Below are 44,223 nucleotides of genomic sequence, written 5' to 3'. Positions count from 1 at the left end.
TGGCGGCGATGAGGCCGCACAGGAAGCGTTCAAAACAAAGTCCTGACCGAGACGCTCCGCCAGGCGGAGCGTCTCGTACCGCGTGTCTCGCTGTGGTGCATGGACGAACATCGAATCGGGCTCAAACCGATCCGGCGTTCCATGTGGGCGCCGACGGGGCAGCCGTTGACCTGCCCAGTTGAGCCTGGATACGAGTGGTTGTATGTGTACGCGTTTGTCAATCCGGAGAGTGGCGAGAGCTTGTTCTGGTTGATCCCGGTGGTGAACAAGCAGGCGTATGCGGCCGTCATGGCGGCGTTTGCGCAGAAGGTCGGCGCGGGCGCCGACCATCGGGTGTTGGTCGTTCAGGATGGGGCTGGTTTTCATGTGCCACCGGATGTCGGGCATCCTGAGGGGATTCAGACGGTGACATTGCCGCCGTACTCGCCGGAATTGCAGCCGGCGGAACGGCTCTGGGAGTTGACGGATGTGCCGATTGCGAATAGAGCGTTCAAGAGCATCAAGGAGGTGGAGGCAGCCCTCTCGGATCGCTGCGTCTGGTTGGAAGGTCAACCTGATCTGGTCACTCGGCACACGCTCTTCCACTGGTGGCCTTTATTGGCTAATTAATCGGAGTCCGTATCACTCGTCACACGCTCTTTCACTGGTGGCCTCTGTTGGCTAATTAATCGGAGTCCGTATCAGTCAGCTTCGCTGACAGCTCCCCTTAAGGGGAGCCTTTTTCTTTCTGCCTCCCCTTGAGGGGAGGTGCCCCCGGAGGGGGCGGAGGGGTTAGCCTTGCGCCATGCGGGACACGTACACCAGAACACTTGTGCCCCGTGCGCGTGAGCTGAGGCGCGCCATGACGCCTGCGGAGCGGCGATTGTGGTTCGATCTGCTGCGGTCGCATCCTGTGCGGTTTCGTCGGCAGGTGCCGTTGCTGGGCTTCATTCTGGATTTCTACGCGCCGTCCGCGCGGTTGTGCGTGGAGGTGGATGGCCGCAGTCATGACCGCCCGGAGGCCCAGGCGTACGATGTCGAGCGCTCGCGGGTGCTGGGTGGGGCGGGGATTCGTGTGCTGCGCGTGCAGAACGCGGAGGCCATGCGGAACCTGCCGGGCGTGGCTGCCCTGATCGAATCGGCACTCCAGCGATAAAAAAGGCTCCCCTTGAGGGGAGCTGTCAGCGAAGCTGACTGAGGGGTTTTTCCCTGCTCAGGCGTACTGGGCGCGCATCATCATGATCTTGAGTTCGTGGGGGCTGGTGGCGCTGGCCATGGCGTCTTCTTCGGTCATGAGGCCGCTGGCGACGAGGCTGGCGAGGTGCTGGTCGAAGGTGTGCATGCCGCGCGCGCCGCCTTCGAGGAGCGCCTGTTTGATTTCTTCGGTGCGTTCGGGGTCCTTGATGCATTCGCGGACGGTGGGGGTGCCGAGCAGGATTTCGAGGCCGAGGACGCGGCCGCCGGTGGCTTTGGGGAGCAGGCGCTGGCTGACGATGCCGACGATGCTTTCCGAGAGGCCCTGGCGGATCTGGTCGCGTTCGTGGGGGGCGAAGAAGTCGATGATGCGGTTGACGGTGCGGACGGCGTCCTGGGTGTGCAGGGTGGAAAAGACGAGGTGGCCGGTCTGGGCGGCGCTCAGGGCGGCTTCGACGGTTTCCTTGTCGCGCATCTCGCCGATGAGGATGACGTCGGGGTCCTGGCGCATGCTGGCGCGCAGGCCGTTGGCGAAGCTCATGGTGTCCATGCCGAGTTCGCGTTGGCTGATCATGGCCATCTGGTCTTTGTGCAGGACTTCGATGGGGTCTTCGAGGGTGACGATGTTGACGGGTTGGGTGGCGTTGATGTGGTTCAGGAGGCTGGCAAGGGTGGTGGTCTTGCCGCTGCCGGTGGGGCCGGTGACGAGGACGAGGCCGCGTTCGTGCTGGGCGAGCGCTTCGAAGGTGTCGATGGGCAGGCCGAGTTGCGCGAAGGTGGGGATGGCCTTGTCTTCGATGACGCGCATGATCAGGCCGATGGTGCCGCGCTGGTAGTAGGCGTTGACGCGGAAGCGGGCGAGGTTGGGGATGCCGTAGGCGAAGTCGGCTTCGCGTTTCTCGGTGAAGGCGTCCCACATGGCGGGGCTCATCATTTCGCGGGTGAAGGCTTCGACGTGTTCGGGGGCGAGGCGGGTGTCGCCGTAGCGTCTGATCACGCCGTTGACGCGCCCGGCGGGGGCGCTGCCGGTGCGCAGGTGGATGTCGCTGGCTCCTTCCTTGACGATGGCGGTCAGTACGCTGTTCAGGACACTCATGGTGTCCTCAGGGTAGGAGGGCGGGTCTTACAGTTTTAATGCAGGGCGCTGGTGTGGGTGGGGGGTGCGGTGGGGGGGATGGGCGGGCGGCGCCCTGTACCGGCCCTGGCCTGCCGGGCGGTCTACTCGCCGCGCAGTTTGCGGCTTTCGAGGTCGGCGTGCTGGGTCAGGTAGCGCAGCCACGCCTTGGGGGTCATGGGGCCGAGGCTGTTGTGGTTGATGGTCAGGGTGTCGTCCGGGGGGGTGTGGCCCAGGCGGCGGGTCAGGTCGACGGTGGCGGCGCGGGTGGTGGTGATCAGCGCCTGCAGGTCTTTCAGGGTGGTGTCCTGCGGGGGGCGGTAGGGGTGGTACGTGTCGGTCTGGTCGGGGGCCGCGCCGAGGGCGGCACTGAGGCGCTGCTGGCCCCAGCGTTCGATGCCGATGATGTGCGCGAGCAGCTCGCGGTTGGCGTGCGTGTCGGCGGCGCGGGCGGCGCGGCCGGTCAGGAGCGTCCCGGCCCGTTCGAGGCTCTGCCCGAGGTCGCGGTAGCTGCTGCGTCCGGCGGGGCGTTCCAGCACGCGGTTCACGACGAGTTCCGTGACTTCTTTCTTGCGGGTGCGGGCCACGTAGGCGGCCCCGGCGGCCACGCCGACCGTGGCGACCGTGACGAGGGCGGGCACGTAGGTGGGGGTGGTCTTCTTGCTCATGCCGCATGGTACGCGGTTCAGGGGGCGTCGGTTCCGCCAGGCGGGCGGGGCGTGAGGACCCGGTCGGGCGTGCCGATCAGGGCGACGTGCGAGTCGGCGGGGCAGGGGAGGGTGGGCCGCAGCATCAGCGGGTGCGCCAGCGTGAACTCGGGCAGACCCAGGTGCAGGCCGCGCGCACCCCACCCGAAGCCCTTCCCGAGCCGCGCGCCGTGATGGTCGGCGGCGACGCAGGCGATCACGGCGGCCTGCGCGCCCGCCGGGGTGGGGGTCGCCTCGCCGTGCGCGCTCAGGGCGCTGAGTTTCGCGCCGGCCGGGTCGGTCACGCGCCAGTACCAGCCTTCCTTCTTCTGGTGCGGCACGAACAGCGTCTTTCCGGCCTTCAGCGCCTGCTGTCGCAGGGGCAGCAGCGCCCGTTCCGGCCCGACGATCAGGGTGTGCAGCGCCGCCACGTCCGGGTGCGCCAGAAGCTGCGCGGCCGCCTTCCTCGCGTGCGTGAAGTTCGGGCAGTGCCCGTGCGGCGGCAGCGGGTACGCGCAGGCGCGGCGGGCCAGCAGGTCGTCCCACACCTGTTCGCGCAGCGCCCCGGCGGTGGTCATGCCTGCACGCTAGCAGAGGGGGAGGGCGGAGAGCAGATGGCAGATGGCGGATGGCGTGTGGCACCCGCGCAGATAGGTCATCTGGCGGCGGTGCGCGTGCAGCGGGGCGGGTACACTCGGGCGCATGACAGGGCATGAGGGCAGCGTGGAACGGGTGCGGGTGGCGGCGGCGGCGTACCCGGTGGACTTCCTGGCGGACTGGGCGGCCTTCGAGGCCAAGCTGACGCGCTGGGTGGCAGACGCGGCGGGCCAGGGCGCGGAGTTGCTGGTGTTCCCGGAGTACGCGCCGCTGGAACTCGTCAGTCTGCTCCCCACGGACCTGCACCATGACGTGATCGGGATGCGCCCGGCATTGCAGGCCTTCGTGCCGGAGTTCGTGGCGCTGCACGCCCGGCTGGCCCGCGAGTACGGCGTGGGCATCGTGGCCGGCAGTTACCCGGTCGCGCACGCGGGGGCGTTCGTGAACCGGGCGTTCGTGTTCGGCCCGGACGGCACGCAGGGCCATCAGGACAAGCTGCTGATGACCCGCTTCGAGGCCGAGGAGTGGCACGTCGCGCCGGGCGAGGGCGCGGCGGTGTTCGACCTGCCACTGCCCGGCGGCACGCTGCGTTTTGGCGTGGCGATCTGCTACGACAGCGAGTTTCCGGGACTGGCGCGCTCGCAGGCCGAGGCAGGCGCGGAACTGCTGGTCGTGCCGTCCTTCACGGGCAGCCGCGCCGGGTTCACGCGCGTGCGGGTGGGCAGTATGGCCCGCGCGCTCGAAAACCAGTGCTACGCCCTGCACGCCCCGCTGATCGCGGACGCCCCCTGGACGTACGCCGTCGAGGACGCGCACGGCGCCGCCAGCATCTACGCCCCGTCCGACAACGGACTGCCCGAGGACGGGATCGTGGCGCAGCTCGGCTGGAACGAGCCGGGCTGGCTGGTCACGGATCTGGACCTGACCCTGACCCGCCACGTCCGCGCGGACGGGCACGTCCTGAACTGGCGGGACCGGCACATCGGCGTGAGCCGCGCCGTGCCCGCCGGGATCGTCACGCTGGGCGGCGCGCCGGAACCCGCGTGACCGTCATGGTCCGCCGCCTGACGCCCGCCGACGCGCCCGCGTACCGGGCCGCGCGACTGGCGGCGCTGCACGCCGACCCGGCCGCCTTCCTGGCCAGCGCCGCCGAGTTCACCGCGCTGGACGACGCTGCCCTGGCCGCCCGCCTCGCGCCGGACGCGCCGGGCGTCACGCTGGGCGCCTTCCTGGACACTGACCTCGTGGGCCTGCTGACCCTGGTGCGTGAGGCGGCCCCACCCCTGGCGCACCGCGTGAACGTGTACGGCGTGTCCGTCGCCCTGACCGCGCGTGGGCAGGGTGTCGGCGCGGCGCTCGTGCAGGCCGGGGTGGAGCTGGCCCGCTCGTGGGCGGGCGTGACCTCGCTGCACCTCGCGGTGATGGACTCGCAGGCCGCCGCGCTCCGCCTGTACGAACGCGCCGGGTTCCGCGTGTGGGGCACCCAGCCGGACGCCGTGCGCCGCGACGGACGCGTGTACGCCGAGCACTGGCTGAGCCTCGACCTGACGGTCCCCTGAGCTTTTCAACAGCGGCCGGTACGCCAGTCGGCGCAGGCGGCCCGCACGCCCCGGCGGTAGGCTGCCCGGCATGACCGTTCCCGATCCGGCGTCCCTGGTGCTTCCCTCCGTGCAGCGCGGGTTCGTGCGTCCGCCGCGCCTGGGGCCGGGGTCGCGGGTGGCGGCGCTGAGCCTCTCGAGCGGGTTCGTCACCGAGGTCATGAACCGCTACCGCGCCGGGGTGCGGCAGGTCGCGCAGGAGTTCGGGTGGGAGGTCGTGCCCGCCCCGAACGCGCTGCGCGGCCCGGACTTCCTGGCGGCGAACCCGCAGGCCCGCGCGGACGACCTGCACTGGGCACTCCAGTCGCCGGACATAGACGGCATGGTCAGCATCATCGGCGGGGACGACAGCGTGCGCCTGCTGCCGCACCTGCGCCCGGACCTGATCCGCGCGCACCCGAAGGTCTTCCTGGGCTTCAGCGACTCCACCGTGACCCTCACGCAGTTCCTGCGGGCGGGCGTCATGGCGTACCACGGCCCGGCCCTCCTGACCGACCTCGCCGAGAACGGCGGGATGCATCCCTTCACGGTGCGGGGGCTGCGGCGCGCGCTGGTGGACCCGCCCACGCCCTTCGATCTGGAGGCCGCCCCGGAATGGACGCAGGGTGGCCCCGACTGGGCCGACGAGGCCGCGCAGGAAGTTCCGCGCACCTTCCGCCCCGGCGACGGCTGGGTGTGGCTCCAGGGTGACGCGCCCGCGCAGGGGCACCTGCTGGGCGGCTGCCTGGACGTGCTGGACATGCTGAACGGCACGCCCGGCTGGCCGGAACCGGCCCTGTGGCGCGGGGCGGTCCTGGCGCTGGAAACCAGTAACGACGTGCCGCCCCCGCATCAGGTGGGGTACTGGCTGCGCAACTACGCCGCGCAGGGCGTCCTGGCGGGCGCGGCCGGACTGATCCTGGCCCGCCCCCGCACCTACACGCCCGCAATGGTCGAGGACCTGCACGGCTGGGTGCGCCGCGTCCTGAACGAGGCGGGCCGCGCGGACCTGCCGGTCGTGGCAAACGTGGACTTCGGGCACACCAGCCCGCAACTCACGCTGCCGCTGGGCGCGCCCGCCCGCCTGGACCCCCGCGCGGGCCGCGTGACCGTCTGGCCCTGACGGGGGCGCCCGCCGGGTGCTGCCTTCCGGGTTTCACACGTTCGGATGAGGGGGCGCGCGCTATCATCGGCGGTGTGCGGCTCCTGCTGCTGTCTGACATTCACGCGAACCACACCGCCCTCCAGGCGGTCCTGAACGACGCCGAGAAACGCCGGTACGATCAGGTCATCCACCTTGGCGACGCGCTCGGCTACGGCCCGCACCCCCGCGAGGTCCTCGACGCGCTGCGCGACCTGGACGCCGTGTGCGTCCTGGGCAACCACGACGACATGCTGCTCCAGTACGCCGACGGCCGCCGCGAGACGAAAGACTCGATCGTCTCGATGGCGCTCATGTGGCAGCTGTCGCGCCTGTCCGACCGGGACGTGGCCTGGGTCCGCCTGTGGCGCGACGGGATCGACGATCCGCACGTCGGGGCGCGCTACCGGCACGGCACGCCCGTCAGCCTGGACGACTACACGGATTCCGTGCCTGCCGCCCGCGAGGCCTTCGGGCACTGGCAGGGCCGCCTGGGCTTCGTGGGGCACACGCACGTCCCGGCGGTGTACGCCACGCTGAACTCTCCGGTGGGCGACTGGATCAAGGCGCAGCACTTCACGGACGGCGGCAGTTACATGGTGCCGCCCAGCACCCGCGTGATCCTGAATCCGGGCAGCGTGGGGCAGCCGCGCGACGGGAACCCGCAGGCCAGTTACGCGGTGTTCGACACGGCCCGCGCGCACTTCGAGGTCTTCCGCGTGACCTACGACATCGAACGCGCGCAGGAGGCGGCGCTGGAGGCGGGGCTGCCGCAGGTGCTCGCCGCGCGCCTCGCCATCGGCAAGTGACGGCCTCCCCGCTGCCGGCCGACCTGCACGGGCCGCTGCTGGAGCAGACCGGCGCCTTCCAGGGCAACGCGCTGCTGCTGACCGGCCCGGCCCGCGTGGGCAAACTGGATGTCGCCCGCGCGGTCGCGGCGCAGCACAACTGCTCGGGCGCCCGCAGACCCTACGGCGAGGCCTGCGGCACCTGCCCGTCCTGCCGGGCGCTGGCGGCCGGGGGGCACCCGGACGTGCTGCTGGTCGAGCCGCGCGCCACGACCACGACCGGCAAGGCCGCGCGGCGCCGGCTGATTCCCATCGGGGCGGTCCTGTCGGCGCGTGACAAGGCCCGCGAGTACGAGACGCACGTCTTCGAATTCCTGGAGGTGCGGCCCACCTTCGCGCGGCGCGTGGTGATCGTCAGCGGCGCCGAGTACCTGGGACCGGAGGCCGCGAACGCCCTGCTGAAACTGGTCGAGGAACCCCCGCACCGGGCGCTGTTCGTGTTCCTGGCCGAGGACCGCCGCTCGGTCCTGCCGACCATCGTGAGCCGCAGCGCCCGCCTGAGCGTCACGCCCGCCCCGGACCGCGCGCTCCAGCGGGCGCTGGAACGCGCCGGTCACCCCCCGGACCCGGACCTGATCGCGTTCGCCGCCGGGCGCGCCGGGGTGCTGGGCGACCCCGCGAAGGTCAGCGCCGCGCTGGGCGACGCCCGCGACCTGACGGACGCGCTGGGCGACGGCCTGCTCGCCGCGTTGCAGGCGGCCGAGGCGCTCGAGAAACGCTTCGATCCCGGCTGGCACCCGGAGGCGCTGCGTTTCGTGTGGCGCACCCTGCCCCCCCACCAGCGCGCCCGCGCCGACAGCGCCCTGAACGCCCTGCAGGAGGCGCTTGAGGCCTACGCCAGCCCCAGCCTGAGCTTTCAGGTGTTCGCGCTGGCGCTGCGCGACGCCCTCGGGCACGCCTGACGGCCGCCCCGGCCGGGCGGTAGACTCCGGGGCATGACTGCTCCCTTCACGCACGGCCCGCTGCGCGTCTGGTCGCTGCCCACCGGTCCCATTCAGGAGAACGCCGTGCTGATCGCGGGCGAGCAGGGGCAGGGCTTCCTGATCGATCCGGGCGACGACGCCGGGCGCATCGCCGCGCTCGTCGCCGGGAGCGGCGTGACCGTCACGGGCATCCTGCTCACGCACGCGCACTTCGATCACATCGGGGCGGTGCAGCCGCTGCGCGAGCAGCTGGGCGTGCCCGTGTGGCTGCACCCCGCCGACCGGGACCTGTACGCGCTGGGCGCGCAGAGTGCCGCCCGCTGGAACCTGCCGTTCACGCAGCCCGCCCCGCCCGACCACGACATCACGGATGGGCAGACCTTCACGGCGGGCGACCTGACCCTGACGGCGCGGCACCTGCCGGGGCACGCGCCGGGGCACGTGGTGTTCGTGGCGCCCGGCGTGGTGATCGCCGGGGACACCCTGTTCCAGGGCGGGATCGGCCGCACTGATCTGCCCGGCGGGAACCACCCGCAGCTGCTGGCGGGCATCCGCGCGCAGCTGCTGACCCTCCCGGACGACACGGCCGTGTACCCCGGTCACGGCCCCCGCACCAGCGTCGGGCACGAGCGGCGCAGCAACCCCTTCCTGTGAGGGCCGCCCGCCCCGCCCCGGAGGGCCGCTGATGCCCGGCGTGGGCGGCGGTCCCGGCGCGGCCGTCACGCCGGGCCTGACCGACGTGAGTTACAGCACGAACACCGCGAACGCCCTGATTCACCTGTACCGCGCCGAGGTCGGCAAGATGACCGCCTACCGCCAGCGGCTGGACATGACCACCAACTGGTCGGTCGTCACGACCGCCGGTCTGGCGTCCTTCGCGCTGGGGGACGCCACGAACAGCCACGCGACGTTCCTGTTCGCCATGTTCATGAACTACTTCTTCCTGCGCCTGGAGGCGCGGCGGTTCCGGACCTTCGAGATCGCCCACCACCGCGTGCGGATCATGGAGCGTTTCTTCTACCCGGCCATGCTGGGCGACCGCGTGGACCCCGGCTGGCACCAGCTGCTGCTGGCCGAACTGGGCAAACCGCGCAGCCCCATGACCCGCGCCGACGCGCTCGGCTGGCGCCTGAACCGCAACTACCTGTGGATCTACACGGCCGTGCTGGTGGCGTGGCTGGCGAAACTGGACCTCGCGCAGCCCAAGGGCTGGGTGCTGGAATTCCCGGAGGCCTTCGCCCTGGCCGACATCGGGAACTTTCCCGGCTGGCTGGTCTTCCTGATGGTGGGCGGCTTCTACGCCTACCTGATCTGGCTGGCCGCCCGCGCCGCCCGCACCTACCCGCTGGAGGAAGGCTGAGCGGCGCCCCCGCCTGACCCGGTGCCGCCCGGCCCGGCCGCCCGTGACCGGCGCACGCGGTCCTCACGCCACAGCTGCACGCCCGCCAGCAGCAGCGCCTGCACCGGCAGGCTGCGGGTATACAGGCGCGGCCGGCCGGCCAGCACGCACGCGCCCAGCAGCAGCAGCTGCGTGGACAGCCCCAGGTTGGCAGTCACGACGTTCGCGGCGCGCGGCGTGTACGCCACCCGGTCGTCGGCCGTGGGCGCCCCGCCCGTCAGGCGCGCGAGGCGCCGCTCGAACAGCGCCCCCAGCGTCCGCTCCTGCGGCGTGAAGTAGGCGGCGTACACCGCCTTCAGGGCCGCCAGCACGCGGGGATTGTCCCCGGCCTGCGCGGGCGGGTCGCGGAACACCTCGCCGCGCGCCTCACGGAACTCGCGTTCCCACAGGAACTCCACGGTCATGATCAGGCTCTGGAGCAGCGTGGCCGGCACGCCCGCCGCGCCGCTGACCGCCACGTTCAGCGCCAGATCCACGACCAGGTCCATCTCGGTATCCAGGTAGCGGCCGGTCTCGGTGGTGCGGCCGGTCGCGCGGGCCAGTTGCCCGTCCAGGTTGTCCAGCACCGTCTTGACCTGCAGCAGCGCGGCGGGACGCAGGCGCTCGCCCCGGTGGATCAGCAGCGCGGCGTACAGACCCAGCGCCGTGTGCAGCAGCACCACATGTGCCGGGTTCACGTTGAGACGCGCCAGCGGGTCCACCAGTCGCTGCGCGGCCGGCCGGAAGAAGACGCTGCTGCTCCACTCCTGGGCCGGGCGTCGTTTCCCCGTCAGCGCGGGGTCGGTGCCTACCGGCGGCCCCCGTACTTGGGCGCGCCCTTGCGGACCCCGGCGTAGCGGTTACGTTCCTTGCGGCGCTGCGCGCTGCTCGCCGACCGCTGACCGGTCGCACTGCGCCCACGGGCGGCGTCCGCGCGGGCCTGCAGGCGGCGCGGCACGAAGGTATCCACCGACATGAAACGCGCCAGCGGAATGTACAGCGCCAGCACGAACAGCAGGCTGCCCCACCAGGTGTTCAGGTACGGTCCCAGCGGCGTGAGTTGCAGCAGCGTGCTCAGCAGCGTCGCCACGAGCGCGAACAGCATCACGCGGACCATCAGTTTCAGCAGTTTGGGCACCGTGAACCCCGGATCGGGGTCCGGGGTGGTCAGCCAGCCCCACCACTTCATGCGTCGCGCTCCCCGGCGGCCAGTTCGGCGGCGCTGACCGGCAGGTCCGGCGTGGCCGGCCGGGCCGTGGCCGTGGCGTCCAGGCGGCCCGCCAGCAGCGCGAGTTCCGGGAAGTCCGTCTGCACGCCGTCCACGGTCAGGACCGTGAAGGGCTTGTGCAGCCGCGCCGAGAGTCGCGTCGCGGCGGCCCCGGCGCTGCCGTCACCGGCCGGCACGACGAACACGAAGCCCCGCACGGCGGCCTTGCCGCTCAGCAGCGACAGCGCGCCGAACAGTTCCAGGTCGCCCGGCGCCGCCCGGTCCGGCTGCTCGATCCGCTCGGCGCGTTTCAGGACGTCCGGGACCGGCAGTTCATGGCTGAACACCGGGTACAGCCCCAGGTCGTCCAGCGCGGCGCGCAGCGGGCCGACCAGCGCCTCCTCGCCCAGCAGGGCGCGCGGGCCGATCACGGCGACCGTGCGGCGGGAAGCGCGGCTCAGGGGCGGCATCTCGGCGCGCGGGTCGGTACCCAGCGGACGGACCTTCTCGATGGCCAGCCGGACCCGGCCGGCACTCTGCGACACGCGCATGCCCACCTCGGCCGCCGCGCCTTCCATCAGGTCCGGGCGGTCCGGCACGCCCAGCAGCGCCGGCAGGCCACTGATGCGCCGCGCGAGCAGTTCCGGCAGCGCCTCGCTCCAGGCGTCGCCGCTCACGGCGGCCCACTGCGGCAGCAGCACCAGATCCACGCGGCCCAGCGACAGGATGCGGCCCAGCGCCAGTTGCACCGGGGCCGGTTCGCCCGGCAGGCTCTCGCGGCCCAGGGCCAGGGACTCGGCGTCACTCAGGGAGGGCACGACGACCTCGGCCCCCAGTTCTTTCAGGTACGCCGACCAGTACGTGGGGAGCCTCGCGGCGCGGGATTCAAGCAGACCAACCCTCATTCTGCACAGTGTACCCGCGCCGGGGCGGGGGGGTGGCCGCGCCGCTCACGTTCCGCCCCCCCCACCCTGGCGCGCCGGGTCAGCCGCTGCCCTCGGCGGCGTCCACCTTGCCGGACTGCTTGGCCAGGGTGGCCTGCTCGGCGAGCGCCACGTCGTGGTCGTCGATGTGCCGCTGCTCGGTGTCGTTCTCGAACAGTTCCTGCCGGGCGCGCAGTTTCGCCTGCGGCTGCCCCAGGTCCCCGCCGCTGCCCCGGTGGACCCGCTGGAAGAACACCAGCGCCCCGCCCGCCAGCGCCAGCGCGCCCGCGAAGTACAGGGTGTCCAGGGGCTTTTCCCAGCGCACGAAATGCTCCAGGAACGTGACGCCCAGAATCACGATGATCACCGACACGACCTTCTGCTCCAGGTCCGCGAGGCTCTCCACGCCCAGCGCCGAGGTCAGGTTCAGGGGCGTGATGAACAGCGAGTACAGCCCCACCCCGATCAGGTAGAACACCACCGCCTTGAGCATGGTGCTCACGATCTCCAGGAATTCCACCGCCAGCTCTCCTTTCTGGCTGGCGACGCCCTGCGTCAGCGTGTCCCGCCACGAATCCCAGATGGTGTGCAGCGCCAGCAGCGTGCCCTGCAGGAACAGACTGAACGACACCAGCAGCACCGCGATCACCGCGATCAGCACCACGAAGCGCGTGCGGCCGATCAGTTCACTGAACCACTCACGCCTGGACGGCTCGGCGGTGGAGGTCCGGGCGGCAGATGGGGGCCGGGCAGGGGGGGAAGGAGTCACGCCCTCATGATGGCCGCCGCCGGGGCGCGGGCGGACGCGGTCGGACTTCACACTTGCCTGAACGTCCGCGCCGCTGCCACACTGCGGGACGTGAGTGCGCCCGACCGCCCGACCCTGCCCGACGCCCTGAAACGCGCGCTGCCCGCCGCCCGCTGGGAACGCGTGAGCGGCGGCCAGAGCGGCGCGCAGGTCTGGCGATCCACCCGCCACGTCCTGAAGGTGCAGGCCCGCACCCCGCACGCTGCCGGCACCCTGCAACAGGAACGCGAGCGGCTGCGCTGGCTGGCCGGGCGCATCCCCGCCCCGCAGCTCGTGGCCTTCGAGGTCGAAGGGGACCGGGAATTCCTGGCCATGACCCGCCTGAGCGGCATTCCCATGAGCCACCCCGACGCGCGGCTGCACCCCGAGCGGGTCGTGAACCTGCTCGCCCGCGCCCTGCGGGAACTGCACGCCCTGCCCATCCGGGACTGCCCGTTCCGGCAGACGCTGGACGTGACCCTGCCCCTGGCCCGCGAACGCGTGCAGGCCGGACTGATCGACGCCCACGACTTCGACGACGACCACGCCGGACGCAGCGCCACCAGCGTCTTCAACGAACTGGCCCGCACCCGCCCGCCCCAGGACGATCTGGTCGTGGCGCACGGGGACGCCACGCTGGACAACATCATCCTGAACGGCGAGTACGTGGAAGGCCTGATCGATGTGGGCCGCCTCGGCATCGCCGACCGGCACGCCGACCTCGCCCTCGCCCATCGCAGCGTCCGCAGCGAACTGGGCGAACGCTATGCCGGGATGTTCCTCGACCTGTACGGCCGCGCCCTGGTGGACGACACGAAACTCGCGTACTACCGCCTGCACGACGAACTGTTCTGAAACGGACAGCAGGAAGCGGGAAGTGGTGAGTGGACGGTGGAACCCCCACCCCGCTCACCACTTCCCGCTGCCTGCCGTTACGCCTTCGACCAGGTGCGGAGGTAGTCGGCGACGAGTTCGCTGACGTTCACGCCGTCGCGGGTGGCCTTCTCGATCTGGGCGGCCTTCTCCTCGCGGGTGATGGGGAGCCAGAGGGCCACGTATTCCTGGCCGCCTTCCTGCTTGAATTCCCCGCCCAGTTCATCGCGCTGCACGAATCCAGTCTTCTCCATGTCTTCCTCCGTTCCGGCCTGCATCAGCCAGTGGGTCACGCGGGCTTTCAGGAAACGCCACTCCCGGCCGACCTTGCGGCCCGGGATCTCACCACTCCGCACCAGGGTGTAGGCGGTGGTTTCGCTGACCTTCAGGTAGGCGGCCAGTTCCTCCAGGGTCAGGACCTCGTCCGTGGGGATGTTCGTCTCGTTCATTCCGGCACCTCCTCTCAGGTGATGTTATCTTGCGGCATCTGATACCTATTGTCAATAGATGGTGCAAGATGGTGCAGGCTGGTACCTGATGCGCTTGGTCGCCCCGCCCCCGGTCTGAGGAAGCCGCGCATGGTCTACTCGGACCCATGCGGACCCTCGGCCGACTCGTCTCCCACCACCCCTGGGCCGTCCTGATCGCGTGGCTGATCGCCGCCGCGCTCAGCGTGCCCTTCGCCGCCCGCGCCCCCGCCGCCCTGAACGCCGACCCGGCCAGCGGCCTGACCACCTCCGAATCCACCCTCGTCACCGACGCCCTGCGCGACCGCTTCGGCGAGACCGACACCAACACCGTCATCCTGGTCACCCGCAGCACCCCACCCCTGGGCACCCCCGCCGGGGACGCCGCCTACCAGCGTTTCCTGGACGGCCTGGACGACGTGCCCGGCGTCACCCGCGTCACCGCCGCGCAGGGCAGCGGCCCCTACCGCACCCGCTCCGGGGACGGCACCCTGGCCCTGACCCTCGCGCAGATCCCGCTGCTCGACGGCGCCAGCGACGCCCTGCGCCGCGTCCGCGAGTACGCCGCCACGCAGGACAGCCCCGCCCTGGACATCCGCGTGACCGGCGGACAGGCCATCGCCGACGACTTCACCTACTACGCCGAGTACGACACCAAACGCAGCGAACTTGTCGCCCTGCCCCTGATCGGCGCGCTGCTGCTCGTGGTGTTCGGCGCGCTCGTCGCCACCGGCCTGCCGCTCGCCGTGGGCGTCCTCAGCATCAGCGTCGCCATGGCCGCCCTGTACGGCCTGACCCACCTGATGCCCGTCAGCACCTTCGCGCAGAGCGTCATCACCATGCTCGGCCTGGGTGCCGGCATCGACTACGCCCTGCTGATGGTCAACCGCTTCCGCGAGGAATTGAATAAAGATGGCGGTGAGTCGCAGACGAACCCGACCGGAGGGAGCAGCCACAACGACCGGACTTCAGGAGATGGACGGGCCACTGGTGCCGTTCCAGTGGGCCGGAAATCGGAGGAATCCGGTCGCCCCCGAACCCCCGACCCGCGCCGCGCCGCCGACCGCACCGTCCAGACCGCCGGGCGCAGCGTCGCCTTCAGCGGCCTGACCGTCGCCATCGCTATGGCCGGCCTGATCCTCCCACCCATCGCCTTCGTCCGGTCCATCGGCATCGGCGGCGTCCTGGCCGTCCTGCTCACCGTGCTCGCCAGCCTCACCGCGCTGCCCGCCATGCTGGCCCTGCTCGGCGACCGCGTGAACAGCCCCCGCCTGCTGAACTTCACCTGGGCGCAGAGCGGCGCCGCCTCGGCTGGCTGGACCGCCTTCGCGCGGCGCGTCACCGCCCGCCCCTGGACCGCCGTGCTCGGCAGCGCCGCCCTGCTGCTGCTGCTCGCCTCACCCGCCCTGAACATCCGCACCGGGTACGCCGGCGCCTGGGGCCTGACCCCCGGCGTGGAAAGCCGCGACGCCCTGAAAGACGTCGAGACGCTCGGCGCCGGCGGCCTGCTCAGCCAGTTCGAGGTCATCCTCGACCTGAAAGGAGAGCGCTACGGCCCCGACGACCGCGCCCGGTTCCAGGCCCTCGTGACCGACCTGCGCGCCCTGCCCGGCGTTCAGGGCGTCCTGAGCCCCTTCCTGACCCCGCAGGACCTCCAGGCGGCCGGCGGCAACAACGCCGACCAGCTGGCCGCCGTCAGCGCCCTGACCACCCGCTCGTTCAGCCGCGACCGCACCCTGCTGCGCGTCACCGTCGTCCCCGACCGCAACCTCCCCGCCCGCGACATCCCCACCTTCGAGCGGCAGATCCGCGACACCGTCCAGGCCAGCGGTTACACCTACCTGCTCGGCGGCGCCCCCGTCGGCGGCGAGGAATTCAGCCGAGCCATCACCGGCTCCCTGCCCACCGTCATCCTGGCCGTGTTCACCGGCACCTTCCTGCTGCTGATGGTCGCCTTCCGCAGTCTCCTGATCCCCCTGAAAAGCATCCTGATGAACGCCCTGACCGTCGGCGCGGCCGTCGGCGTCGTCACCCTGATCGTCCAGGACGGCTTCCTCGCCGGCCCGCTCGGCATCCCCGCCGACGTCGGCGTGCTCGACGCCAGCCTCCCGGTGCTGCTGTTCGCCATCATGTTCGGCCTCAGCATGGACTACGAGATCTTCCTGCTCTCCCGCGTCCAGGAGGAATACCTCGCCGGACACACCAACGACGAAGCCGTCGTCCGCGCCGTCGGCCACACCGCCCGCATCATCACCTCGGCCGCCATCATCATGTTCATCGTCTTCGCCGCCTTCACCTTCGGCCGCGTCGTCGCCAGCAAGAGCATCGGCCTGGGCCTCGCCGTCGCCGTCGCCCTCGACGCCACCCTCGTCCGCCTCGTCCTCGTCCCCGCCTTCCTCAAACTCGCCGGACAGTGGAACTGGTGGCTCCCCGCCTGGCTCGACAAACGTCTGCCCCGCATCCGCCTCGAACACTGAACGGACCGCAGGCAACGGAAACAGCAGAAGAGGAGGGGCGACCGCCTGTGCGCGCCGCCCCTCCTCTTCTACTGCCGTTACACCTCAGCGTGCTCCTGCTCCCGCTTACGACGGATGAACCACGCCACCGCCGCCACCGCCAGCAGACCCAGAATAATCTTGCTCGCCGGACCCACATACTGCTCCACCCGGTCGTAATTCTCACCCAGCGCGAACCCCGCCCCCGCCAGCAACGCCGACCACAACGCCGAACCGATCGCACTGAACACCAGGAACGTCCCCATCGGCATCTCACTCATGCCCGCCGGCAGACTCAGCAGACTCCGGATCCCCGGCACCATCCGCCCGAACAGCACCGCCTTCGGCCCATGCCGATCGAACCAGTCATCCGCCTTCCGGATGTCCTTCCCACGCAACGTCAACCACTTCCCATACCGGTCCGCCCACACCACCAGACGCTCCTCACCGAACGCCCGCCCCACGTAATACAACGGCAACGTCCCGATCACACTCCCCAACGTGCCCATCAGGATCACCACCACCAGATTCATGTCCCCACGCGCCGCCGCGAACCCCGCCGACGGCATGATCAACTCACTCGGAATCGGCGGAAACACATTCTCCAGGATCATCAACAACAAGATCCCCACGTACCCCATGCTATCCATCAACCCCTGCACCCACTCAGCCATACCCCCACCCTACCCGCTCCCGCCCCCACCCGCCTCCACCAAAAGTAGAGTTCACCCCACCAACCCCACCCCATACACTGACCCCATGCACCCCATCAAAGCCGTGATCTTCGACTTCGACGGCACCATCCTCGACACCGAAACCCCCGAATTCACCCACTGGCAGGCCCTCTACCACCAACACGACCGCCAACTGAACCTTCAAGACTGGCAACGCGGCATCGGCACCTGGGACGCCTTCGACCCCTGGCTCGGCCTCCCCGACCACATCCAACAGGACCGCCACGCCACCCACGAACGCCTCCGCACCGACATCCACCACACCATCGAACGCAGCGACCTCCGCCCCGGCGTCCGCCACGTCCTCGACGCCATCCGACCCGCCGGACTGCGCCTCGCCCTCGCCACCAGCAGCGACCGCGCCTGGGTTACCCGCTGGCTCCAACAACACCACCTCTACGACCACTTCGAAACGCTCGCCACCCGCGACGACGTCACCCGCGTCAAACCCGACCCCGAGCTCTACACCCTCGCCGTCCACCGACTCGGCCTGCACCCCCACGAATGCCTCGCCGTCGAAGACAGCCTCAACGGCGCCACCGCCGCCGCCGCCGCCGGACTGCACGTCGTCGTCGTGCCCAACGACGTCACCCGCACCCAGGCCTTCCTGCCCGAATGGGGGCGCGTCGAAGGGTACGAGGGGGGGCTTGAATCGCTGCTGGCCACCGTTCGGGGCTGACGTATTGGGGGGGCGTTGGAAGGTGGGCGCCTGCGGCGGGCTTCCCCACCCCCCAACCCCCTACCCCAGAGGGGCAGGGGGGGCTTACGTTGGCACTGGGCAAGAGTTTCTACTTTTGCGGCGTGTTTGTGTTGGGCGGTGACGTGTCTGGCTTCGACGCCATCCTTCGCCCCCCTCGTAGGCCCGCGCGCTTCGCGCACGACGGCCGGTGGCAGTCTGCGGTAGCTGGCAGGGCAACTGGATGACAACCGCTGATCGACTTTGAACACCACGCTTTTGCCAAAGCGAGAAAAAGTAGAACCTTCCGGCACGCACCCAGTTGGCTGGCCCCATTGGCGTCGTGGCAGACGAGCCCGTCGTGCGCGCAGCGCGCGGGGCGCCCGCAGCGAACCCGGAGGCATGCAGACCCATCAGTGGCCGAACCCGCCAGTTACCTGCCTAAAAAGCCAGAGAAATACCTGCCCAGTGCCAACGTAAGCTCCCCCTGCCCCCCTGGGGTAGGGGGCTGGGGGGTGGGGAGGCCCGCCGCAGGCGCAACCAATCCAACTGCTAGATGTCCTCACTCCCGGTGTCCATGCGGACCACGCGAGGCTGGAAACTGGCGATGACGTCTACGAGGTCTTCTTGCCGGGCGATGACGTCCTCGATGCGTTTGTACGCTTGTGGCGCTTCGTCGATGCCGCCGCCGATGAGGGTGACGCCGCGCGTGGTGAGGTACGCCTGGACGTCTTTTTTGTTGAGGGTGCTGGTGGCGGCTTTGCGGCCGAGTTGGCGGCCGGCGCCGTGGCTGGCGCTGTGCAGGGCGCCGTCGTGGCCGAGGCCGCGGATGACGTAGCCGGGGTCGGCCATGCTGCCGGGGATGAGGCCGAGTTGTCCGGGGGCGGCGGGGGTGGCGCCTTTGCGGTGGACGATGAGGTCCTGGCCGTTGACGGTCTGTTTCCAGGCGAGGTTGTGGCTGTTGCTGACCTGCGCGAGGGGCGTGACGTTCAGGGCGCGGGCGAGGCGGGTGTGGATGAGGTGGTGGTTGGCGAGGGCGTAGCGGCCGGCGAGGCTCATGGCCTGCCAGTACGCCTGTCCGTCCTCGTGGTCGAGGGGGAGCCACGCGAGTTTCTTCGCTTCGGGCGCGAGGGTCGGGTGGTGGCGTTCGGCGAGGGCGGTGAAGTGTCCGGCGACCTGCGCGCCGAAGCCGCGGCTGCCGCTGTGGGAGAGGACGGCGAGGTACTCGCCGGGGTCCAGGCCGAGGTCGGCGGTGGGGAGGGTGAGGGTGCCGAATTCGACGAAGTGGTTGCCGCTGCCGCTGGTGCCGATCTGCGTGGCGGCCTTGTCGTACAGGTGCCGGAGGATGGGCTGGTCGTCCCAGGTGCTTTCGTGCAGGACTTCGTGGTCCTGGCGGTCGCGTTTGTCGAAGGCGACGCCCGCGCCGAAGCGGGTGTGCTTGAGCAGGAGGGTGGTGGCGTCGTCGGTGCGCAGCGCGCCGGGCTGGATGGGGAGGACGGAGAGCATCATGGAGCAGCCGATGTCCACGCCGACGCCGTAGGGGATGACGGCGTTCTCGGTGGCGAGCACCCCGCCGATGGGGAGGCCGTAGCCGACGTGCGCGTCGGGCATCAGGGCGCCGGCGCGGCTGATGGGGAGGCGCATGGCGACGTCCATCTGACGGTGCGCGCCGGGGTCGATCAGGTCCGCGCCCCAGGTGGGGTAGGGGAGGGGCTGGGCGCGCAGGTCGCTGCCCCGGCGGGCGTCGAGGATGGCCTGCTGCGCGAGGAGTTCGGCGGCCAGCGGGGCGTACACGCCGCCCGTGGCGTACGCGGCGGGGTTCTGCTGCACGGCGCGCAGTTCGCTCAGGATGTCGTCGCGGGTCAGGCCGGCGGTTTCGCGGGTGGTGGCGGCGGTCTGGGCGAGGGCGATGGCTTTCTTTTCCAGGCCGAGTTTCACGAGGTGTTTGCCGTTCATGGGTGTCTCTCTTTCAGGTGGATGGGGAGGCGACTGCGCCTCGGGTGGTGGGGCCTCCGAAGTTGCGGGATGTCCGGTCGCCGGGATCGCCGTCCGGGGCGTCGGGTGTGGTGCTGTCAGGTGTACCTGCGGGCATGGTCGCCTCCTTTCCCTGAATCGGGTCGTCGTGAGTGTGGCGCGCGGGTGTGGTGGCAGGCATCCGCGCAGTGGCGTAGGCCAGTTAGTCCAATGGAGTGGGGTCGAAGTGGACCCGGTCGGGGATCAGCCGCCCGCCCTGCGCGCGGTACGTCAGGACGAGGCGGCCCGTGAACGCCCAGCCGCGCTGCACCTCAATCAGCGCGGTCAACTGGCCCCGCTGCACGGTCCAGCGGACCTGATCGCCGATACGGGCGGACTCGCCCCGCAGGCCGGGCAGCGGGGGAAGTTTCACGCTGCGGCCGGGCAGGGTCAGGGTGTTCGCCCCGAAGCGCACCTGCTGCCGCAGGTACGGGACAGGCGGCGTGACCGGCCACTCGCGCAGGTCCGGCAGGCCCAGCACGCGGGCGTCATACACGGCCACGCCGGTCCCCTCGTCGGTCATCAGGGTCACGAGGACCTCGGGCTGGGCGTCGCCGTTCAGGTCCGTGACGCTCAGGCCAGGCCAGAAGGTGGGGTTGCTGATCGTCCGCCACGCCGGGAAGATGCGCGTGGTGCCCCCGGCAGTGACGCGCAGACCGGTCAGCCAGCCCTGACGGGCGGGCGCGGTCGTCTGCACGGTCACGGCCGGCCCCTCGTGCCGGGCGACCGTCGCCCCGGCGGGAATGCCGCCCGTGGGCGTGGGAACGGGCACCTGCGCGGCGTGCGCGGTCAGGAGCGAGGCGGCCAGCAGCAGGTACAGGGGTCGCATGCCCCATCATGTCGCTCCTGGCCGGTCAGCGGACGGCGGGGCGGCCCTGCGCGTCGGGCTGCACCTCGCGGGCCAGGGTGGGGACGCGGCGGTCCAGGCGGAAGCCGAAGCCCGTCCAGTGCCACAGGCTCAGCGCGTGGGCGGGCGCGCCAGGCGCGGCGTAGGTGGTTTCCAGCGTGGCGAGCGTCCCGCCGGGCAGCACGGTCAGCGTCGCGACCGGCTGGAACAGGGCGCTGCCCACCCAGACCTCCCGGTACCGGCCGCCGCCGAGGGGGCGCAGCACGGCCACGTGACTGCTCCGGCCGCGGGCGTCGCGGTTGCCCTGGATGGGCGTGGGGCGCGGGTTCCACCGGGCGGTGTGCCAGTCCCGCCAGGGGCGCCAGACGGCCAGCACGCATTCGGGGGTGCCGTCACCGGTCACGTCGGCCAGGACGCTGGCCCGCACCTCCCAGTCCGGGGGGAGGGTCAGGGCGGGGCAGGGCGGCGCGGGCTGCATGGCCGCGCCAGTCGTCCAGTCGCCTGCCGAGTTCAGACTGCGCCAGGGCAGACTGCCGCCGCCCGCGAGCGCGCTGCCCAGCAACAGGAGGAACAGCACCGGGCCTCTCACCGGGCCTCCGGGCAGGCGGGGAGGCCCAGCCGGGCTAGGGCCTGCGTGCGCTGCGCGCCCACGGCGGGGGTCACGCGGCCCGCGCGGGTGCGGGTGGGAGTCGCGCAGGCGCCCGTCACGTCCCGCAGCGGTACGCGCACCACCGCGCCGAGTTGCGCCGACGGGAATGGCTGGTCGAACAGCAGGTTCCCCAGGCTGTACAGCACCAGCGCCGCGCCGCGCGGGCCGGTCAGGACCTCGTGCCCCTGGAGGACGTGCGGGCCGCTCCCGGCGATCACGGTCGCCCCGGCTGCCACGAGCGCGCGGGCCTGCGTCCTCTGCCGATTGGTGGTCAGGCCGTACTCCTCGCCCCAGTGGGCCAGGACGATCACGGCGTCCGCCTGCCGGGCCGCCGCGCGCACTGCCGCCAGCGGCAGGGGAGCCGCGCCGTCGTCCAGCCACGCCAGCAGCGCGACCCGCTGCCCCCGCACCACGCGGACGGTCGGGACAGCGGTCACGGGAGTCAGCCCGGCGCGGCGCAGCGTGCCCGGCGACTGCGCCTCCCCGGTCGGTCCGGCGTCCCGGCTGTGGTTGTTCACCACGCCCAGGTGCGTCAGGGGCCACAGGGCGGCCGCCGCGCCGGTCGGGGCGCGCAGGTCGATGCCCGGCGTGACGCGCGGCGCGTCGGTCAGGGGGGATTCCAGGTTCGCGGCGACCAGATCGGCGTGCAGCAGCGGCGCCACCGCCCGCAGTGTGGCGGGCCAGTCGGCGGCGTTCGCCTGCGCCACGCCCCGCGCGAGGCTCAGGTCGCCGGCCAGGGCCAGCGTGACCGCGCCTGCGGGGGCCTCCCGCCCACCCGAGGTGAACAGCAGGCCCGCCAGCAGGGCGCAGAGGAAACGCCTCATACGGACTCCGATTGAAAGGGCTGTAAAGTCCTTTCAATCCGAGCGGATGCGACTCGGAGAGCTGCCCCGCAGAGAAGGAGAGAAACGGGTTCCGGACGTGGAGCTGGCAATCCGGTGAACTTCCGGATTGTCGGCGAAACAAACGGAATCCGTTTCACTTCACCAGCACGCCGTCCAGCCAGGGGTGCGTGGGCGGCACCCTGCCCTGGCGGAGCTGCGCGCGCCACGCCTCGTCGGTCAGGCGGCCCGAGACGGGTACCGTGAACTCGTACTGCGAGTACACGCCGCCCCGCGCGACCTGCAACCCGCCGCGTCCGTCGGGCACGACGGCGTACAGCTCGTGGATGAAGCCGGTCCCTTCCTCCAGCGCGCTGTCCCCGCCGGTGGCGACGTCCGCTACGACGGCGGCCATGGCGTCCTCGTCGAACTCGCTGGCGTTCTCGCCGTCCTCGGGGTCGGCGCTGGCCATCTTCATCTCCTCCAGCCACCCGCCGAAGTAGTGGATGCGGTCGTACTCGTCGCGGGTCAGGGGCGTGCCCGCCAGCTGCTTGGTCGTCGCGGCGCCCAGGAAGGCCAGCATGTCGCGCAGCGAATCCAGGTTCTGCGCGGTGCGCTCCGACAGGACGCCCTGGTCTTTCAGGACGCGCCGCGTCAGGACCTCCAGGGTCTGGAGGCGGGCCCAGAGGGCCGGGTTGGGTTCCACGTACCCGCGCGGGGGCTGCGGGGGCTGCCCGCCGCCGCCCAGTTCGGCCATGGTCTGCTTGGCGTACAGGATCGTGTCGTGGCGCAGTTCCGTCCAGGAGCCCAGCGCGGTCAGCATCTCCTTGCGGGTCCAGGCGGGCGTGCGCATGAACGCCGGGTAGCGCGCGTCGCGCGGGTCGGGTTTCGCGAGGGCCTGCAGGGTGTACAGCCAGCCGGAGTACACGTTCGCGGTCCAGTCGCTCTGGTTCAGCGCGGCGAAGTTCGCGCGGAGCCTCGCCATGTTCGTCTCGTAGTTCGCGTACTGCGTCTGCCCGGTGCGGCGCAGTTCGTTCAGGGCGGCGTCGCTGCCCAGCACGGCCAGCAGGTCCAGGCCGCTGGGCAGCAGGCGCGGCTGCTCGTCCGTGCCGACCTCGCGGTACACGAGGCGCTGGAAGGCCGCGCCGTCCAGCGTGAAGCGCTGCCCCATCAGCCGGAAGCCCAGCGTCTGCGTGTCGCGCACCTCGCGGCCCTCGCCGGGCTTGGCGACGACCACGGCGCTGTTCACCTGCGGGGGCGGCAGTTTCCGCAACTCGGCCTGGAAGGCGGCCAGGACGGCAGGGTCCGCCAGTCGGCGCACCTGCCCGCCCGCCGCTGCCCGGAGGGCCTGCGCGTACTGGCGGTAGTTCAGGTCGTCGCTGCGGCCCACGAGCAGCGCGGTCGGGTCGTAGATGCGTGCCCAGAGTTTCTGCGCCTCGGCGTTCGCGCCCATCAGCGACGTCAGCAGGCCCGCCACGCGCGTCTCGCTGGCCTTCTCCACCCGCAGGTTCATGCGGCCCAGCCACATCATGGTCCGGAAGTACCGTTTCAGCGCCTCGCTCTTGGTGTAGTGCCCGCGCGGCACGTACTGCGAGTAGTCCTCCCGCAGCCCGCTGCCGCTGAAGATGGGGGAACTGGCGATGCCCTGATGCGCGTCGATCAGTTTCAGTTCCGCCGCCACCAGGGCCGCGACCTCGGCGGGCGGGGTCACGGCAGGGTCCGCGAGTTTCTGCGCGACCGCCAGGTACGCCAGCGTCAGCCGGGCGTCGGCCTCCAGCGGCGTGCCCTTCAGGGCGGCCAGCTGCCGCCGCGAGTCGGCGACGAGCAGCGTGGTCAGGCGGCGCGCGGCGGGCGCCAGGGACTCGCGTTCCAGGTCGCGCAGCAGCTTGGCGAAGATCAGGTGGTACACGTGCAGCGTCGCGTCGGCTGTGACGAATACCGGCTGCTCCGCGTATCGGGTGCTCTCGTACACGGCGTCGAACTGCCGCCACTGGGCGGGCGTGATCACGAAACCGTTCCGGGACAGTGCCGAGCGCTGCGCGGCGTTCAGTGGGTCCAGGCCCAGGTCGGCGTTCCCGCTGACCAGCGGTGACTTCAGGAGACCCAGGTTCACGGGCAGCGAGTACGGCGTGGGGGCGGCCAGGGCGCTGCCCAGCAGACTGACGGTCAGGACGCATGCAAGAGGACGCATGCGGTCGTCATACCACGCCGCTGGGCGCCCGGTCAGCTCAGGTGCAGGGCGTCCAGCGCTTCCTGCGTCTCGTTCCATGGGAGGGTCTCGTGGGCGCGTTCCAGCGTGTCCTCGGGGCCCTTGCCGGCCAGCAGGACCGTGTCGCCGGGCTGCGCGAGCCGGATGGCAGCGCGGATGGCGTCGCGGCGGTCGGGAATGGACTGGAAGTTGCTGCGTCCGGCTTCCTGCGCGCCGCGTTCCATCTCGCGCAGGATGTCGGCCAGGGGGGTGTCGCGGCAGTCCTCCTCGGTGAAGATCGCGTGGTCCGCGAGGCGGGTGGCGACTTCGCCCAGCGGGGCGCGCTTGCCGGGGTCGCGCGGGCCGCCGGCCGAGCCGAGCACCACGATCAGCCGGCCCGTAGTGGTGGTCCGCAGGGTGCCCAGCGCTTTTTCGAGGCTGGGGGGCGTGTGCGCGAAGTCCACGACCACGCGCCGCCCGCGCGCATCCGGCACGAGTTCCATGCGGCCCGGCACACCCCGGAACGACGCGAGGCCCGCCACCAGCGCCTCCCAGCCTGCGCCGAGGTGCGCGGCGGCGGCCATGGCAGCCAGGGCGTTCGCGACGTTGAAGCGCCCGATCATCGGCAGGTGCGCGTCGAACTCGCCTAGGGGGCTGATCACGTGGAAGTGCAGCCCGGTGCTGCGTTCCTCGATGTCGGTGGCGCGCCAGTCGGCGTGCTGGCCCTCGGCGGAGTAGGTCGTCTCGGCGGGGGCGACGCCACGCAGCTGCGCGGTCCAGGGGTCGTCCACGTTCAACACCGCGAACGGCGCGGCCTCGACCAGTCGGCGTTTGTCGGCGAAGTAGTTCTCCAGCGTGCCGTGGAAGTCCAGGTGTTCGCTGCTCAGGTGCGTCCAGACCGCCACGTCCCACGCGACGCTCCGCACGCGATCCAGCGCGAGGGCGTGACTGCTGGCCTCCAGCACCGCCGCGTCCGCGCCTGAACGCACCATCTCGGCCAGGGTGGCCTGCACCTGCGGGGCCTCGGGGGTCGTGAAGTGCGCCGGGAAGTGCCGCAGCTCCCCGTCCGGCAGTTCGTACCCGACGGTGCTCAGCAGGCCGGTGCGCTGTCCGGCGGCGCGCAGCAGGTGCCGGGCCAGCCAGCTGGTGGTGGTCTTGCCGTCCGTGCCGGTCACGCCTACCACCCGCAGCCCCCGGCTGGGGTGCCCGGCCAGCGCGGCGGCGGCGTCCGCCAGGGCCGCGCGGGCACCCGGCACGCGCAGATACGGCAGCGGACTGGTCACGCCGTCCGGCAGGCCCTCGCCGATCACGGCCACCGCGCCCGCCTGCGCCACCCGGTCCAGGAAGCTGTGCCCGTCGAAGCGCGCCCCGCGGATCGCCACGAACGCCGAGCCGGGCTGCACCCATTCGGCGTTGTGCGTCACGCCCGTCACCTCCGGATTCTCGGTGGGGGCGGGAACGTTCAGGTGGGCGGCCAGCTCGGAAAGACGCATGGGGGGATGATACGGGCTGCCCCGCCCCCGCCCTCAGCGGACGTGGTGGTACAGGCCGCCGAACGTCACGTCCGGCGCGGCGCAGCGTCCGTTGTCGGCGGCGACCACCCACTGCCCCACGACGTGCAGCTGCGCCTCGCAGCGCCCGTCACGGTAGGTCCAGTGGCCCCCGTCGGGCCGCAGCGGGCCGTTCAGGTTCGCGCTGCCGACCGAGCCGTCCGGCAGCGCCGCCGTCAGCGACCCGGTCAGGGTCCAGGGGCCGCCGTCGGTGCGGGTCAGGGTCAGGCCGGTGTTCGCGTCCCGCACCCAGGTGCCCGTGAGGTCCGTGGTGGGCGGCACGGCGCGCACCTGCGTGTCCAGCACGAACCCGCGCGTCACGCGGTCCGGCATGCCGCTGGTCGGCACGAAGTAACTGCAGCGCCGCCCGCCGGTCGCGGGACCCTGGAGCAGCAGCGCGCCGCGCGGGGCGGTGGCGCGCTGGTCAGTGCCGCGCGCGTCCGTGAAGGTCAGGCGGGGAACGCTGACCTGCGCGGCCCGCAGGTCCAGCGGGTCCAGGTCGCGCCAGTCGGCCGGGCAGGTCGGGGCGGTGGGCGCGGTCGCCGGCGTGCCGGCCGCGTGCGCGGCGCCGCTCAGGAGCAGCGCGGCCAGCCCGGCCGCCCAGGTGCGCCGGCGTGGGCCGGGGGGCAGCGGGCGGGCGGGGGGCGCGGCGGGACGGGGGGCGGTCATCCCCGCAGCGTACCGCATCGGCCTGAAGGCGCGGGTGCCTGCGGGGTGAGCGGCGGTGGGTGGCCGCGCCCGCCGCTCCCGGTCCGCTCCTGCGGCCCGCTTCAGCGCAGCAGGGGCAGGCCGAAGCCGTTGGCCTGCACGCGCTGGCAGACCCACTCGAAGGCCTGCGGGTCCGCCACGAAGTCCAGCTGGTCGCCGGGTACCCGCACGACCGGGCAGGCGCCGAAGCCCGCCACCCAGCTGTCGTACAGGCGGTTCAGGCCGCCCAGGTACGCCTCGGGGATGTCCTGCTCGTAGGCGCGGCCACGCTGCGCGATGCGCCGTTTCAGGGTCGGGAGGCTCGCGTCGATGTGGATCAGCAGGTCCGGGACGCGCAGGGCACTCAGGACGCCCTCGTACAGGCTCAGGTAGGTGTCCCAGTCGCGCTGCGCCATCTGCCCGCTCTCGAACAGGTTCCGGGCGAAGATGTTGGCGTCCTCGAACACCGTGCGGTCCTGAATGACGTAACGGGCGCCGGTCACGAGGTTCAGGTGCTGCTCCAGGCGGCGGGACAGGAAGTACACCTGCGAGTGGAACGAGTACTGCCGCATGTCGCGGTAGAAGTCTTCCAGGTAGGGGTTGTCGGCGTACGGTTCGTACACGGGGCGCAACCCGTACCGACTGGCGAGCATGCGGGTCAGGGTGCTCTTGCCGCTGCCGATGTTCCCGGAAACCGCGAGGTACATCAGTCGGCCGCCTGCGTGTCGCGCAGGGCGCCGTCAATGCGGGTCAGCAGGTCCTGTTCATGCTCGGGGTTGTTCACGAAGTCGATTCCGGCCGCGTCGATGATCAGGTGCGGGTGCGGGTACGTGCGGAAGTACTCGTCGTACCGGCCGGTCAGGTCCGCGAGGTACGCGGCCTGCATGTCCTGCTCGAAGGGACGGCCGCGCAGCGCGATGCGGCGCAGCAGTTCGTCGGTGTCGGCGCGCAGGTACACCACGAGGTCCGGGGTGGGCAGGCGCGGCGACAGGTGCGAGTACAGGTCCTCGTACAGCGCGAACTCGGCGTCGCGCAGGTTCATGGACGCGAAGATGAAGTCCTTGTCGAACAGGTAGTCGCTGACCACGCTGCCCTTGTACAGGCCCGGCTGCCACAGCGCCGAGAGCTGCTTGAAACGTGAGAGCAGAAAGAACGCCTGCACCTGAAACGAGAACGCTTCGGGCTGCTCGTAGAATTTCGCCAGGAAGGGGTTCTCCTCGACGATCTCCAGGTTCAGTTCGGCGCCGTGACGCGCGGCGAGGCGCCCGGCGAGGCTTGTTTTCCCGACCCCGATGGGCCCTTCGACGACAACGTACATGACAGTTCAGAGCATAGCGCCCCCCGCGAGTCTCAAGGGTGGATGAACGCCTTGACACGCGCGGGGGGACGGGGGGGGAGAGGCGGCGGACCGCTAAGGTGTATCGACTAAAGTCGGGAACATACCCTCCTGGGAGGACAGGCGTCCTTGCCCAACCTTCGCTGTAGGGCGGAGAACAGGGTATGGACGGAGGCGGGATGGCGTTTCTCTCCTGGCTGATCTTCTGGCTGATCCCATGCTCAGGCGTGGTACTCACCGGGCTCTCGCTGTTCCTGCTGCCCTCAGCGTGGCAGGACATCCAACACTTCAGCCCCAGGCAGCGACGCCCCGCCCGGGTTCTGTTCGGTGCTTATGGGCTGCTCGCAGTCTCCCCATTCCTGCCGACCCTGTTGTTCGCCGTGTGGGGCACCCCGCTCTCCTGGAGTGTTGTCCTGGAAGGGATGATCTTCGCCTGCCCACTCATGATGGCGGTATTTGCCGTCGTGCTCGGTGCCAACGCCAGTGTGGACAGTCGGCCGCGTCCGCCGGGCGCTTCCACCACCTGGCCAGGGCGCGGTCAGACCCTGCTGTTGCTCACGCCCCTCTGGACCATCCTGCTGAGCGTCGGCCCCGCCTTCGCGGTGGACGCCTGGCCGGTTCCGTCGCGTGCCGTGGTGGGCGCCTGGGAAACCGGCGGCTATGACACAACGACGACGCAGAGTGAGTTCGTGGCGCAGCAGGTGATTCTCCACGCCGACGGTACGGTCACCGGAGAGGAGCGTGGCGGTCAGCGTGCCCCCAGGCCCTTGCAGGGCCGCTACAGCTATGACCCAGCCACTCGTGAGCTCTCGCTCGACGTACCGGGTCTGAACGCGGGGTCCTCGGAAGTGACGCGTGACCCGTTTCAAGAGTTCCACCTGAAGGTGGCTCTGTATGATGACCGCACCCTGTATCAACAATCGCACTGAACCACCGGTCACGGCCCCTGACACACCAGCTTGGCCGACGCGCCCTATTCGTCCTCTTTCTTCCTGTCTTTCAGGCGGCCGGCGTCCCTCGCGGCGCGGGTCAGGAGGTACTCGATCTGGGCGTTGACGCTGCGCAGGTCGTCCGCGGCCCAGCGTTCCAGCGCGGCGTACAGCTCCGGGCTGATGCGCAGGGGGAAGTTCTTGCGCGGCGGCATGGCTAGTACAGGCTACCGGCGTTCACGACGGGTTGTGTCCCGCGCTCGCTGGTGAGGACCACGAGCAGGTTGCTGACCATCTGCGCCTTGCGTTCCTCGTCCAGGTGAACGATGTCCTGGTCGCTGAGTTCCTTCAGGGCCATCTGGACCATGCCGACCGCGCCCTGCACGATCTGCTGCCGGGCCGCGATGATCGCGCTGGCCTGCTGGCGTTGCAGCATCGCCCCGGCGATCTCCGGGGAGTACGCGAGGTGAGACAGGCGCGCCTCGAGGACTTCCACCCCGGCGTGGCGCAGGCGGGCGGCGAGTTCGGCGGCCAGCGCCTCGGCGATCTCGTCGGCGTTGCCGCGCAGGCTCATGCCGGTGTCGCTGTACTCGTCGTAGGGGTACTGGCTGGCAAGGTGCCGCAGGGCCGTCTCGCTCTGGATGGCGACGAACTCGCCGTAGTCCTCGACGTCGAACACGGCGCGGGCGGTGTCCACGACCCGCCAGACGATCACGGCGGCGATCTCGATGGGGTTGCCCGCGAGGTCGTTGACCTTCAGCCGCTCGGAGTTGAAGTTCCGGATCCGCAGGCTGACGCTCTTGCGCACCGTCAGGGGATTGGTCCAGTACAGGCCGTTGCGGCGTTCGGTGCCCACGTAGCGGCCGAACAGGGTGAGGTTGGTGGCCTGGTTGGGCTGCACGATGAAGAAGCCGATCAGGGTGAACAGCAGGATCAGCCCCAGCCCGAAGGCGAGGGCCACCTGACCGTTCAGGAGCAGCGCCCCGGTGCCCAGTGCGGCCAGCAGCCAGATCAGGAAGACCGGGACGCCGGGCAGGCCGAAGGCGGCGCGTTCGACGCTGGCGACGCCGCTGCGGGTGGAGACGCCGCCCTGGGGGGCGGGGACGGGAGCCTGTTGCAGTTCGTTCATGGTGGAACCTCCGGGCCGATCTCGTTTGACTATCAAAGTGATATCACTTTAGACCTGAGTTCACCAGGGGGGTGGCCCGCGAGGAAGGACGGGAATGATACGGACTCCGATTGAATGGGCTGCAAAGTCCGTTCAATCCGAGCGGATGCGAGGAGGAGAAAAATGGGTTCCGGGCGTGGAGCTGGCAGATCGGTGGTGTTCCGATCTGTCAGCGAAACAAACGGAATCCGTATGAACGGTCAAAGGTTGATGGTTGATGGCGGGGCGCTGCCCGACTGTCAACCATCGACCTCTCTCCATCGACGCTTACTGCAGGGTGCGTTTGAGCAGCGTGACCTTCACGGTCACTTCCTGGCGGTTGCGCCAGACCTTCAGCGTGACGGTCTGACCGGGGCGTTTGGTGGCGACCAGTCGGATCACGTCGAACGAGTCCTGCACGCGCTGCCCGTCCACGCGGACGATGATGTCGCCCAGCGGCGCGAGCAGCTGGTCCTTGCTGTTGCGCAGGCTGCCGCGCAGGCCCGCGCGCGCGGCGGCCGTCCCGGCCGGCACCTGATCCACCAGCGCGCCCTCGGAACTGCTCAGGCCCGCCAGCTGCCGCAGCGCCGGGTCCAGGTTCTCCAGGTCGACCATGGTGATGCCCAGCGTCCCGCGCTGCGGCACCCCGATCTTCTCCAGGTCGTCCAGGCTCTGCTTGACCAGATCGCCCGGAATGGCGATCCCGACCGTGCCGGGCACCAGGGCGTTCGGCGCGGCGTTCAGGTCCGCGACCCCCACGACCGCCCCGCGCGAGTCCAGCACCGGGCCGCCGCTGTTGCCCTGCTGCACGCTGGCGGTGGTCGTCAGGTACTGGCTGATCTCGGCGCCCAGCTGGTCGTTGCGGGGCACGTCGCGGGCGCTGGCGGCCACGCTGAACACGCCGCTCGCCACGAAGTTCTGAATGCGGAACGGCGTGCCCAGCGTGATCAGCTTCTGTCCCGGCAGCAGCCGCGCGCTCGACCCGAAACTCAGGGTGGCGGGCGCCGTGACTCCGGTCACGCGCAGCAGCGCGATGTCGATGCCCGGATCGACCCCCTCCAGCCGCGCCGTGACGCGCCGGCCGTTGTACAGCGTGACGCTCAGGGACTCCTGGTACTGCACGACGTGGTAGTTCGTGACGATCAGGTCCTTCTTGTAGAAGAAGCCGGTGCCGGTCTCGATGGGATCGTCGCCGGTCTGGAGCTGCTCACGCTGCAGGCGGTTGTCGATCCGCACCACGGCCCGCAGCGCCTTCTGCGCCACCTCGACCGTGTTGATCTCGTCCGGCGTGACCAGCGCCCGCTCGGCACTGACGCGCCCCGTGACGTACGCGCCCGTGACCGCGCCGCCCAGCAGCAGCGCTACCCCCAGCACCTGCAGGGCCCGGTTCCGGAGGGTGGACGGCCGCAGACCCGCCGCAGTGTCCGGGGCGCGTTCGGGGGTCACTCGCCGCCGCCGCCCTCGCCGCCCTTGGGACGGGAATCGGTCACGTAGAACCCGCTGCCCTTGAAGGCAATGCCGGGCCGCGCCAGGACGCGTTTGACCGGCGCGCCCGTCTCGGGGTGCGCGGTGTACGCCTCGTCACGCATGCTCTGCTGCAGCTCGTAGATCTCGCCGGTTTCGATGTTCTTGTACAGGTAGGTGGGCATGATGGTTTTTCCGTGTCCTTCTGGTCTGGTGCGTCGCTGTGGGTCCGTCGATCGCTCGGGGTGGCGCCGTGGGGCCGCGGTGCGCCCGGTGGCGGTCCTGCGGGCCGAACACCCTGCTTCTGGACGCCGGGCACGTCCGCGCCCATCCTAGCAAGGACCGCCGGGCGGCATGTCCGGCCGTCTGGGCGGCGCGTTGAGCGTTCCTTCCGGTTGCGCCGCCCGGAGTCCGGATGAGTCACGTACTCAGGTGACGCACGGCCGGTCCCGACGCGCTATGCTGCGGAGCGAACCGATGGTGTCCGGTTCACGCAAACAGGGCAGCGCAAGGCCCCCGCACGCGGGGGAGACGAGGTGGAGGTCAGCGAGCAATCTGCGGATGCCTCCAGAGCGCGCGTCGGCGCCTACCCGCCGCCCCCACGCCGGGGCGGGAAGCGCGGCGATAACCCCCACGGCAACGTGGGCATAAGGCCGCGCACGACGCACCACAAAACCAGAAGACAGACACCCCCGCCCGGCCTCCGCGCCGCCGGCGGGATGGAGTGACCATGTGTGGAATCGTTGGATACATCGGCCCGCGTCAGGCCCAGGAAGTGCTGATCTCCGGCCTCGCCAAACTCGAGTACCGCGGCTACGACAGCGCGGGCATCGCCGTGCATGACGGCGCGCAGATCGAGGTGAAGAAGAAGGCCGGGAAACTCGCCAACCTCAGCACGCTGCTCGAGGGCCAGCCCATGGGCGGCTCGCTGGGCATCGGGCACACCCGCTGGGCCACGCACGGCCTGCCGAACGACACGAACGCGCACCCGCACGCCACCGAGGACGGCCGCATCGTGATCATCCACAACGGCATCATCGAGAACTACCTGCCCCTGAAAGAGGGCCTGATGAGCCGCGGGCACGAGTTCAAGAGCGAGACCGACAGCGAGGTGCTGGCCCACCTGATCGAGGAAGCCTACGCGGGCAACCTGGAAGAAGCGGTCCGGGCCGCGCTGGCGCAGGTGCGCGGCGCGTACGGGATCGTGGTCACGCACGTCGACCACCGCGAGATCGTCGCGGCCCGCACCGTCAGCCCGCTCGTGATGGGCGTCGGCGAGGGCGAGATGTTCCTGGCGTCCGACGTGCCCGCCCTGCTGGCCTACACCCGCAACATGGTGTTCCTGCACGACGGCGACATGGTCGTCCTGAACGACGACGGCTTCCGCGTCATGGACCTTCAGGGCAACCCCCAGGAACGCACCATCGAGCACATCGAATGGGACGCCGAGGCCGCCGAGAAGGGCGGGTACGACACGTACATGCTCAAGGAGATCTACGAGCAGCCCCAGGCGCTGACCAACACCCTGATCGGCCGCCTGCACGACGAGACCGGCGAGGTGAACCTCGACATCGACCTCGACCCCGGCTCGTTCAAGCGCATCTCCATCATCGCGTGCGGCACCGCCTTCTACGCCGGACTGGTCGGCGAGTACCTCATCGAGCAGCTCGCCCGCATTCCCGTCGAGGTGGACGTCGCCAGCGAGTACCGCTACCGCGACCCCCTGGTCAGCGAGAACACCCTGGCCATCGTCGTGTCCCAGAGCGGCGAGACCATCGACACCCTGGAGGCGCTGCGCGAGGCGAAGAAGTTCGGCGCGAAGACCCTCGGCGTGATCAACGCCAAGGGCTCCTCCATGACCCGCGAACTGGACGACACGCTGTACATCCACGCGGGCCCCGAGATCGGCGTCGCCAGCACCAAGGCGTACACCAGCATGGTCAGCGCGTTCCTGATGCTGGCCCTGTGGCTGGGCCGCGCCCGTGGCACCCTCAGCGCCGAGCAGGGCGCCGAACTCCTGAAGGCCGCCCGCGAACTGCCCCGCCTCGTCGAGGACGCCCTGGCCCCCGAACGCGTGGCGCGCATCAAGGAAGTCGCCGAGAAGTACGCCCTGGCCCGCGACTACCTGTTCCTCGGGCGCGGCGTGAACAGCCCCACCGCCTACGAGGGCGCCCTGAAACTCAAGGAGATCAGCTACATCCACGCCGAGGCGTACGCGGCCGGCGAGATGAAGCACGGCCCCATCGCCCTGATCGACGAGAAACTGCCGGTCGCGGTGATCGCCACCGAGAGCCGCCTGCTGGAAAAGACCATCAGCAACGTGCAGGAAGTCCGCGCCCGCGCCGGGAAGGTCATCCTGTTCCTCAGTGACGGCGACACCGAGAACGCCCGCCACGGCGACGACGTCATCTACGTCCCCCGCGCCCACGAGATGGTCAGCCCCGTCGTGAACGCCGTCGCCATGCAGCTCCTGGCGTACTTCACCGCCACCGCGCTGGGCAAGGACGTGGACAAACCCCGCAACCTCGCCAAGAGCGTCACGGTCGAGTAACGACCCACCAGCAGCAGGGGGCCGCAGCGCGACTGGCTGCGGCCCCCTGCTTCTACCCTGCGTTCAGAATCCGGCCATGTCGCTGGCGACGGCTCCGGCGCGCAGGTTGTACACGCCGTTCGTCTCGCGGTCCATGAAGGTGTCGGGCAGGTAGGCGTACCCGCCGTCCCCGAAGCCGCAACTCCAGGAGTTCTTGATCACGAAGTACCCGGTGGGGAGCGTCATCTTCACGTTGACCAGTCCGGCGATCTTCGTGTCGAAGGTCTGCGTGCCGGTGTTCACGTACCCGACGATGTGAACGGCGTGCCCGCCGCGTACGTTCTGGCCCATGCGGGTGGTGTCGGGCAGGCCGCTGGCGCCGACACTGTCGAACGCGCCGTCCACCGTGAAGCCCAGGATCAGCTGGTCGCCCCGGTCGATCATCTGCCTCAGCATGGCGCGGCGGTAGGCGCGGGTGGCGTCGGCATTCCCGAGGTTCAGGTTGCCCAGCGCCACCCAGACCTCGTTGCCCTGGGTGGGCCGGAAGTTGAACGCGGCGTTCGGGGCGATGTCCCACTCGGGTTTCCATGCGCAGTTGTTCGTGCCGCTCTGGCAGACCAGTTGCGCCTGCGCGGTGGTGTCGCTGCACGCCTGATCGGCGTAATTCACGCAGGAGTTCTTGAAGGCCGTGATGGGCTGCTGGGGGTTGGCGGGCACGCGCACGCGGCTGCGGGACGGGTTGTACTTCCAGCGGACCTCGGTGGGCAGCATGCGCTGGCGGGCGATGGCGTCGTTGAAATCGCCCCAGCCGGCGCCGTCGCCCAGCACGCCGTCGTCGCCGCGCAGCCAGTAGTACGCGTACTGCTCGGACAGGTTGAAGGTGATCTTCTTGCGCCGCGCGATCAGGCTTTCCAGCGCGGAGGTGTACGCGAAGGCCATGCAGGTGCCCCGGCGCCCCTGGTCCTTGATGGTGGTGATCTGGTCGATGGCGTTGCCGCGCATCTGGCCGAACAGGGCGCTGGTGGGCGTGAACCGGCACGCGCCGTCACTGGGGTTGCTGACGAACCCGTCCCCGAGTTCCCCGCCCGGCTGCGAAGGCTTGGGCGGCGCGAGGCGCGTCTGCAGGCGGTTCAGGGCGGCGGTGTTCAGGGCAGCGACGTTGATGCGGCTGTTCGCGGCGAGCGTCACGCCGCTCAGGGAGTCCTGGGACAGGAACTCGCGCGGGACGGGATTCTGGTCGTTCAGACCGAAGGACCCGAGGATCTCGGCGCGGTTGCGGTCGGCGCCCGCCTCGGCCTGCGCCACACTGACGGCCACGGTGTCCTGCCCGAACAGCAGCACCTCGCGGTTCTCACCGCCGCGCAGGGTGACGGTGGCGGGCACGGTCAGGCCGCGCGGGAGGCTCAGCGTGGTGCGGGCGATGTCGGCGCGCAGTTCGGTCGAGCGGGCCAGGGTGCCCACGACGTCCAGGCTGCGGCGCACCTCGGCGTCACGGGCTTGGATGCGGGCGGGCAGGTCGGTCAGGTTCAGTTGCAGGGCGTTCGGGGCTTTCAGGGTCTGCTGGAACACCTGCGGGTCCACGCGCAGCACGTTCAGGTCCAGGTTCGCGATCTGTACCGGTTGCAGCGTCAGATTCTTGAAGTTCAGGTTGACGGTGTTCTGCGCGTGCGCGCCTCCCAGCGCGGCGCACAGGGTCAGCAGGGTCAGGCGGCGGGCAGCGTGGTGGGCAGGGCGGGCAGGGCGGTGCTTATTCATGCTGGTCTCCCTGAAAACCGTTGCCGCTGATCCGTCTGCGCGGGGGCGGCGGGTTCTCGTGGGTGTAGTTCACCACCGGCCCCATGATCGGCCCGTGATCGCCCGGCCCGCCCGGCGTGACCGATCACGGCTCCGCCCCGAATCAGCGTGCCGGGGTGAGGGGCCGGTCCTGCGCCAGCCACAGCCGCAGCGCGCACACGCTCAGCAGGGCGCCCAGCGGGAAAGGCACGCCGTTCAGGTCCATGCGGACATCCACGCCGCGCGTGAACGACCCCAGCCGTCCGCGCACCTCGCCGTCGTAGTGGCGCAGCGTCACGTCATGCCCCTCCGTGAAACTCCCGTACCGGCCGGCCGCGCCGTCCGCCGTGAAGTTCAGGGCGACGTCCACGCCGTCCGTCACGCCGCCCAGCCGCACGCGCATCACGCCCGCCTCGATCGCGGCGCGCAGGTCGAAACCCTGCGTGAAACTGCCCACGCGGCCCGCCAGTCCCGGCGCCTCCAGCCACACCTGCACGTCCGTGCCCGCCGTGAAGCTCCCCACCCGCGCCGTCAGCCGCGTTCCGTCCCACTGGCCCTGCACGGTCAATGCGTTCGTCAATCCGCCCAGGCGGCCCTCTAGACTCATGCGCCACAGGGTACCCCACGCCCTCTGGCAGAAGCCTCACTGTGGGGAGGCGTGAACAGTGAACAGTTGATGGTTGATAGAGGGGGTGTCCCTTCCATCAACCATCAACTGTCAACCATCGACGCTGCTTACAGTTCCAGCAGCATCCGCGCCGGGTCTTCCAGCAGGTTCTTGATGGTCACGAGGAACTGCACGGCTTCCTTGCCGTCGATGATGCGGTGGTCGTAGCTCAGGGCGATGTACATCATGGGGGCGATCACGACCTGCCCGTTCTGCGCGATGGGCCGCTCGATGATGTTGTGCATACCCAGGATGGCGCTCTGCGGGGCGTTGATGATCGGGGTGCTCATCATGGAGCCGAAGGTGCCGCCGTTCGTGATGCTGAACGTGCCGCCGCTCATGTCTTCCAGGGTCAGTTTGCCGGCCTTGGCTTTCTGCGCGAAGCCGCCGATGGCCTTCTCGATCCCGGCGAGGCTCATCTGGTCGGTGTCACGCAGGATCGGCACGACCAGCCCACGGTCAGACGCGACCGCGATGCCGATGTCGTAGAAGCCGTGGTAGATGATGTCCTTGCCGTCCACGCTGGCGTTCACGACCGGGAAGGCCTTCAGCGCCTCGGTGGCGGCGCGCACGAACAGGCTCATGAAGCCCAGTTTCACGCCGTGCTTGGTCACGAACTGATCCTGGTACTTCTTGCGCAGGTCCATGGCGGGCTGCATGTTCACCTCGTTGAAGGTGGTCAGCAGGGCCGCCGTGTTCTGCACTTCCTTCAGGCGCTCGCTGATGCGCTGACGGATGCGGGTCATGGGCACGCGCTGCTCGGGGCGCGCGCCGGCCGGGACCGCCACGGCCGCCTGGGCAGCGGGCTGGCTCGCCTGCTGGCCCACGGCGCCCAGCGCGTCGGCCTTGGTGATGTTGCCCTTCGGGCCGGTCGCGGGAATCTGCGCGGGGTTCAGGCCGTTCTCGACGACCACCTTGCGCACGGCGGGCGACAGGTCGTCGCGGCGGGTCGCCTCGTGGCCCAGCCCGGCGCTGTCGGGCTGCGCGGCGGTGCCGCCCGCGCTGGCCTCGTTGGCGATGGGACCGCTGACCGTCTCCTGCGCGGCCGGGGCGGGCGCGCTGCCCGCATCCCCGACCACGCCGAGCGTCTCCTCGCTGAGGACCGTGTCGCCCTCCTGCTTGGCGATGCTGACCAGCACGCCGTCCTGCAACGCCGTGACCTCCAGCACCACCTTGTCAGTCTCGATCTCGGCCAGCACCTCGCCGCGCTTCACGGTGTCGCCGGGCTTCTTGTGCCACGTCAGCAGCGTACCCTCGCTGACCGACTCGGAAAAAACAGGAACTTTGATGTCCGCCATAACGCCCTCAGTTATACCCCCTCGGGGGCTGTGACTGGGCTGGGGACGCACCCCGCACCCCCGCCGGCCACCCGGACATGAACGCCCCCCGGCACCTGCGTGGGCACCGGGGGGCGTGACGTTCCGTGACGGGGGGCGGCGTTCAGCCCTGCTGCTCGGCCGTCTCGGCGAGTTCCTTCTGGTCCTCGACCACGGCGCGGTCCAGTTTCTCGCCCAGCGCGTCCGCGATGACCTTCGCCTGCTCGCGTGCGTGCACGCTGGCGTACCCGGCGGCGGTGCTGGCGCTGCGCGGACGGGTGGCGCTGCTCAGGGTCTGACCCGGCGCCAGGACCTTCTCCAGGTCCTCCCAGATCATCAGCCACGCCCCCTGGTTCTCGGGTTCTTCCTGCGCCCACACGACCTGCGCGCCGGGGTGGCGGGCCAGTTCGGCGGCCAGCGCCTCGGCGGGGAAGGGGTACAGTTGCTCCAGGCGGACCAGGGCCGTCCCGGCATACCCTTCGGCGTCGGCGTTGCGGGCGTCCACCAGTTCCCAGTGCAGTTTGCCGCTGCTGATGACCACGCGGCGGGCGCCCGTCACCTCGGCGTCCCCGATGACCTCGCAGAAGCGGCCGTCCGTCAGGTCGGACAGGGGGCTCATGGCGGCCTTGTTGCGCAGCAGGCTCTTGGGCGTCATGACGATCAGCGGCTTGCGGTACGGGCGCAGCACCTGACGGCGCAGCAGGTGGAAGATCTGCGCGGCGCTTGAAGGCACCACGACCTGCATGTTCTTCTGCGCGCACAGCTGCAAGTAGCGTTCCAGGCGGGCGCTGGAGTGCTCGGGACCGGCGCCCTCGTACCCGTGCGGGAGCAGCAGCGTCAGGCCGCTCAGGCGCTGCCACTTGCTCTCACCGGCCGACAGGAACTGGTCGATGACCGCCTGCGCGCCGTTCGCGAAGTCCCCGAACTGCGCTTCCCAGGCGATCAGCGCGTTCGGTTCGCTCGTCGAGTACCCGTACTCGAAGGCCATGACGGCCTCCTCGGACAGCGTGGAGTCGATGACCTCGACCTTGCCCTGCCCGTCCCGCAGGTGCGCCAGCGCCATGTACTCCTCGTTCATGGGGTCCTGGCCGTCCTGGTCGTGCAGGACCGCGTGACGGTGCACGAACGTGCCGCGCCCGCTGTCCTGACCGACCAGCCGCACGCCGTACCCCTCGTCCAGCAGGGTCGCGTAGGCCAGCATCTCGCCCATGCCCCAGTCGAGCGGCTGCTCGCCCCGGGCCATCGCCTGACGCGGCTTGATCACGGTCCGTTCGATGGTCCGGTGAACCCGGAAGCCCTCCGGCACCGACGCCAGCTTCGCGCCCAGCTCGCCCAGCTTCTCGGCACTGACGGCCGTGGATACCTCGTCCTGCCAGCGGGTGTTCGTGTAGGCGGACCAGTCCACCGCCAGCTTGCTCTGCGCGAGGTTCTCCATCTCGGTCACGACCGGCTCGGCGCGGTCCAGGCGGTCACGGTACTCCTCGACCAGCCGGTCCCCCTCGCCGGGTTGCAGGACGCCCGCCTGCTCCAGACGCGCCGCGTACAGCGACCGCGTGCCCGGATGCTTGTCGATCTCGCGGTACATGATCGGCTGCGTCATGCGCGGCTCGTCGCCCTCGTTGTGCCCATTGCGGCGGAAGCAGATCAGGTCCACGAACACGTCCTTGCCGAACTCCTGACGGTACGCGAGCGCCAGATCCCCCGCGAACGCCACCGCCTCGGGATCGTCGCCGTTCACGTGCAGCACGGGCGCGTTCGCGATCTTCGCCACGTCCGTGCAGTAACGGCTGCTGCGCGTGTCGCGCGGGTCGCTGATCGTGAAGCCCACCTGGTTGTTGATCACGATCCGCACCGCGCCGCCCGTCGCGAAGCCACGCAGGCGCGACAGGTTCAGGGTCTCCATGACCACGCCCTGCCCGCTGACGGCCGCGTCGCCGTGAACGGTGATGGGCAGCACGCTGCGGCGCGACTCGTCACCCCGGCGGTCCTGGCGGGCGCGGACGCTGCCGTGCACGACCGGCGCGACGATCTCCAGGTGGCTGGGGTTGAACGCCAGCGCCAGGTGCATCGGGCCGCCCGGCGTGCGCACGTCGCTGGAGTACCCCATGTGGTACTTCACGTCGCCCGCCACGTCCGGATCGTCGCTGATCTTCTTCTTGCCGTCGAACTCGTCGAACAGCACGCTCGCGGGCTTCCCGAAGATGTTCACCAGGGTGTTCAGGCGGCCGCGGTGCGCCATGCCGATCACGACTTCCTTCACGCCCTGCGCCCCGGCCTGCTGGATCACGCGGTCGAGCAGCGTGATGAAGCTCTCGCCGCCCTCCAGCCCGAACCGCTTGACGCCCGGATACTTGTTCTTCAGGTACAGTTCCAGGCCCTCGGCGGCGTTCAGCTTGGACATGAACCGGCGGCGTTCCTCCGCCGAGTACGCCCCGCGCCCCCGGTTGGCCTCCACCCGCGCCTGGAACCACGCGCGCTCGTTAGCGGGCAGGTAGTTGAACTCGAACCCGATCGGACCGCAGTACGTGTCGTGCAGCTGCGCGATCACGTCCCGCAGCGGCCCGCTGAACGGCCCGTCCTGAACGTGCTCGCTCAGGTCCGCGCCCGACAGCCCGTAGTACTCGGGCGTCAGTTCCGGCACGACCGGCAGACCACGGATGGACAGCGGGTTCGTCCGGGCGCTGATGTGCCCGTACACCCGGTACGCCGTGATGAGCGCCCCGGCCGCCTGCTGCGCCCCGCTGACCCCCTGCGGGGCCGGCACCACCGCGCCGCCCCGGCGCTGCGTGCCCAGCTCGTAGAACGCCTGCTGAATGGCGGAATGAGGTGTCTCCTGCGCTCCACCCCGAAGTTCATCGAAGTAGGAACGCCACTCGGGATCCACACTCTGCGGGTCAGCCAGGTACGCCTCGTACAGGCCCTCGATAAAGGCCGCGTTCCCACCCGACATGATCGTCTGCGACTGCGTCATAACGCCTCAGCATACCGCCCCCCGCGCGGCGCATTGGCATCCGCACCCACCGGAATTTGTTCCCGCGTGCGTAACCGCCCGCCCCGCCCGCCTGGACGGCCGACATGGGCAGCTGACATGGGCACCCGTTCACACGACCCCCACCCACCCCGGCCCGCCACACGCCACCATGAACGCATGACCCTGCACCCCGCCCTTCAGGCCACCCACCCGGACTTTCACACGCTGTTCCCCGGCGACGCCGCCCCCGAACAGCTCGGCAGCGGCCACACCTGGACCGAGGGCCCCACCTACGTCCCCGCCCGGCAACGCGTGATCTACAGCGACGTCCGCCAGAACCGCACCTGGGCATACACCGACGCCGGAGATCTGCTGGAGGAACTGAACCCCAGCGACTACCAGAACGGCCACACCCTGGACGCCCTGGGCCGCCTGATCGCCTGTTCACACGGCCAGCGCGCCCTGCTGCGCCAGGAACACGACGGCAGCTGGACCACCCTGGCCACCCACTTCGAGGGCGGGCGCTTCAACTCCCCGAACGACGTCGTGCAGCACCCCGACGGCAGCCTGTGGTTCACCGACCCCACCTACGGCCTGGACAAACCCGAGGAGGGCGGACGCGGCGAACCCATGGAAATCCCCGGCCGCTGGGTGTTCCGCCTGGCCCCCGACGGCACCCTGACCGCCCCCATCCGCGACCGGCACAAACCCAACGGACTGGCCTTCGCCAGCGCCGACACGCTGCTGCTGGCCGATACCGGAGAGAACCCCGGCACGTACCGCTACCGCGTCACCCCCCACGGCGAGGCCACCCTGGAAGGCCTGCACTTCACGGTCAGCCCCGGCAAGACCGACGGCCTGCGCCTGGACGAACAGGGCCGCATCTGGAGCAGCGCCGCCGACGGCGTGCACGTCCTCACCCCGGACGGACAGCTGCTGGGCCGTATCCTGTTCCCCGAGACGGTCAGCAACGTCGCCTTCGGCGGCCCCGACGGCACGACCCTGTTCGTCACCGCCAGCAGCGGCTTCTGGCGCGTCCCCACCACCACCCGCGCCCTGACGCTGTAATACGGACTCGGAGAGCTGCTCCGCAGAGTGGGAGAGAAACGCCCCTCCGGACGTGGAGCCGGCAGGGGCGGTGAAGTTCCGGATTGTTGGCGAAACAAACGGCAGTCCGTATAAGCCCGCTACCCCCGCCCCACGACGGACCCGCGCCGCACCGCATACACTGGGTCATGCAACTCCTGTCCCGCCTCGCCCTGGCCGTAGGTCTGATCCTGCTCGTCGCCGCCGCCGTCCTGCTGGGCAAGGACGTGATCGATATCAACCAGCTGCACGCCGTGGCCAACGCCAACCGCAGCACCAACTTCCCCAGCCCCCTGAACAACGTCCTGATCACCGCCGCCCTCGCCGCGCTGGGCGGCCTGATCACCGGCCTGGGCCTTGGCCTGTCCCGCACCCGCCGCGCCCCCCGCACCCCCCACTGACCCGGCTCCCACCGGAGCCACTGGAGGGGCGGGCGCGTGCCATCATGCCCCCCCATGCCCACGCTGCCCCCCAGCCCGGCCCGCCGCCTGACTCCCCTGGCCCTGACCGTTCTGCTGCTGCTGGGCGGCGCCCACGCCGTCCCCGCCGTGCAGGGCGCGTGGCACGGCGGGTTCTACCGCCTGACCCTGACCGGCCTGGACGCCCGTGACGGCACGGTCCGCTGGATGCCCGGCGGGACCGGCGCGGACCTGAAGTTCAGCGCGGCGCTGCCCACCCTGACCCGCACGGTGCCCACCGCGCAGGACCAGATCCAGATCCGCGTGCAGGACAAAGACATTCAGATCCGCAGCGCACAGGGCCGCCCCCTGCGCGTGAACCTGACGCCCGTCCGCGCGGGCGTGGAAGGCCCCACGCGCTTCACCGCCATCGACGTGTACCCCGAGGACGCCTGGACGACCTACGAGCCCGTGCCCGTCACGCCCTGCCGCGCGCCCGCCCCGGCGCCGGAACTGCCGTACCAGCCGCCCGCCTTCGCCAGCGGCCCGGTCGGGTTCTACCTCGCGCAGATCGACCCGCGCACCGGCACGCCCCTGCGCGTCATCGCCAACGACCCGGATAGCCTGTACCCGCTGGCGAGCACCTTCAAACAGATCGTCCTGTGGGGCACCCTGCGCGACGTGACGGCCGGACGCCTGACCCTGAACACCCGCCTGAGCGTCACCGAGGCCAACCGCAGCATCGAGGCGTACCAGCCCGGCGCGCGCACCGTGCAGAACCTCGCCACGCAGGCCATCGTGCAGAGCGAGAACACCGCCAGCGACGTCCTGCACCTGCGCTACGGCCCCGACCGCCTCCAGACCCTCGTGACCGCGCAGGGCGCGTGCCACACCCGCGTGAACACCACCACCAAGGCGTGGTGGGCCGCGCAGGCCGGACTCCTCCAGGAGCTCTACGGCCCCGACGTGAACACCGGCGCGCAGCAGACCTTCACCCTCCCACCCGCCGAGGAAGCCCAGACCCGCGCCCGCGCCGTGCAGCAGACGCAGACCCTGAACGCCGACCGTCTCCTCGATGACCTCGACCGCGCGTTCTTCAGTCCCACCTACCACCCGCAGACCGAGGTGTACCTGCAGAACCGCAGCACCCCCCGCGAATGGGCCACGCTGCTCACCCGCATGTACCTCGACCCCAGCCTCAATGCCACCAACCGAGCGTTCCTGCGCGACACCCTCGCCAGAGGATGCTGCCGCGCCAAGGACCCCGGCGTCGCCTACTGGGGCAGCAAGGCGGGCAGCGGCTGGCGGAACGTCACCATGAGCGGCCTGCTCAGCCTGACCGGCGGGCAGACCTTCGTGTACGCCTACTTCAACCCCGGCTCGGACGTCATGGACAGCCTGCTGATCGAAGAGCAACTGCCGGACATTGCCCGGTACGTCCTGGAGAACGCCAAACGACTCGCCCGCAGCACCCCCTGAACCCAACCGGGGGAACGGTGTCGCGGGTGGACCCCTCATACGGGTTCCGTTTATTTCGCCGACAGTCTGTGATTAGCGGTCGGCCGAAAGGTCAAGCGCCCAGTCAGCGCATCAGGCTGGTCAGGACCGCGATGGGGTCCTGACCGCGCAACCGCGCGGTCTCCACGGTGGACTTGATCCGCATGTACGTCTGCGCACCCACCGCGTTCTTGCTGCACTGCGAGACCTTCCTCGCCATCACCACCGTCCGCAGGCTCCGTTCCGCTGCGTTGTTCGTCGGTGGAATGTCCGGGTCCTTCAGGAACCGCCACAACCGGTCCAGCACGCTCTGCTTCAGGATTCCCAGTCGGAGTCGCTCGTTTGCCTTCGACTTCAGTGGTGCCCGGTTCAGCAGGGCGTCCAGACGCAGGGTGAGTTCCTCACCCTGCTGCGCATACTCCTCTCGCGTACAGACCCCGGTCGTCACCTCCCGGTGCAGTCGGATGCCGTCCCGGAACACCTGCGCAACCCGTTGCCCGTACAGCTCTCCCCGCCCGGGTTGCCGCTGGAGAACAGCGGCGACCTCATCCGCGTTGCGGATCAGGTGCGCCAGGCACTTCTGCTGCCGGACGTCCTGCAGGAAGCGGCTGTCGTACGAGGAGAAGCGGTCACTGATCAGCACGCCGGCGAAGTTGTGCCCCAGGCCTTCCCGGACTTCCACGTTCGTATGCCGCAGGTTCGCGCGGAACAACACGGTGTCCGCGCTACGGAACGTCCCCACCCAGGCGTTCTGA

At 70.4% G+C, this 44,223-nt stretch carries 44 protein-coding genes; 17 read left to right on the top strand and 27 right to left on the bottom strand.

Features of this window, described 5'->3' with window-relative positions; translation table 11 throughout:
• The first annotated feature begins 42 nt into the window (after positions 1 to 42).
• Positions 43 to 609, top strand: coding sequence for an IS630 family transposase (locus tag CBQ26_RS12435; RefSeq protein WP_143342095.1), 567 nt, complete (start codon positions 43 to 45; stop codon positions 607 to 609).
• A gap of 175 nt (positions 610 to 784) precedes the next feature.
• Positions 785 to 1,135 (top strand): endonuclease domain-containing protein, encoded by a 351-nt coding sequence (locus CBQ26_RS12430; RefSeq protein ID WP_088248950.1) that lies wholly within the window; start codon positions 785 to 787, stop codon positions 1,133 to 1,135.
• Between the two features lie 57 nt (positions 1,136 to 1,192).
• On the opposite strand, the gene CBQ26_RS12425 is transcribed toward CBQ26_RS12430, so the two are convergent.
• The 3 genes from CBQ26_RS12425 to CBQ26_RS12415 all read right to left on the bottom strand — a co-directional run bounded on the left by CBQ26_RS12425 (position 1,193) and on the right by CBQ26_RS12415 (position 3,551).
• Positions 1,193 to 2,269, bottom strand: a complete 1,077-nt coding sequence (locus tag CBQ26_RS12425) for a PilT/PilU family type 4a pilus ATPase (protein ID WP_088248949.1) — start codon at positions 2,267 to 2,269, stop codon at positions 1,193 to 1,195.
• Between the two features lie 122 nt (positions 2,270 to 2,391).
• Positions 2,392 to 2,955 (bottom strand): DNA-binding protein, encoded by a 564-nt coding sequence (locus tag CBQ26_RS12420; protein WP_088248948.1) that lies wholly within the window; start codon positions 2,953 to 2,955, stop codon positions 2,392 to 2,394.
• Positions 2,956 to 2,972: 17 nt separating this feature from the next.
• Entirely contained in the window at positions 2,973 to 3,551 is a 579-nt protein-coding gene (locus tag CBQ26_RS12415) for a 5-formyltetrahydrofolate cyclo-ligase (protein WP_088248947.1), read from the bottom strand.
• Between the two features lie 124 nt (positions 3,552 to 3,675).
• On the opposite strand from CBQ26_RS12415, the gene CBQ26_RS12410 reads away from it, so the two are divergent.
• From CBQ26_RS12410 to CBQ26_RS12380, 7 genes are all read left to right on the top strand, one after another.
• A complete protein-coding gene (locus CBQ26_RS12410) occupies positions 3,676 to 4,617 on the top strand; it encodes a carbon-nitrogen hydrolase family protein (protein ID WP_088248946.1) in 942 nt (313 codons plus the stop codon).
• A 5-nt stretch (positions 4,618 to 4,622) separates the two neighbouring features.
• Positions 4,623 to 5,129: a GNAT family N-acetyltransferase gene (locus tag CBQ26_RS12405; RefSeq protein WP_088248957.1), complete on the top strand. Its 507-nt coding sequence runs from the start codon at positions 4,623 to 4,625 to the stop codon at positions 5,127 to 5,129.
• Between the two features lie 70 nt (positions 5,130 to 5,199).
• On the top strand, positions 5,200 to 6,270 hold the full coding sequence (locus tag CBQ26_RS12400) for a S66 family peptidase (protein ID WP_088248945.1): 1,071 nt from the start codon (positions 5,200 to 5,202) through the stop codon (positions 6,268 to 6,270).
• A 65-nt stretch (positions 6,271 to 6,335) separates the two neighbouring features.
• Positions 6,336 to 7,097: a metallophosphoesterase family protein gene (locus tag CBQ26_RS12395; RefSeq protein WP_088248944.1), complete on the top strand. Its 762-nt coding sequence runs from the start codon at positions 6,336 to 6,338 to the stop codon at positions 7,095 to 7,097.
• Complete coding sequence (locus CBQ26_RS12390; RefSeq protein ID WP_088248943.1) at positions 7,094 to 8,038, top strand: DNA polymerase III subunit delta'; 945 nt, start codon at positions 7,094 to 7,096, stop codon at positions 8,036 to 8,038. Before CBQ26_RS12395 ends, CBQ26_RS12390 begins: the two co-directional genes overlap by 4 nt.
• 33 nt (positions 8,039 to 8,071) lie before the next feature.
• Entirely contained in the window at positions 8,072 to 8,713 is a 642-nt protein-coding gene (locus CBQ26_RS12385; protein WP_088248942.1) for an MBL fold metallo-hydrolase, read from the top strand.
• Positions 8,714 to 8,744: 31 nt separating this feature from the next.
• Entirely contained in the window at positions 8,745 to 9,419 is a 675-nt protein-coding gene (locus tag CBQ26_RS12380; protein WP_088248941.1) for a DUF2270 domain-containing protein, read from the top strand.
• Here the strand turns inward: CBQ26_RS12380 and CBQ26_RS12375 are convergent.
• From CBQ26_RS12375 to CBQ26_RS12360, 4 genes are all read right to left on the bottom strand, one after another.
• Entirely contained in the window at positions 9,398 to 10,135 is a 738-nt protein-coding gene (locus tag CBQ26_RS12375; RefSeq protein WP_229844274.1) for a CDP-alcohol phosphatidyltransferase family protein, read from the bottom strand. The two genes, CBQ26_RS12380 and CBQ26_RS12375, sit on opposite strands and share 22 nt — an antisense overlap.
• A gap of 110 nt (positions 10,136 to 10,245) precedes the next feature.
• The gene (locus tag CBQ26_RS12370) at positions 10,246 to 10,626 is read right to left on the bottom strand and encodes a hypothetical protein (RefSeq protein WP_088248939.1); all 381 of its coding nucleotides are present in this window, start codon (positions 10,624 to 10,626) and stop codon (positions 10,246 to 10,248) included.
• Positions 10,623 to 11,549, bottom strand: a complete 927-nt coding sequence (locus tag CBQ26_RS12365; RefSeq protein ID WP_088248938.1) for a hypothetical protein — start codon at positions 11,547 to 11,549, stop codon at positions 10,623 to 10,625. Before CBQ26_RS12365 ends, CBQ26_RS12370 begins: the two co-directional genes overlap by 4 nt.
• 79 nt (positions 11,550 to 11,628) lie before the next feature.
• Positions 11,629 to 12,336, bottom strand: coding sequence for a YqhA family protein (locus tag CBQ26_RS12360; protein ID WP_088248956.1), 708 nt, complete (start codon positions 12,334 to 12,336; stop codon positions 11,629 to 11,631).
• A 90-nt stretch (positions 12,337 to 12,426) separates the two neighbouring features.
• Here CBQ26_RS12360 and CBQ26_RS12355 point away from each other — a divergent pair, with 90 nt between their 5' ends.
• On the top strand, positions 12,427 to 13,209 hold the full coding sequence (locus CBQ26_RS12355) for an APH(3') family aminoglycoside O-phosphotransferase (RefSeq protein ID WP_229844272.1): 783 nt from the start codon (positions 12,427 to 12,429) through the stop codon (positions 13,207 to 13,209).
• 77 nt (positions 13,210 to 13,286) lie between these two features.
• Here the strand turns inward: CBQ26_RS12355 and CBQ26_RS12350 are convergent, their stop codons facing one another.
• On the bottom strand, positions 13,287 to 13,676 hold the full coding sequence (locus CBQ26_RS12350; RefSeq protein WP_088248936.1) for a helix-turn-helix domain-containing protein: 390 nt from the start codon (positions 13,674 to 13,676) through the stop codon (positions 13,287 to 13,289).
• A gap of 146 nt (positions 13,677 to 13,822) precedes the next feature.
• On the opposite strand from CBQ26_RS12350, the gene CBQ26_RS12345 reads away from it, so the two are divergent.
• Positions 13,823 to 16,171, top strand: coding sequence for an MMPL family transporter (locus CBQ26_RS12345; RefSeq protein WP_088248935.1), 2,349 nt, complete (start codon positions 13,823 to 13,825; stop codon positions 16,169 to 16,171).
• Between the two features lie 77 nt (positions 16,172 to 16,248).
• Here CBQ26_RS12345 and CBQ26_RS12340 read toward each other — a convergent pair whose 3' ends face one another.
• Positions 16,249 to 16,863 carry a DedA family protein gene (locus tag CBQ26_RS12340; protein ID WP_088248934.1) on the bottom strand — a complete coding sequence of 205 codons (615 nt, stop codon included), beginning with the start codon at positions 16,861 to 16,863 and terminating at the stop codon, positions 16,249 to 16,251.
• An 85-nt stretch (positions 16,864 to 16,948) separates the two neighbouring features.
• On the opposite strand from CBQ26_RS12340, the gene CBQ26_RS12335 reads away from it, so the two are divergent.
• A complete protein-coding gene (locus CBQ26_RS12335; RefSeq protein ID WP_088248933.1) occupies positions 16,949 to 17,602 on the top strand; it encodes an HAD-IA family hydrolase in 654 nt (217 codons plus the stop codon).
• A gap of 549 nt (positions 17,603 to 18,151) precedes the next feature.
• On the opposite strand, the gene CBQ26_RS12330 is transcribed toward CBQ26_RS12335, so the two are convergent.
• The 9 genes from CBQ26_RS12330 to CBQ26_RS12290 form a co-directional block, all read right to left on the bottom strand.
• Positions 18,152 to 19,555, bottom strand: coding sequence for an RtcB family protein (locus CBQ26_RS12330; RefSeq protein WP_088248932.1), 1,404 nt, complete (start codon positions 19,553 to 19,555; stop codon positions 18,152 to 18,154).
• 220 nt (positions 19,556 to 19,775) lie between these two features.
• Entirely contained in the window at positions 19,776 to 20,441 is a 666-nt protein-coding gene (locus CBQ26_RS12325; protein ID WP_088248931.1) for a hypothetical protein, read from the bottom strand.
• A 25-nt stretch (positions 20,442 to 20,466) separates the two neighbouring features.
• Positions 20,467 to 21,036 carry a hypothetical protein gene (locus CBQ26_RS12320; RefSeq protein WP_229844271.1) on the bottom strand — a complete coding sequence of 190 codons (570 nt, stop codon included), beginning with the start codon at positions 21,034 to 21,036 and terminating at the stop codon, positions 20,467 to 20,469.
• A gap of 8 nt (positions 21,037 to 21,044) precedes the next feature.
• Entirely contained in the window at positions 21,045 to 21,932 is an 888-nt protein-coding gene (locus CBQ26_RS12315) for a CapA family protein (protein WP_088248930.1), read from the bottom strand.
• A gap of 154 nt (positions 21,933 to 22,086) precedes the next feature.
• A complete protein-coding gene (locus CBQ26_RS12310; RefSeq protein WP_229844270.1) occupies positions 22,087 to 24,120 on the bottom strand; it encodes a DUF3160 domain-containing protein in 2,034 nt (677 codons plus the stop codon).
• A 32-nt stretch (positions 24,121 to 24,152) separates the two neighbouring features.
• Positions 24,153 to 25,610: a UDP-N-acetylmuramoyl-L-alanyl-D-glutamate--2,6-diaminopimelate ligase gene (locus CBQ26_RS12305; RefSeq protein WP_088248928.1), complete on the bottom strand. Its 1,458-nt coding sequence runs from the start codon at positions 25,608 to 25,610 to the stop codon at positions 24,153 to 24,155.
• 33 nt (positions 25,611 to 25,643) lie between these two features.
• Entirely contained in the window at positions 25,644 to 26,336 is a 693-nt protein-coding gene (locus CBQ26_RS12300; protein ID WP_088248927.1) for a hypothetical protein, read from the bottom strand.
• Between the two features lie 101 nt (positions 26,337 to 26,437).
• A complete protein-coding gene (locus CBQ26_RS12295) occupies positions 26,438 to 27,061 on the bottom strand; it encodes a deoxynucleoside kinase (protein WP_088248926.1) in 624 nt (207 codons plus the stop codon).
• A complete protein-coding gene (locus CBQ26_RS12290) occupies positions 27,061 to 27,672 on the bottom strand; it encodes a deoxynucleoside kinase (protein WP_088248925.1) in 612 nt (203 codons plus the stop codon). The genes CBQ26_RS12295 and CBQ26_RS12290 overlap by 1 nt, the downstream gene beginning before the upstream one ends.
• Positions 27,673 to 27,869: 197 nt before the next feature.
• Here CBQ26_RS12290 and CBQ26_RS12285 point away from each other — a divergent pair, with 197 nt between their 5' ends.
• Complete coding sequence (locus CBQ26_RS12285; protein ID WP_143342094.1) at positions 27,870 to 28,619, top strand: hypothetical protein; 750 nt, start codon at positions 27,870 to 27,872, stop codon at positions 28,617 to 28,619.
• 44 nt (positions 28,620 to 28,663) lie between these two features.
• Here the strand turns inward: CBQ26_RS12285 and CBQ26_RS21920 are convergent, their stop codons facing one another.
• From CBQ26_RS21920 to CBQ26_RS12270, 4 genes are all read right to left on the bottom strand, one after another.
• A complete protein-coding gene (locus CBQ26_RS21920) occupies positions 28,664 to 28,834 on the bottom strand; it encodes a type II toxin-antitoxin system antitoxin (protein ID WP_172418064.1) in 171 nt (56 codons plus the stop codon).
• 2 nt (positions 28,835 to 28,836) lie between these two features.
• The gene (locus tag CBQ26_RS12280) at positions 28,837 to 29,748 is read right to left on the bottom strand and encodes an SPFH domain-containing protein (RefSeq protein WP_088248923.1); all 912 of its coding nucleotides are present in this window, start codon (positions 29,746 to 29,748) and stop codon (positions 28,837 to 28,839) included.
• A gap of 306 nt (positions 29,749 to 30,054) precedes the next feature.
• Entirely contained in the window at positions 30,055 to 31,146 is a 1,092-nt protein-coding gene (locus CBQ26_RS12275; protein ID WP_088248954.1) for a S1C family serine protease, read from the bottom strand.
• A 62-nt stretch (positions 31,147 to 31,208) separates the two neighbouring features.
• A complete protein-coding gene (locus CBQ26_RS12270; RefSeq protein WP_088248922.1) occupies positions 31,209 to 31,415 on the bottom strand; it encodes an FmdB family zinc ribbon protein in 207 nt (68 codons plus the stop codon).
• Positions 31,416 to 31,960: 545 nt separating this feature from the next.
• On the opposite strand from CBQ26_RS12270, the gene glmS reads away from it, so the two are divergent.
• Positions 31,961 to 33,781: a glutamine--fructose-6-phosphate transaminase (isomerizing) gene (gene glmS, locus CBQ26_RS12265; protein WP_088248953.1), complete on the top strand. Its 1,821-nt coding sequence runs from the start codon at positions 31,961 to 31,963 to the stop codon at positions 33,779 to 33,781.
• Between the two features lie 63 nt (positions 33,782 to 33,844).
• Here the strand turns inward: glmS and CBQ26_RS12260 are convergent, their stop codons facing one another.
• From CBQ26_RS12260 to CBQ26_RS12245, 4 genes are all read right to left on the bottom strand, one after another.
• Positions 33,845 to 35,515 (bottom strand): C1 family peptidase, encoded by a 1,671-nt coding sequence (locus CBQ26_RS12260; protein ID WP_088248921.1) that lies wholly within the window; start codon positions 35,513 to 35,515, stop codon positions 33,845 to 33,847.
• 142 nt (positions 35,516 to 35,657) lie between these two features.
• Entirely contained in the window at positions 35,658 to 36,140 is a 483-nt protein-coding gene (locus CBQ26_RS12255; RefSeq protein ID WP_088248920.1) for a hypothetical protein, read from the bottom strand.
• 128 nt (positions 36,141 to 36,268) lie between these two features.
• The gene (gene odhB, locus CBQ26_RS12250; RefSeq protein WP_088248919.1) at positions 36,269 to 37,498 is read right to left on the bottom strand and encodes a 2-oxoglutarate dehydrogenase complex dihydrolipoyllysine-residue succinyltransferase; all 1,230 of its coding nucleotides are present in this window, start codon (positions 37,496 to 37,498) and stop codon (positions 36,269 to 36,271) included.
• 142 nt (positions 37,499 to 37,640) lie between these two features.
• The gene (locus CBQ26_RS12245) at positions 37,641 to 40,487 is read right to left on the bottom strand and encodes a 2-oxoglutarate dehydrogenase E1 component (RefSeq protein WP_088248918.1); all 2,847 of its coding nucleotides are present in this window, start codon (positions 40,485 to 40,487) and stop codon (positions 37,641 to 37,643) included.
• Positions 40,488 to 40,664: 177 nt separating this feature from the next.
• Here CBQ26_RS12245 and CBQ26_RS12240 point away from each other — a divergent pair, with 177 nt between their 5' ends.
• From CBQ26_RS12240 to CBQ26_RS12230, 3 genes are all read left to right on the top strand, one after another.
• Positions 40,665 to 41,555 carry an SMP-30/gluconolactonase/LRE family protein gene (locus CBQ26_RS12240; RefSeq protein ID WP_088248917.1) on the top strand — a complete coding sequence of 297 codons (891 nt, stop codon included), beginning with the start codon at positions 40,665 to 40,667 and terminating at the stop codon, positions 41,553 to 41,555.
• A gap of 167 nt (positions 41,556 to 41,722) precedes the next feature.
• The gene (locus CBQ26_RS12235; RefSeq protein ID WP_088248916.1) at positions 41,723 to 41,974 is read left to right on the top strand and encodes a hypothetical protein; all 252 of its coding nucleotides are present in this window, start codon (positions 41,723 to 41,725) and stop codon (positions 41,972 to 41,974) included.
• A gap of 54 nt (positions 41,975 to 42,028) precedes the next feature.
• Entirely contained in the window at positions 42,029 to 43,450 is a 1,422-nt protein-coding gene (locus tag CBQ26_RS12230) for a serine hydrolase (RefSeq protein WP_088248915.1), read from the top strand.
• Between the two features lie 103 nt (positions 43,451 to 43,553).
• Here the strand turns inward: CBQ26_RS12230 and CBQ26_RS12225 are convergent.
• Positions 43,554 to 44,223, bottom strand: a 670-nt coding sequence (locus CBQ26_RS12225; protein ID WP_143342093.1) for an IS66 family transposase, incomplete at its 5' end; no start/stop codon positions are given.

This window comes from Deinococcus indicus (genome assembly GCF_002198095.1).
Classification (GTDB): Bacteria; Deinococcota; Deinococci; order Deinococcales; family Deinococcaceae; genus Deinococcus; species Deinococcus caeni.
Note: the sequence above shows the minus strand (reverse complement) of the source record. Positions and strands in the feature narration are given on the sequence as shown.

Coding starts and splice junctions, on each gene's coding strand:
- CBQ26_RS12430 (WP_088248950.1), top strand. CDS start 785: ATGCGGGACACGTACACCAGAACACTTGTGCCCCGTGCGCGTGAGCTG.
- CBQ26_RS12425 (WP_088248949.1), bottom strand. CDS start 2,269: ATGAGTGTCCTGAACAGCGTACTGACCGCCATCGTCAAGGAAGGAGCC.
- CBQ26_RS12420 (WP_088248948.1), bottom strand. CDS start 2,955: ATGAGCAAGAAGACCACCCCCACCTACGTGCCCGCCCTCGTCACGGTC.
- CBQ26_RS12415 (WP_088248947.1), bottom strand. CDS start 3,551: ATGACCACCGCCGGGGCGCTGCGCGAACAGGTGTGGGACGACCTGCTG.
- CBQ26_RS12410 (WP_088248946.1), top strand. CDS start 3,676: ATGACAGGGCATGAGGGCAGCGTGGAACGGGTGCGGGTGGCGGCGGCG.
- CBQ26_RS12405 (WP_088248957.1), top strand. CDS start 4,623: ATGGTCCGCCGCCTGACGCCCGCCGACGCGCCCGCGTACCGGGCCGCG.
- CBQ26_RS12400 (WP_088248945.1), top strand. CDS start 5,200: ATGACCGTTCCCGATCCGGCGTCCCTGGTGCTTCCCTCCGTGCAGCGC.
- CBQ26_RS12385 (WP_088248942.1), top strand. CDS start 8,072: ATGACTGCTCCCTTCACGCACGGCCCGCTGCGCGTCTGGTCGCTGCCC.
- CBQ26_RS12380 (WP_088248941.1), top strand. CDS start 8,745: ATGCCCGGCGTGGGCGGCGGTCCCGGCGCGGCCGTCACGCCGGGCCTG.
- CBQ26_RS12370 (WP_088248939.1), bottom strand. CDS start 10,626: ATGAAGTGGTGGGGCTGGCTGACCACCCCGGACCCCGATCCGGGGTTC.
- CBQ26_RS12365 (WP_088248938.1), bottom strand. CDS start 11,549: ATGAGGGTTGGTCTGCTTGAATCCCGCGCCGCGAGGCTCCCCACGTAC.
- CBQ26_RS12350 (WP_088248936.1), bottom strand. CDS start 13,676: ATGAACGAGACGAACATCCCCACGGACGAGGTCCTGACCCTGGAGGAA.
- CBQ26_RS12345 (WP_088248935.1), top strand. CDS start 13,823: ATGCGGACCCTCGGCCGACTCGTCTCCCACCACCCCTGGGCCGTCCTG.
- CBQ26_RS12340 (WP_088248934.1), bottom strand. CDS start 16,863: ATGGCTGAGTGGGTGCAGGGGTTGATGGATAGCATGGGGTACGTGGGG.
- CBQ26_RS12335 (WP_088248933.1), top strand. CDS start 16,949: ATGCACCCCATCAAAGCCGTGATCTTCGACTTCGACGGCACCATCCTC.
- CBQ26_RS12330 (WP_088248932.1), bottom strand. CDS start 19,555: ATGAACGGCAAACACCTCGTGAAACTCGGCCTGGAAAAGAAAGCCATC.
- CBQ26_RS12325 (WP_088248931.1), bottom strand. CDS start 20,441: ATGCGACCCCTGTACCTGCTGCTGGCCGCCTCGCTCCTGACCGCGCAC.
- CBQ26_RS12315 (WP_088248930.1), bottom strand. CDS start 21,932: ATGAGGCGTTTCCTCTGCGCCCTGCTGGCGGGCCTGCTGTTCACCTCG.
- CBQ26_RS12310 (WP_229844270.1), bottom strand. CDS start 24,120: ATGCGTCCTCTTGCATGCGTCCTGACCGTCAGTCTGCTGGGCAGCGCC.
- CBQ26_RS12305 (WP_088248928.1), bottom strand. CDS start 25,610: ATGCGTCTTTCCGAGCTGGCCGCCCACCTGAACGTTCCCGCCCCCACC.
- CBQ26_RS12300 (WP_088248927.1), bottom strand. CDS start 26,336: ATGACCGCCCCCCGTCCCGCCGCGCCCCCCGCCCGCCCGCTGCCCCCC.
- CBQ26_RS12295 (WP_088248926.1), bottom strand. CDS start 27,061: ATGTACCTCGCGGTTTCCGGGAACATCGGCAGCGGCAAGAGCACCCTG.
- CBQ26_RS12290 (WP_088248925.1), bottom strand. CDS start 27,672: ATGTACGTTGTCGTCGAAGGGCCCATCGGGGTCGGGAAAACAAGCCTC.
- CBQ26_RS12285 (WP_143342094.1), top strand. CDS start 27,870: ATGGCGTTTCTCTCCTGGCTGATCTTCTGGCTGATCCCATGCTCAGGC.
- CBQ26_RS21920 (WP_172418064.1), bottom strand. CDS start 28,834: ATGCCGCCGCGCAAGAACTTCCCCCTGCGCATCAGCCCGGAGCTGTAC.
- CBQ26_RS12280 (WP_088248923.1), bottom strand. CDS start 29,748: ATGAACGAACTGCAACAGGCTCCCGTCCCCGCCCCCCAGGGCGGCGTC.
- CBQ26_RS12270 (WP_088248922.1), bottom strand. CDS start 31,415: ATGCCCACCTACCTGTACAAGAACATCGAAACCGGCGAGATCTACGAG.
- glmS (WP_088248953.1), top strand. CDS start 31,961: ATGTGTGGAATCGTTGGATACATCGGCCCGCGTCAGGCCCAGGAAGTG.
- CBQ26_RS12260 (WP_088248921.1), bottom strand. CDS start 35,515: ATGAATAAGCACCGCCCTGCCCGCCCTGCCCACCACGCTGCCCGCCGC.
- CBQ26_RS12255 (WP_088248920.1), bottom strand. CDS start 36,140: ATGAGTCTAGAGGGCCGCCTGGGCGGATTGACGAACGCATTGACCGTG.
- odhB (WP_088248919.1), bottom strand. CDS start 37,498: ATGGCGGACATCAAAGTTCCTGTTTTTTCCGAGTCGGTCAGCGAGGGT.
- CBQ26_RS12245 (WP_088248918.1), bottom strand. CDS start 40,487: ATGACGCAGTCGCAGACGATCATGTCGGGTGGGAACGCGGCCTTTATC.
- CBQ26_RS12240 (WP_088248917.1), top strand. CDS start 40,665: ATGACCCTGCACCCCGCCCTTCAGGCCACCCACCCGGACTTTCACACG.
- CBQ26_RS12235 (WP_088248916.1), top strand. CDS start 41,723: ATGCAACTCCTGTCCCGCCTCGCCCTGGCCGTAGGTCTGATCCTGCTC.
- CBQ26_RS12230 (WP_088248915.1), top strand. CDS start 42,029: ATGCCCACGCTGCCCCCCAGCCCGGCCCGCCGCCTGACTCCCCTGGCC.